The organism is Motiliproteus sp. SC1-56 (assembly GCF_017309075.1).
Lineage (GTDB): Bacteria > Pseudomonadota > Gammaproteobacteria > Pseudomonadales > Balneatricaceae > Motiliproteus.
Genome location: NZ_JAEMGS010000013.1, coordinates 57,033 through 103,239 on the forward strand (window position 1 = coordinate 57,033; position 46,207 = coordinate 103,239).

Sequence of the window (46,207 nt, forward strand, 5' to 3'; positions counted from 1 at the left end):
GCGGCTGTGACATCATCGTCGAGATGGCCCAGACGGGCGAGTTGCAGACCCTGGTCAAGGGCGCGGCGGACGACGCACCCGAGGCCGAGTAAGCCGGCGCTTGAGCAGTCGGGCACCCCGCTGGACAGCCTTCGGGGCCTCGACTATATACAGAGCACATCGAACGTTTGTATTCGAACGTATCATTATTACAAGGGAGAAGCTTAAATCATGAGCGTACTCGTAGGTAAGGAAGCACCCGATTTCACCGTTCCGGCGGTATTGGGTGATGGTCAGATTGTCGATTCCTTCAACCTCAAGGAGGCAATCAAGGGAAAATACGGCCTGGTGTTCTTCTACCCGCTGGATTTCACTTTTGTCTGCCCTTCCGAGCTGATCGCCCTGGATCACCGGGTTGAGGACTTCAAAGCGCGCGGTGTAGAGGTGATTGCTGTCTCCATCGACTCCCACTTTACCCACAACGCTTGGCGCAACACGCCGGTGAACGCGGGCGGCATCGGGCCGGTCAAGTACACCATGGCCGCCGACATGGCTCACGATATCTGCAAGGCGTACGACGTGGAGTCCGCCGGCGGTGTGGCCTTCCGCGGCGCCTTCCTGATCGACAAAGAGGGCATGGTGCGCTCTCAGATCGTTAACGACCTGCCCCTGGGGCGGAACATGGAAGAGATCCTGCGTCTGGTCGATGCCCTGCAGTTCCACGAGGAGCACGGCGAAGTCTGCCCGGCCAACTGGAAGAAGGGTGACAAGGGCATGCAGGCCTCTCCCGAGGGCGTGGCCGCCTACCTGAGTGACAACGCCGATAATCTCTAACGGTGCCGGCTAACGGCCGTTTTGCCGCTTAAATAAAAAACCCGCCAATGGCGGGTTTTTTTGTGGGTTGCCTATGGTCGCACCTGGCAGGAAGGGCATGCAGAAAGCATCGCGCTAGTTGCTCCAGCTGGTCTCACCGCTGCCGATCACCCCGTTATCATCCCGGTCCCAGCGCTTGATGCCGGTGGAGGTGATCTCCAGGTAGCCGGTCCCTTCCTGGGGCGTTCCGCTGATCGGGGTCGCCCGCAGAACGTAACTGCCGGCATCCGCGGACTGGATGCTGAGGTCGTAATACTTCTTGCTGGAGTCCACCGGGGACTGCGACGGGTAGACGGAGCCATCCGGCGGGCTGGGAAAGCTGGTGTCGGCTTCGGCGCCGAGGTAGGTGCTGTGGTTGGTCCGGTAGCGCTCCATGGCTGTGACAAAGGCCAGCAGCGCGCCCTGGGCGTCGGTGCGGCGGCTGTCCACCAGGTAGGCTTGGTAGCTGGGGTAGCCGATTGCCGCGATGATGCCGACGATGACCAGTGCGATCATCAGCTCCAGCAGGCTGAAACCGCCCTGGGAAAAGCGGGTCTTGCTCATTGGTTAACCTCGATCCAGTAGGTGCGTACCGATTCCACGTTGGTATCCACTTGGTCAAGCCGCTCGGGGCCGACCCAGACCGTGGGCTTGCTCTCAAGGGTGTCGATGACCGTGGGCGTGGCCGGGATACTGCCGATCTGCAGCTGGATCACCCGGTCATCCTTGGTGGTGCTGGCATCGTTGTTGATGTCCCGCATCGGCGTGGCGTCGAACAGGCTGACCAGGTAGGCGCGGCTGGTGCCCCTGGCCGGGTTGCAGGAGCCGGTCTCCGGTGTTGAAGGCTCGTAGGTGGTGAACACGATCTGGTTTTGAATCGTGGTGCTGGAGGAGAGCACTTTCTCGCCGGTGTTCTCCATCCGCAGGTACCAGCCCTGCTTACGGTTGGTATGGGAGTTGGAAAGCGCCACCTCAGCCTCGTTCTGCTGGTTGGCGTCCCCCTGCATGATGTGGTTGTCGGTGGCGTCGTAGAGATCCGCTTCGGTGAGGGTGGTCCAGCTGCTCGGCTCGTCGTAGGTGTCGAACAGCTTGATCATGTAGAAGCGGTCCTCAATGGCCATGTTGAGGGGGTGCGCCCGGTAACCCGAACCGATGGCCAGCGACAGGTAGCGGTCCTTGCCCTCCACCGCCAGGGCCAGGTCGGGGGCATAGTAGAAGCGCCGGTTGTTGGCCGCATCGGTGCCCGCCAGGTCGGCGATCCGCGTGGCGTTGGCGAAGTGCTGCAACTGGGTGGCCGTGTTGTCGATGTCAAATCGCCAAATCTGCCCGCCCATATCGCCCACGTAGAGCTGGTCGGCCCGTCCGTCTTGGTTCATGTCCAGCACCTGCACCGTGGAGGGGATGCTGTAATCCATTCCCGAGACGGTCAGGTCGTGGCCGAGGTCGCCGCCGGCGGACCACAGCAGGTTGCCGTTGGTGGCATCGACCATATAGATCGCGTTGCCCATGCTGTCCACGGTGCGCTGGCTGGCGTTGTCCTGGTTGGGGTCGTAGCCGCCGCCGAAGATCAGCACGTCGTAGACGACGCCGTTGAACATGACCTTGGATTTGACCGGCTTGGACCAGGTCTGGCCGAGGTGGGCGAAGTCGCCGCTACCGCCGTTGATCTGCCACAGCACCTGGGGGTTGTCCACATCGGTTACATCCAGGGCGTAGTAGTTGCGTCCACCCCGGCGCATGCCGATGTAGAGACGGGCGAAATCGTCCGCGTCCTTGAGGTCGCCGTCCATGTTGGCGTCTTTCTGCCAGATGGTGATGCCTCCGTCGAGTCCGTAAGGGCGCGGGTCCACACTGGCGTTGACGAAGTAGGTGTTCAGGTTCGCCAGCAGCTCCTTGGGAATGAAGGCGAACTGCTCGATGCCGGTGTTGATGTCCACCGCGTGCAGGTAGCCCTCGTTGGTACCGAAGAAGATGGTGCTTTCCAGTACGGTGCTGTTGCCGTCGTAGGTCACCAGCTCGGGCCGGGAGTGGAGGGGATCGCCCAGCTCGTAGCGCAGGGCGTCGTTCTCGTCCAGGCCCCGGGCCCACTGCAGCAGGTCGTGACGGTAGGCGTCGGTCTTGCCGACAATGTCGAGCAGCTCCTTGGTGATCAGCGGATTGCTTTCGTGCACCCGGTTCTCGCTCACGCTGAGGGCTGCCCCCGAGGCGTTGGTGAACACGTTGCGCACCAGCGGCAGGCGGCTGGCCGCGCCGCCTTTTTCGACCTGGTTGCCGTCTTCGTCTGCCGACCAGAAGCTCTTGGAGTCCTGGCTGAAGAAACCGGTGAGCGGGTCGATCGCCGGCTGCTGCGGGTTGCGGTTGTCGTACAGTGTGGCGGGGCTGCCCTTGAGCTGGTAGCGCTTCAGGTTGCCGTACCACTTGGCGGTTTCCTGGGGTTTGAACAGGGAGAAGTAAACATCGTCCCGGTGGGCGAAGCGGTTGAACTGGTTGATGGTGACGCTCGGCTCCACGAAGGTGGTGTTCACCGCCTTGATGCTGCGCACGATGCTGTCGAAGACCGAGGTCAGGTCCGCGGCCGACTCCGCTTCATAGAAGGCGCCGTCGCCCTCGTAGGCCAAATTCGCCAGCCAGGGATCGGAGAAGTTGAAACCGATGGTGTAGGTCTGCACCGTCTGGTTGTTGGCCAGTGATGTGAGCTGGTCCGCGTTGTTCAGGTAATCCACCAGTTCCCGGGTGCACGCCTTGGCGCCGGATTCGGCGCAGCTGCTGAGCCCGGTCATGTTCTGGATCTTGTCTGCCGAGCTGTTGCTGTTGGGCAGACCGTCGCTCAGCAGCACGATGTAGTTGGGCTGGCAGGACTCGGTGACCGGGGTGATATAGGTCGGGGTTCCGTCCCAGTGCTCGTCGGCGCAGGCGCTGCTGTCGAGGTTGTCACCGGTACAGCTGCCGGAACGGTCCAGCGTCTCGATGGTGCCGGTGTGAGAATCAATATGGGAAATGCGGGTGTACTCGCGGCGGGTGGTGCTGTCGCCGCCCCGCTTCAGGCCGTAGTCCACACCTTCACCGCGGAAATAGCGGGCCGCCTCGTAGAGAGCGTCGGTCAGCGGGGTGCCCGGCTTGTACTGGATGCCGTTGACCATCTGCTTGAGATCATCGCGCACGGTGTTGGTGCTGGCGGTGACGTCCGAATCCTTGGCGTAGTAGACCAGGCGGGGAGCCAGGGTGCTGCCATCGTAAGATTCCACGATCCGGTTGCCGTTGCCGCTGATGATAAAGCTGATGCTGTTGCCCCCGGCCCAGCCGGCCCGTTGCAGTACTTCGTTCAGCAGCGGGGCGATGTTGGGGGAGCGCTTGATGTCGTGCTCAGACGGCCACTGGTCGTTGATCTCCCAGGTGACGCTGGCCGAGGTTTTCGGCCGGGTGCTGATATCCCCCGCGGCGGTGGTGAAGGTGGTGCTGTTGTCGGTGTCCTCGGCATGGATCACCAGACTGGTGGAGGCGGCGGGATCCACCTCGTCCACGGCAAACTCCAGGTAGGCGTGGTTCAGGGTCGAGCCCTGGTTCAGCTGCAGGTTGTTGAAGCGCAGCCCCACGGTCTGGTTGCCGCTGCTGTTGGCGTCGTCGACCACCAGCTCCAGGTCGGTGCTGTCGAGGTGCACCGATCCGCTGCTGTACTGCTCGGCGTCGTCGCTGCTGGCGGTAATAATCTTGGCGTACTCCCGGGTGTAGCAGCCGGGGGCGGACTCGTCGAAGGTGTAGGTAAGGTCGAGCCTGGGCGCGAGGCTGGGGTTGGCCTCGTAGGCCTTGGCGGTGCGCAGCCCCGTACCCTGGACGAAGAAGGAGATGCTGTTGCCGCCGCACCAGTCACTGTGATTCACCACCGTCTGCACCAGACTGGCGATGGAGCCGGCGTCGCCGCTGGAGAAAGTATATTCGGTTCCCTCGGTCCAGCTCGGGACCGTGTTTTCAACCATGCCCACGCCCACCGAGTCGGTGGCGGTGCGGCTGCTGATGTCGAATTCGGTACCGGTGAAGGGCTCGCTGTGGCCGGCATACTCGGCCAGGAAAATCAGGTCTGTCGGGCCGCTGGTGTCGCCGTTGGCGGTGAAGGTCAGCTCGGCGGAGGTGATAGTGGCCCCCTGGGGCACGTTGATCTCGTTGAAGCGCAGCGCGGTCAGCTGGGGACCGGAGGTTTCGGAAGCCTCGTAGGTAACGTGCAGGATGGCGGCAGCATCGGATTCCCCGTCCACGGTTTCCACCTCCCGGTAACCGCTGCCGCTCTCGTGCTCGATGATAAAGGCCATGTGATTGTTGGCGGCCCAGCCGGTGCGGTCCACCACTTCCTGCACCACGGCGCTGATATCGCTTGTGAACAAAGACTGGTTGGGACCGGGATCGTCGACATTGGCCCAGAGTGCGCTGGCCGCGGTCTTGCTGCGCCCGGAAATGTTGCCATTCTGGCTGTCCAGGAAGAAGCTGGCGCTGTCGACGTCCTCGCCGTAAATCCGGAAAGAGACGTCGCCGGTACGCTTACTGTCGATTTCGAATTCAATGTTGGCGGAGGTGATGGTCGCGCCCTGGGGAATGTTGACGTTCTGAAAACGCAGGCCGATGATCTGCTCGTGACGGCCGTCCTCGTGGGCCAGCTCCAGGTCCGAGCTGGTGCGGTTGACCGCGCCCGAGGCGACGTTCTCTTCGGCGTCGTCCTTATAGAAGCTGACCTGCACGTCGACGGAGCCGGCGGCAGTGGGCGGTACTTCGGTCATCTCCAGTGCGGTGGAGTTAAGGCGCATGATGCCGAGGGCTGACTGCTCGGCGTCGTCCTCGGAGACTTCGATGGTGCGGTTGACGCTGCCGGTCAACACCTGGCCGGCGCTCGGGGTGCCGCTCAGGGTGCCGTTGATATCGCGGATCGGGTAGAGCACGGGGCCGCCCGGGTCGCTGAAACGCATGAGGCCGACGTTGATGTCCTGGGCCGCGTTGAGAATATTGTTGAGGGCCCTCTTCATCCGGTCGAGGCGGGTGGTGTCGCCCCCGTCGGTCAGCATCATGGAGCTGGAGGTGTCCAGTACGAAAAGCACGTTGGGCTGCACGGTCACCGTGGAGGAACCACCGAAGTAGATCTCGGTATCGTCCGCCCAGGCGGGCGTGCAGACCATCCAGGTGCTCAGGAAACTACCCAGCAACACACGGGCGTGTTTGTAGATCCCGTTCATGACATCTCTCCCCTTGCTGTTCATCCGTCGGATGAGCCGACAAAGCTCACCCGGTAAAATCCCTGGCGGATTTCGGTCGTGGCGTTCATCGAGTCCATGCTGCCGATGGCGTGGATCTCGTACATGTAGGTCGAGGCGCTGCCGATGGAGTTGCCCGGGGCAATGCCCTCGCCCTTGAATTCGATCTGGGCGGACGCGGTGACGCCGCTGTCGCCGATGGGGACGCTCTGCTGCGACGAGGTGGCGGTGGAGACATCGTCAATCGCTTCGAACATGAGGTTGTCATTGTTGATCGCGACCTCGACCGCGCTTTCCGCCGCCTGGAAGGTACGGTTGTAGGTCTGGGCATTGGCCGCCATCTTCTCCTCAAAGGTGGAGGTGCGGGTGGCGGTGGCGGCGATGAGGGTGACCATCAGAATCACCAGCAGGCAGACCACCAGTACCATGCCCCGTTCTCGGCCGTAAGCGGCATTTTTTTCGGGCATTCTCATCGGTCCAGGTTCCTCAGGTAAAGGGTGCTGGTAAAGACCTGTCGCAGGCGCCGGTCGCCGGGGTGGGTGGCCTCCGGGGTGGTGGCGCCGGCAGGCTCGACCAGGGCGCCGGGGAGCTGGTAGCTACGGCTGTCGTCCTCCTTGAGCACCGGCTCGCTGCTGCTGACCAGCACCGCCAGGCGGATCGCCTCCACGCTGGCAAAATCCAGATTGCCATCGTCAGCGGGGACGAAGCGCAGGTTCTTGTTCACCCGCTGGCCATAGGTGACCTGCAGGGACTCTACCCCTTCCACCAGCTCCTCTTCCTTGCCGGTCACGTTGCCGGAGCCATCGTGGAAGGTAGCGTCGAACTGGTAGAGGGCGTAGATGTCATCGCCTTGGGAGTTGTTGCGCCCGGTGTCGCGCACGTAATAGGCGAGGGCCTTGTACGTCATCACCTGGGCGTCCTCGCCGTAGGGCTTGCTCAGGTTGTTGCTGCTGTTGTTGGACTCGGAGTGGGCGAGGGTGTTCTTGCCGTCGCTGTCCTTCTGGAAGTTAACGATGCGAAACATGTCGGCGCTTTCGCAGTCGGAGACCACCACGATGTCATACTGATTCAGGCCGATGCTGTTGTTGTCGATCTTAACGTTTGCGTTGACCGCCGTGCAGGAGTTGATATTCCCCTGGCAGAGGACGTTGACCCCGGTGGGGCTGACGAACTGCAGGTAGACTACGTCGCTGCCCTCGGGTACACCGCTGATGAAGTCGAGGTCGTCGTTGCGGTTGGCCACATCCCAGTGGCTGTGGTCGGTTTCGTAGCCGCGGATGCCGTCGTTGGTCAGATCGTAGGTGGGGGCGCCGTCGGCGATGATGTTCATGTCCACCAACACCGGGTCGATGCAGCCCTGGTAGCCGGCCATGCGCAGGTCCCGGCTGAGGATGTCCATGGCGAGCCGGCCGGTCTCCTGCACGCGGGCGAAGGCATGGGCCATGCGGTCGGTGCCGCTGCTGCCGACGAAGATCTCAAAGACCCCGAGCATCAGGAAGGTGCTGATCACCAGGGCGATCATCAGCTCTACCAGGGAGAGCCCGGCTTGGCGAAGTCTGTATAGGGGCTGGCCGCGTCTCATGATCAGTCCGTCAGGTTGAAATCCAGGGAAAACTGCTTGGATTCGGTGCTCTTGTTGCTGCCGCCGCCGACGTTCCAGTCCACCTCGTCCCAGCTGACGGTGATGGAGTAGAGGGAGCCGCTGGCGGTGACCGAACCCACACCTCCGGGCAGCAGGGGCCGGTAGTCAGCACCGTCATGGCCGATGCCGGTGACGTCCTTGAAGTTCTCCGCCCACTCGCGCAGGTCCTGGTCGCGCAGGCTGCCGTCGGTGCAGCCGTTGATATCGGTGATGCAGCTGGTGGCCGACGGCAGCGGGTCGTTCTCAGAGTGGAACGCGTAAGCGCTGCTGTTGGCCAGGGCGTAGCCGGCGTTGACGCGCAGACGGTCAGCCATGTCGTAGGCCAGCAGGCTGGCCTGGGAGCGATAATAGGCGCTGCGGTTATTCTGCAGGCCGGTAATTTGCAGGGCGGTGGCCCCCAGCAGGGCGGTGGTGATCAGCACCAGGGCGATCAGCACCTCCAGCATGCTGACCCCGGCCTGCATTCGGGCCCAGGGGCGGACGCTGTTGATGATCATGGGCATGTGACACCATCCGCAGCCGTACCGCCTGAATGGCGATTGACGATACCGTCGCCGTCCTCGTCACTGGCCAGGCGTGAGACGCCGGCGATGTTGAGAATCACTGCCTTGGCCCCCGTCTCTCCGCGCCCGTCGCACAGGGTCAGGGTTCCCGCGGTGGGGTCGTTGGCGTAGAGAAAGCCGACGGCGTTGAAATGGATGCGCCCGCTTGCGCCGAAGTTAAAGCCGCTCTGGCGCAGGGTGTTGCCGCCTTCCAGGGCCTCCTGGGCCAGGATCAGCTCATCGTCACCGTCAATGATGGCATTGCCGTTGTTGGTGTTGTCGCTGAAGATGATCCAACCGTCTTCCCAGTTGCTGCTGTTGCAGTTGGCGGCGTTGTCGCTGGCGCAAAGGGTGACGATGCTCCTGCGGTTGGCGGCCTCGGCACGGGCGAGGTGGACCGTGCCGATCAGGGTATTGATCTGGCTGGTCATTCGGTTGTCGCGGATAAAACTGGTCATGCCAGGGGCCACGATGCCGGCCAGGATGGCGACAATGGCTACGGTCACGATCAGTTCAATCAGGGTAAAACCCGCACTCGCTTTCATGCTTGCTCGCATACTCACTTTCTCACCCCGCACCTTAGGCCGAAAGGGGCCGGAGGGCGTTGACCTGAGGCAGGGTTAGCAACCGTCCCTGTTGAGCTAAATCAACAAAACGGTAGAAAGGCGCGGGTCCCGAGCGTCGCTTTCTCCGATGTTCGCTCTTAACTATAGCATTTTAAAGGATAAATGCTGTTAAAGCGGCCGTTAAACGGGTGTTTGAAAAAAGCTTAGCCTGTGGCAAGCCCCAGGGCGATATCGGTCAGCTGTTGCCAGGGGGGCTGAGCGCCGCGTCCCTTGATGGCGCTGTCGGCTCGGGCGCACTGCTGCAGCAGGCGGCTCAGGGTTTCGGTGCGCAGCCGTTTCAAGGCGCGGTTGACCTGGGCTTTGCGTTTGCCAAAGATCCGGTGCTTTTTGAATTGGACGTCGTTTACCGGTCCGGCGGCGAGGGCGGTGAGGGTGCGCAGTTCGCGGCTCAGGGCCCAGAGTGCCACCGAGGGTTCGGCGCCCTCGGTTTGCAGGCGTTGCAGGATTTTCAGGCAACGCCCCGGGTCTCCCTGCAGGGCGGCATCGGTGAGGGCGAAAATGTCGTAGCGGGAGCTGTCGGCCACGCCGCCCAGCACGTGCTCTTCGGTGAGGGTCGGTGTGTCGTGCAGCAGGCGCAGCTTTTCGATTTCCTGGATCGCCGCCAGCAGGTTGCCCTCGACCCGCTCGGCCAGCAGGCGCGCGGCCTCGGTGGTGGCCTCAAGGCCTGCCTGGGCGCAGCGTTGCTGGATCCAGCGCGGTAATTGCTGGATCTCCACGGGCCAGAACGCGAGGGTCGCCCCGGCCTGGTCAATGGCCTTGAACCACTTGCTCTTCTGGGCGCTGGCGTCCAGGCGCGGGCAGTAGATCAGTAGCAGGGTATCCGGGGAGGGCGTCTTGAGGTAGGTTTCCAGCACCTCGCTGCCCCGGGGGCCGGGCTTGCCGTTGGGAATGTGGAGTTCGAGCAGCAGTTTCTCGGAGAAGAGCGAGAGGCTGTTGGCCCTTTCCAGCAGGCTCTCCCACTGAAACCCGGCTTCGGCGTGGAGCACTTCGCGCTCGGCGTAGCCGTTGCTTCGGGCCTGCTGGCGCAGCTGGTCGGCGGCTTCCTGGATCAACAGCGGCTCGTCACCACTGAGCAGGTAAACCGGCAGCAGGGGGCGCTGCAGGTGGCCGGTCAGCTGGTCGGGAGCGAGTTTCACGGCAGGGCGGCGCTTTTTTCGGCCTGGCCGGTGCTCAGGTAGCGGCGAACGACCTGTCGGGCCAGGTCTTCATACATCTCCTGGCGTAGCAGCGCCTCTTCGGCGGCCTTGGCGTTGATGTTGTTTTCGTCGAAGCGGTAGATCCGTTCCACCAGCAGCTCCTGGGGTTCGATCAGGAGGGTGCCCTTGGGGTCGCGGATCGCAAAGCGCACCTGGGAGCGCAGCTCGTACTCCTCGGCCTTGGCATTGGGGGTGAGGGTGGCCGCGCGCCGGTCATGGCGCTCGGAAAGCAGCTCCAGGTGGTAGCGGGCGGCGGTTAATTCCAGCAGCTTGATGTCATTGGCCCGCAACTGGCGCTCAAGAGGCCGGGCCACCCGGCTGTTGGCGGGGTGGCTCAGGTGCACCAGCTTGAGGGTTTCGGGTACCGAGACCATTCCCCGCAGGTGAAACCCGCACCCCAACAACAGCGCGCAGCTCAGGGCCAGCAGGGCGGTTCGCCCCTGTCGCAGACTGGCGCCCATCACTTGTCGCTGACGACGATATTCACGAGCTTGTTAGGCACCACGATCACCTTGCGGATCACCTTGGCCTGGGTGAAGCGGGTGACGTGCTCGTCGGCCAGGGCGGTTTGCTGGACAAAATCCCGGTCGGCGTCGGCGGGGACCTGGATCTTGGCCCTCAGTTTGCCATTGACCTGGACCACCACGGTGATGCTGGCGCGCACCAGGGCGCTTTCGTCCACTTGCGGCCAGGGGGTCTCCAGCAGCTCGCTGTCGTGGCCCAGGGTCGACCAGAGCTCGTGACAGATGTGGGGCACGATGGGAGAGAGCAGCACTACGGCGGCCTCCAGGGCTTCTTGCACCACGGCGCGGCCCTGCTCGCTGGTGTCAACGAAGCGGCTGACGGTGTTGGTCAGCTCCATCACCGCGGCGATGGCGGTGTTGAAGGTGTGGCGGCGTTCGATGTCGTCCGACACCTTGCCGATGGTCTCGTGAGTCTTGAGACGCACCTCCCGCTGCTTGTCGTTCAGGGCCTCCTTGTCGAGGGGTGCAACGGGACCGCGCTGATCGTGCTCGTAGACCAGTTTCCAGAGCCGGCGCAGATAGCGGTGGGCTCCCTCTACGGCGCTGTCAGACCACTCCAGGGACTGCTCGGGCGGGGCGGCAAACATCATGAACAGTCGCACGGTATCGGCCCCGTAGCGGTCGATCATGACCTGGGGGTCAATGCCGTTGTTCTTGGACTTGGACATCTTGCTGATGCCGCCGAACTCTACCGGCTGGCCGTCGGCCTTGAGGGTGGCGGAGACGATCTGGCCCTTTTCGTCCCGGCGGCACTCTACCTCCGTGGGGGCGAACCAGTGCAGGCCGCCCTGGGCGTCTTCCCGGTAGTAGGTTTCGGCCAGCACCATGCCCTGGGTGAGCAGCTTCTTGAAGGGCTCGTCGGATTTGACCAGTCCCAGATCGCGCATCAGCTTGTGGAAGAAGCGGGCGTAGAGCAGGTGCAGGATGGCGTGCTCGATGCCGCCGATGTACTGGTCCACCGGGGTCCAGTAGTCGGCGCGCTGATCCAGCATGGAGTCGGAGGCGTCCTTGCTGGCATAGCGGGCGTAGTACCAGGAGGACTCCATGAAGGTGTCGAAGGTGTCGGTCTCACGGGTGGCATCGCCGCCGCAGCTCGGGCAGCTGGTTTCGTAGAAACTGGGCATGCTCTTGATCGGTGAGCCGGAGCCGTCGAATTCGACGTCGGTGGGCAGCACCACCGGCAGGTCTTTTTCGGGCACCGGCACGGAGCCGCAGCGGTCGCAGTTGACCACCGGGATCGGTGTGCCCCAGTAGCGCTGGCGGGAGACGCCCCAGTCGCGCAGGCGGAAGTTGACCTGGGTGTCGCCCTTGCCCGCTGTCTTGAGGTGAAAGGCGATGGCCTTGAAGGCCTGCTCAAAGTCGAGGCCGTCGAAATCCCCCGAGTTGATCAGCTCCCCCTTGTCCGTGAAGGCGGCGCGCTCGAGGTCGCACTCGGTGTTATCGTCCAGCGGCTTGATGACCTGCTTGATCGGCAGCTGGTATTTATGGGCGAACTCCCAGTCGCGCTGGTCGTGGCCGGGAACCGCCATGACGGCGCCGGAGCCGTACTCCATGAGGACAAAGTTGGCGACCCAGACCGGGACACGTTCGCCGGAGATGGGGTGAACTGCCTGGAAACCGGTGGCCATGCCCCGTTTTTCCATGGTGGCCATTTCCGCCTCGGCCACCTTGAGGTGGCTGCACTCGTCGAGGAAGGCTGCGAGTTCGGGGTTGTTCTGGGCCGCTTTCTGGGCCAGGGGGTGCTGGGGTGCCACCGCCACGTAGGTGACACCCATCAACGTATCGGGGCGGGTGGTGAAGACCGTGAGGTCGCCGTCGCCCTCGACGTGGAACTTGAGCTCAACCCCCTCGGAGCGGCCGATCCAGTTCTTCTGCATGGTGCGGACCTGTTCGGGCCAGCCGTCCAGCTGGTCCAGGTCCTTGAGCAGTTCCTCGGCGTAGTCGGTGATCTTGAGGAACCACTGGGGAATCTCCTTGCGCTCCACCGGGGCGCCGGAGCGCCAGCCGCGACCGTCGATCACCTGCTCGTTGGCTAGCACGGTCTGGTCCACCGGGTCCCAGTTGACCATGGCGTTCTTCTTGTAGACCAGGCCCTTCTCCATCAGCTTGGTGAAGAACCACTGCTCCCAGCGGTAGTACTCGGGGTGGCAGGTGGCCACCTCCCGGCTCCAGTCATAGCCAAAGCCCAAGGACTTGAGCTGGTTCTTCATGTAATCGATGTTCTGGTAGGTCCACTCCGCCGGCGGCACCTTGTTCTTCATGGCGGCGTTTTCCGCCGGCAGGCCAAAGGCGTCCCAGCCCATGGGCTGCAGCACGTTCTTGCCCTGCATACGCTGGTAGCGGGTGATTACGTCACCGATGGTGTAGTTACGTACGTGCCCCATGTGCAGGCGACCGCTGGGGTAGGGAAACATGGAGAGGCAGTAGAACTTCTCTTTCGCGGGATCTTCGGTCACCTTGAAGCTCTGGTTCGCCTCCCAGTGCTGCTGGGCCTGGGTCTCGATTTTCTGGGGCTGGTACTGTTCGTTCATTGGCTCTCAAATGCTGTGAAAAAAGCGGAACCGGCATTTTCGCGGTTGCAGCGGACACAGTCAAAGGAATTTCCCCCGGCGGGGCGGGACCGGCTAACAGGGCCGCTTAAACCACGCTAGGCTATTAGGTGCATCCGGAGGCGATTTTTGGTGACGCCACCGGGTCACGCCGCGGTTACCCAGGAGTCTGATCATGAGCGATACCTCTTCCGACAGAAAACCGGATCGGCCCGAGCACTCGGCGAAGGCCCCGGAGATATACAACCGATTGCTGGAACGGGTTTACCTCTCGGTGGAGGGGCTGGAAGAGAAGTCCTGGCCCTTTATCAAGCGCAAAATAGAAGAGGCCGCGGAGGTTGAACTCGCCGCCGAGGAGATGACCCGCGAAGAGATGGACCTGCTGCAGGCGTATCTCAAGCGCGATCTCAAGGACCTGGGGGCTTTCGCCCACAAGACCGGTGAGGGGTTGGCGGCCTGGCTCAAGTTCGATCTCAACGTGCTGGAGCAGCGGGTGGCGGACATGCTCGGCTCGCTGGCGGACAGAACCCGTATCGATTATACCGAGCTGCAGCAGCGCCTGGATCACGGGCCCGAGGATTACCTGGCCGGAGAGGTGGCGGGGGTGGGGACATTACGCTGCCTGGACTGTGGGAGCCTGGTGTCCCTGCATCGCACCGCCGTGCTGGAGCCCTGCCACGACTGCGGCTGTCACTATTTTCACCGCGACAGCCGGATCTGGTCTAGCTGAGCGCCGAGCACCGTGCGCGCCGGGCTCGGGGCAGGGCGGTGAGACCGGCTAGCAGCAGGGCGCAGCCGGCAAGTACCGGCAGTGAGCCCCAGCGGGCGAAGGGGGTGCTGCCCTGGTAGGGTTGTACCTCTCCCTCCAGAACGGCGGCCTTGAACTGCGGGCCTTGGGCCTGGATCTGACCGTCCGGTCCGATCAGGGCGGAGATCCCGTTGTTGGTACTGCGGATCATAAAGCGCCCGTTCTCCAGGGCCCGCATGCGTGCCATCTGCAGGTGCTGGTGGGGCGCCAGGCTGTCTCCGAACCAGCTGTCGTTACTCACCGTCAGCAGCAGGCCTGCCTCCCGGCTGCTGCGGGCGATCAGATCCGGGTAGACCACTTCATAGCAGACGGATGCGGCCACTTGCGTGCCCTCGGTAAGGTGCAGCAGGGGCTGGTCGTCGGCCCCCAGGCTGAAGTTGGACATGGGCAGGTCAAAAAAGTCGATCAGCCCCCGCAGCAGGGACTCCAAGGGAACGTACTCACCGAAGGGAACCAGGCGCTGTTTGTGGTAGATGCCCTCGGCCGCACCAAGGGCGGCGATGGCGTTGTAATAGCGGGGGCGCTCGGCTGTTGCTTCGACCGTCGGTACCCCGGTGATCAGGGCGGTGCCGGAAGCGGTTAGTTGTTCCTCGAAACGGGCGAGCGCAGGGCGGGCCCGATGCAGGAGGTTGGGTAAAGCGGTTTCCGGCCAGACCAGCAGGTCCTTGTCCAGGTGGTCCCGGCTGAGGTTCTGGTAGGTGTGGATAATCCGCTGGCGGTAGCGCGGATCCCACTTCAGGGCTTGTGGCACGTTACCTTGCACCAGCGCCACCCGCAGGGGAGGGGATTGCGTGGGGCTTGTCCACTGTACCTGTTGCAAGAGGGCGCCGCCGAGCAGCGGCAGGGTGGCGAGGGCCAGCAGGCCAAGGCGACGGCGTGGGCAGCTGTAGCGGGGCAGCAGATAAAGGGCGCTGGCCGCCAGCGCGACCAAGAAGCTGAGGCTGTAGATGCCGCTGACCGGCGCCCAGCCGGCGAGCCAGGTGTCAAGGGGGGCGTAGCCGAGGTAGAGCCAGGGAAAGCCGGTCAGAAACCAGGAGCGGAACCACTCGGCCAGTACCCAGAGCGCGGGAAAGCCCAGCAGCAGTCCCAGGCGGTGAGCGGGCACCAGGCGCCGGTAGGCGAAGGCGTGAAGGGCGAAGAAGAGGGCGATGCCGGCGACGAACAGCAGGGTCAGAAAGCCCGCCAGCCAGACCGGTGCGTTGCCGAAGCGGTGGATGCTGACAAACACCCAGGAGACCCCCACGCCGTAAAAACCGACGCCGTAGAGCCAGCCCCTGAAGGCCGCCGCCCCGGGCTTTTGCCCCTGCAGGCAGTGGATCAGTCCCAGGCAGCTGACCAGGGCCAGGGGCCAGAGGTGAAAGGGAGCAAAGGCCAGCGGGGCGAGGGCGCCGCTCAGCAGCGCCAGCAGGTGGCCACGCCAGCCCGGGGAGGGACGCTCAGAGGGCGCGGGCATGGTTCAGTCGGTGCTCTCCAGCGGCGTGACCTGCAGCAGGCGGATGCGCCGGTTGTCGGCATTGAGGACCTTGAAGTTGAACCCGCCCACGTCCACATCCTCTTCGCGTTGTGGCAGGCGCCCGAAACGCTGGGTGACGATGCCGCCGATGGTGTCGAATTCGCTGTCGTCGAACTCGCTCTTGAAGTAGGCGTTGAAGTCTTCGATGGGGGTCAGGGCCTTGACGATAAAGCCGTTGTTGTCGAACTGCTTGATCTGGGTATCGTCCTCCTCGGCGTCGTACTCATCCTCAATTTCGCCGACGATCTGCTCGAGTACGTCCTCGATGGTGACAAGACCGGCAACGCCCCCGTACTCGTCCATCACGATGGCCATATGGTTGCGGTTGGCGCGAAATTCCTTGAGCAGAATGTTGAGACGCTTGCTCTCGGGCACTACCGTGGCCGGGCGCAGGTGGCTGCGGATGTCGAAATCCTCGATGCCGCCGCTGAGCACGTAGGGCAGCAGATCCTTGGCCAGGAGAATGCCGATGATCTCATCGGGCGAATCGCCGGTTACCGGGAAGCGGGAGTGCGCGGAGGCGATCATTTCCGGGAGGAACTCCCGGGGACTGAGTTCAGAGTCGATCACCACCATCTGCGGGCGCGGAATCATGATCTCGCGCACCTGCATATCGTTGACCTCCAGGGCCCCTTCGATGATGCCCAGGCTTTCGGCGTCCAGCAGCTGGGATTTTTCCGCGTTGCGTAACAGCTCCAGCAGGCTGTCCCGGTCTTTGGGTTCGTCAGAGAAGGTTTGTGCGATGCGCTCCAGCCAGGATTTGGAACCCTGGCCGTTACTCGATCGGTCTTCGCTCATGAAAACGGATGCCTCTTAATGGCTTTCATAGGGGTCGGGAATATCAAGGGCCGCCAGCAGCCGGGTCTCCAGGGCTTCCATTTCCTGAGCCTGTGCTTCTTCCTGGTGGTCGTAACCGAGCAGGTGCAGCGTCCCGTGCAGCACCATGTGCGCCCAGTGATGAAGCGGCGCTTTGCCTTGTGCCCGGGCTTCGGCTTCGACCACCGGGGCGCAGATCACCAGGTCGCCGAGCAAGTTTAGCTCGATACCGGGTGGCGCTTCAAAAGGAAAGGATAAGACGTTGGTGGGACGGTCCCGGTCCCGGTAGTCGCGGTTGAGCTGCTGACTCTCCGCCTCATCTACCAGGCGCACGGTGATCTCGGCATCCTGTTGCCGTTCGCCCAGGGCCAGGCGCAGCCAGCGCTCAAACTCAGCTTCACCGGGCAGGTCGGCAGTCCGGGTGGCCCGCTGCAGGTCAAGTTCCAGGTTCATCCTTGGTTTCGCTGCTGTTCGGCATCGTGGCTGTCGTAGGCCCGCACGATTCGCTGCACCAGGGGATGGCGGACCACGTCCTTGGCGCTGAAGTGGGTAACGCCGATTCCGGGCACCCCCTGCAGCACCTGCATGGCATGCTTGAGGCCCGATTCGCAGCCCCGGGGCAGGTCGACCTGGGTAATGTCGCCGGTAATCACGGCGCTGGAGCCAAAACCGATCCGGGTCAGGAACATCTTCATCTGCTCCTTGGTGGTGTTCTGGCTCTCGTCGAGAATCACGAAGGCGTGGTTGAGGGTGCGCCCGCGCATGTAGGCAAGCGGCGCCACCTCGATCACGTTGCGCTCGATCAGCCGCGCCACCCGCTCAAAGCCGAGCATCTCGTAGAGGGCATCGTAGAGCGGTCGCAGGTAAGGGTCGATCTTCTGGCTCAGGTCGCCCGGCAGAAAGCCGAGTTTCTCCCCGGCTTCTACCGCCGGCCGTACCAGCAGGATGCGGTGCACCTCTTCCCGCTCCAGGGCGTCCACGGCGCAGGCTACCGCCAGGAAGGTCTTGCCGGTGCCGGCCGGGCCGATGCCGAAGTTGATATCCTGGGACAGGATGCTCTTCACGTAGCGGAGCTGGTTGTCACCGCGGGTGCGGATCAGCGCTTTCTTGGTCTTGATGGCTACTTCATCAGAGGCGTTGCCGGCTTTGCTTCCGTGGCCTTCTACGGAGGCTTCCTGCAGGGACAGGTGGACCATCTCCGGGGTCAACTGGGTCCCCTTGCGGGCTTCGCTGTAGAGTTTTTTCAGAATATCCGTGACCGTGTTGGCGGTTTTGGCGTCACCCACCAGCTGAAAGTTGTTGCCGCGGTTGTTGATCTGTACGCCCAGTCGGGATTCGATCAGTTTCAGGTGTTCGTCAAGCTGGCCGCAGAGGTTGGCCAGATCACGGGGGTCGTCAGGCTCAAGGGTCAGACGGACTGCAGTGTCGGTACTCAAGGACGCAAATTACCTCGTGGTGGGCCGCGTGCGCGGCCGTCGTTTGATTAGGTCAGTAATAGTTCAGGTTAACGGTTTTGATCAAGTTCTGAACAGATCAGTTCCCCGGCGAGGCTGTGGGGGAAGGCGCCGGTCACCCGGACGGTGGCGAAACGCCCGATCAGGTCGGGATCATCGCAGGCAAAATTGACCACCCGGTTATTTTCGGTGCGGCCCTGCAGTTTGCCCGGGTCCTTCTTTGAGAAGCCGCTGACCAGGATGCGCTGCTCGCTGCCGACCATGGCCTCGGAGATTGCCATGGCTTGGCCGTTGATGCGGCGCTGCAGTACGCTCAGGCGCAGCTTTTTGTCCTCGTCGGAGGTGTCGTCGGGCAGCTCCGCCGCCGGGGTGCCGGGCCGGGGGCTGTAGACGAAACTGAACGAGTTATCGAAGCCGATTTCGTGGATCAGGTCCATGGTGGCTTTGAAGTCCGCCTCGGTCTCTCCCGGAAAGCCGACAATAAAGTCCGAGGATAGGCTGATGTCGGGCCGGGCCTTACGCAGGCGGCGGATGATGGACTTGTATTCAAGCGCTGTGTGGCCCCGCTTCATGGCCATCAGAATGCGGTCCGAGCCACTCTGTACCGGCAGGTGGACGTGGCTGACCAGCTCGGGGATCTCGGCGAAGGCCTGGATCAGGCTGTCACTGAACTCCACCGGGTGCGAAGTGGTGAAGCGGATGCGGTCGATACCGTCGATGGCGGCCACCGCGGCGATCAGCTCGGCCAGGTCCAGCGTCTCCCCGTCGGCATCGGCGCCGCGGTAGGCGTTGACGTTCTGCCCCAGCAGGTTGACCTCCCGTACCCCCTGTTCGGCCAGCTCACCAACTTCGCGCAGGACGTCCTGCACCGGGCGGCTCACCTCTTCGCCCCGGGTGTAGGGCACGACGCAGAAGGTACAGTACTTGCTGCAGCCTTCCATCACCGATACGAACGCTTCCGCGCCCTCGACCCGGGGGGCGGGCAGGCGGTCGAACTTCTCAATCTCCGGAAAGCTGACATCCACGTGGCCGCTTTTTCCCTGCTGGGTCAGGTCCACCATTTCCGGTACCCGGTGCAGGGTCTGGGGGCCGAACACCATGTCTACGTAGGGTGCGCGGGTGCGGATCGCATCTCCTTCCTGGCTGGCGACGCAGCCGCCGACGCCGATCATCACGGCCGGGTTGGCCTCTTTGAGCTTTTTCCAGCGGCCCAGCTGGTGAAACACCTTCTCCTGGGCTTTCTCTCGAATTGAGCAGGTGTTGAGCAGCAGGAAATCCGCTTCCTCCGGCGTCTCCGTAAGCTCCATGGCGTGACTCTCACCCAGCAGGTCGGCGATGCGGGACGAGTCGTACTCGTTCATCTGACAGCCATGGGTTTTGATATAGAGCTTCTTGGTCATCGATAACTACCTGGAGGTGGCGCATGAAAACCGCCCATTATACCCGCATCGCAGGCTAAAGGCATAGGCAGCTGCTCGGATTTTGAGCGCCTTGCATTTTGGCCGGCCGTCCCCATATTCTCCCGCACCCGTGTTCGATCAACAGCGAGAGAGGCCATGCCCAAGCAAAGCATTTACCGCGTACTCTTTGTCAATCAGGACCAGTTGTTTGAGGTGTATGCGCGTCAGGTCTACCAGGGCGACCTCTACGGTTTTATCGAGGTGGAAGAGTTCGTTTTCGGCAGTCGCAGCCAGATGGTGGTCGACCCGGGGGAGGAGAAGCTCAAGAACACCTTTGCCCAGGTCAAGCGCAGTTTTATTCCCATGCACGCGGTGGTGCGGATCGACGAAGTGGACAAGGAAGGCGTGAGCAAGATCAGCGAGGCCAAAGGGAAAGTCACAGCGTTTCCGCCGTCCGCTCCCCCGAGAAAGTGAATTTGACGTTGATATTTGTCAACGAGAGCCGTTCCTTTGGTTGAAAAGGGGCAAGCAGACGCCAAAATGGTTACAGGCGGCGGCCACCGGGGCTCGGCGCGATAGCATGGTGCGATGACATTGCCAGCGGATTTCCTGTTTTATTCGGACTTTAATTGCCCGTTCTGTTTTGCCCTCAGCGAACGTCTGCTGGTGATGGGGGAGGCGGGCAACGTGCACTGGCGCGGAATCCAGCACATGCCTGCCGCCGCCAGCCACGACGCCTCGCTGGCAGACCAGACCCAGTTGATCAACGAGGTCTCGGTGGTGCGCAAACGGGCGCCCGAGATCAATATCGTCACCCCCGGCTTCAGGCCCAATACTGCCCCGGCCAACCGCTTGCTGATGAACCTCGAGGCTCAGGATCCCAAGGCGCAGTCCCATCTGCGGACCCTTGTTTACCGCGCCTATTGGCAGGAAGGGCGGGATATCAGCGATCCCGACGTACTTGCCGAGCTGTGTGAGGCGGCGGGGCTCACGTTTCCCGGGCTTGAGCTCACTGAGGCGGGCGAGACGCTGTTGGCGCGTTGGCAGCAGGAGTGGGAAGGAGGACGGTTTCAGCGACGGCTGCCGGCGATGATCTCCCGCGCCCAGGACAAGCCGCTGCTGGGCTTTCCGACCTTTGATCTGCTGGCCGGTTTTTTTGCCGGCAGTGCGCTGCCGATTGCGCCGGAGAGTCTCGCTGCCTGCGAGCTGAAGCCCCGCCAGGTGGTATTGCTGGTGGGGCAGGGCATCGGCGAGCGGTGTAATACCACAGAGCTGGAAGCCGCCTACGAGATCGTCACCGTCGCCGATCCGGAGGCGGCGGATCGCTGGATGAAGGGCCAGTCCTGCCTGCCGGACATGCTGGTGCTCGATGCGCTGAGTCTGGGGGGCGATGCCTTCGCCTACTGCACCCTGCTGCGTCAGGACGCGCGTCACCGTCAGACGTCGATCATACTGCTGCTGCAGGGGGCGGACAGCGAGCAGGAGCTGGCGGCCTTTGACGCCGGGGCCACCGACGTCATGTTCGACCTCACCCATCCCAAGGTGTGCCAGGCGCGCCTCGATTTGCAGCTGCGGGCTACGCGCAGCACCGCGTTGCTGGCTTCACTGGCCCGGCTCGACCATTTGACCGAATTGCCGAACCGGCGCGAGTACGACCGCAAACTCGAAGAGGAGTGGTTGCGGGCCAGTCGCACGGGCACTTCGTTGTCGGTGATTCTGATCGATATAGACCACTTCAAGGCTTACAACGACCACTACGGTCATGCCCGGGGGGACGACTGCCTGCGCCAGGTGGCCAAGGCCATGGCGCGGACGTTGCGGCGCCCGGCCGATCTGCTGGCGCGCTACGGCGGAGAGGAGTTCGTTGTCCTGCTGCCTGAGACGCTGCCCCGGGGCGGGCGCAAGGTGGCCCAGGCTCTGGCCGAGGCGGTGCGGGAGTTGCAGTTGCCCCACGCGCACGCGTCCTGCGCGGATCACGTCACGGTCAGCATCGGCGTTGCGACCGGAGTACCCAAACGCCAGGGGGCGCCCCGGGAGCTGACTGAGCAGGCCGACGCGGCCCTCTACCGGGCCAAGAAAGATGGGCGCGACCGGATTCGGGAGGCCTGAGTCCCGAGCGGGCCAAAAGAGGTCGGTTTCGCCTCTTCCTCCGTCCCGGGCGCTTTCTTTTTTCGCGCCGATGATCGAATATGGGCAGGGACCCCGCGTTGTTCCATGGTCGGGCACCGCGCAATTTCGGACATCAGGAGTTAAGTCCCATGCCCAGTCTAGGCCGTCTTCAGCGAATCGTGCAGGATATCAGCGCCGCCGCGTCCCTAGACGAAATTCTTCGCATTACCGCCACCCAGGTCAAAGAGGTGATGGCGGGGGATGTCTGCAGTATTTACCTCATGGACAGCCACAGCCAGGAGCTGGTGCTGATGTGCACCGACGGACTGGATCCGGCGTCGGTGGGGCGGGTGCGAATGCCGTTGGGGGACGGCCTGGTCGGCCTGGTCGGGGATCGCGAGCAGGTGCTCAACATTGAAGACGCCCCGCAGCATCCGAACTTCCACTATTTTCCCGAAACCCACGAGGAGGCCTACCACGCCTTTCTCGGCGCGCCCATCGTCCATTACCGGGAGCTGGTCGGGGTGCTGGTGGTGCAGCAGCGCGAAGCCCGCCGTTTCGACGGCGAGGACGAGGCCTTCATGGTCACCATCGCCGCCCACCTGGCCGGCACCCTGAACCATGCCATCAACAGCGGTAAGGTTTCCAACCTGCTGAAAAGCAAGAAGAAGACCAACAGCTTCGTCAACGGCATTGTCGGCTCTACCGGGGTCGGCATCGGCCGGGTGGTCTCCGCCGGCGGCACCCTGAGTTTTCGCTCGGTGGAGGAGGTCTGCGCCCTGGACCGTGACGCCGAGCTGGCCCATTTCGAGCGCGCCCTTGAGGGGGTGCGCGAGGAGCTGGATGACGGCTATCAGCAGATGGCGGGCTCCCCCGGCGACGTGCAGGCTATCTTTGATGCCTACCGGCTGATTCTCGAAGCCGAGGATCTGCAACGCGGCGTGCGCGAGCGGATCGCCGGCGGGCTGGTCGCCCCGGCGGCCCTGAAGCAGGTGATCGAGGAGCACGCGGCCATCTTCGAGGCCATGGAAGACCCCTATTTCCGTGCCCGTGGCGAGGACATTCGCAATATTGGCCTGCGGATTCTCAAGTTCCTGGTTGAGCCCGACGCCCAGCCGGTCAGTTACGATCACCCCTGCATCCTGGTCGGGGACGTGGTGGGGGTTTCCGATATTGCCCAGATCCCGCGGGAGCGACTGGCGGGCATCGTCTGCATGCAGGGGTCGGCTCTCTCCCATACCGCGATCCTGGCCAGCGCCCTGGGGGTGCCGGCGGTGATGGGGGTCGGTGAGCTGCCGCTGAGAATGCTCTCGGGCAAGCAGGCGATTATCGACGGCCACCAGGGACGCGTGCACTTTCAGCCCTCCAGCGCCCTGTTGGCCGAATTTATCCGCCTGGCGCGCCAGGAGAGCGAGTTTGACCGTTCTCTGGACAAGCTCAAAGAGGAGCCCGCACGGACCACCGACGGATTCACCACCGCCCTGTACGTCAACACCGGCCTGCTCTCGGATATCTCACCGGGCCTGCAGCGCGGCGCCGAGGGGGTGGGGCTCTACCGCACCGAAATTCCCTTTATGGTCCACGAGTCCTTCCCCACCGAAGATGAGCAGTACCGGATCTACCGTAAGGTGCTGCAGGAGTTTCACCCTCGGCCCGTGACCATGCGGACCCTGGACATCGGGGGCGACAAGCCGCTGCCCTACTTTCCGGTCAAGGAGGACAACCCTTACCTGGGCTGGCGGGGAATCCGCTTCACCCTGGATCATCCCGAGATCTACCTGGGCCAGCTGCGGGCGATGCTGAGAGCCAACGAAGGCTTGAGTAACCTCAAGATCCTGTTGCCCATGGTCAGCAGCATCGACGAGGTGGACAGCTTTTTGCGCCTGCTCGAGCGGGCCATGACCGGCCTGCAGGAGGACGGGGTGGAGGTGGACAAGCCTCCGGTGGGGATCATGGTGGAGGTGCCCTCGACCATGTTCATGCTGGATTTTCTGGCCTGGCGGCTGGATTTCATCTCCATCGGCACCAACGACCTGACCCAGTACCTGCTGGCCGTGGATCGTAACAACAACAAGGTGGCCCGGCTGTTCAGCCGCTTTCACCCGGCGGTGATCCGCGCCCTTCACTACATCATGGAGCAGAGCCGCCACCACGGCCTCAGCGTCTGTCTCTGCGGCGAGCTCGCGGCGGACCCGGCGGCGGTGCTGTTGCTGCTGGGCATGGGGGTGGATGCACTCAGTATGAACGCCTACAGCCTGCCCCGGGTCAAACACGTGATTCGCTCCTTCAGCCGGAGCCAGGCCGAAGGGCTGGTGCAGAACGCGCTGCGTATGCACAGCGAGGGCGAGATCCGGGCCATGCTGATCCACGCCCTGGAGAGCCAGGGGCTGGACCACCTGACCCGCGCCGGCACCCGACCCAGCGTTGGCGGCCGGCAGATCGAACGCCGTCGCCGCCCCCGCGACTGAGCCGCTATCAGCCCGTGGCGATGAGTTTGCGCCCCAGGTAGCTGGCGGCTACCTGCAGCATTTCCATTCCCTGGTAACGCCCGCGCATGTTACAGCGGGTGCAGAGCTCGCCGCTGGCCTGAGTCTGCTCGCGGTGCTCAATTGCTTCGCGCACCCCCATATCGGCCACGTTGCCCAGGGTTTCGCCGTGGGCCATGTCGTTGTAGCAATAGAGGTAATCTCCCAGCGAGGAGATAAAGAGGGAGCTGTTGCGGGGAATGCAGCGGAACCGGTTGTGGCGTAGCTGTTGCATCACGTCCCAGAGGCCCGGCACGAAATCCAGGTCCAGGGCGTTGAGGTTGTAGCGTTGAATAATCTTGCGCAGGGTTCGGGTCTGCTCACGCTCCTCCTGGGTACCGGCGCGGTTGTAGAAGTTGGGCGACATGCGCAGGTCCGTGATGCCCTGGCTGTGGAACCACTCGATGGTCTCGGGCAGGGTATCCAGGCACTCGGGCATCGGGGTCAGGCTGATTGACAGGTGAGTCCGTTTCAGGAGGCGCTTGGCCGCCCGCAGGTTCTCCATCACCCGCCCCTGGTCCAGGTTGGTATGCACCGCCTTGTAGGTGTCCGGGTTGATGGATGAGAAGGAGACCATCACCATCCCCAAGGCGCCATCCAGGTGGCGCAGTTTCTCCTCGTCCAGGCGTTCGCCGTTGCTGACCAGGTCGAACTGGAGCGGGTGGCTGCGACAGCCTTCGATGTACTCCATAAAGCGCGGGTGGGTGGTGGGTTCGCCGTAGCCGGCGATCAGGGCGCGGCACAGGTCCTTGGGATTCAGGCGCTGCATGACCTGGGCGTACGTCTCGGGCGTCATCAGTTTGGGGTTGCTGATCACGTGGCGCGGGCACATGGCGCATTTGGCGTTGCACTTGCTGGTCCACTCGATATTGGCGGTCAGGCGGTAGCGGCTCATGGGGTTCTCCTTCCAGTCGGTCGTTGGGGAAGGAGCTTAAAGAGGCAAGCTTAAGGCAGGCTTAAACGCGGGCCCGGGTCTGGGTTCAGAGAGACGGCGCCTGAATCGTACGCGCGGGCTTGCAGGCGCCGGCGGCGGGGGCCTCGGCGCGGGGAAAACCGACTCGGACTTCGAGCCCGCTGTGCCCCAGGGGGCTGTCCCCCAGCTGGAGTTCGGCCCCATGACGGTCGCAGATCTGGCGCACGATGGCCAGTCCCAGGCCGGTGCCGCTGACATCCTGTCCGGCCAGCCGGTAAAAGCGCTGCAGCACCCGCTGGCGCTCTTCCAACGGAATGCCGGGCCCGGTATCGGCCACGCCGAGCCACACCCGCTGTTCGTCGTGCCAGAGCCGCAGCGCGATCTCGCCGGCGAGGGGGGTGTAGCGGCTGGCGTTGTCGAGCAGGTTGCGCACCAGGATGGTGAGGCCGGTGGGGTTAGCGCTGATGTGCAGGCCCGGCTCGCCGTCCAGGGTCAGGTGCTGGGCGCGGTTGAGGGCCTTGGGAGCAAACTCGGCCACTACTGAGCGCACCAGCGGCAACGGGTCCAGGGTGGTGGTGTCCTGGTCGGCGAACTCGAGCCGGCTCAGGGTCAGCAGTTGTTCCACCACGTGGGTCATGGTATCGACCCCGGCGATGATGCGTGCGGCCGGTTCGGCGCTGCTGTCCTCAAGTTGGCGGGAGAGGTTCTGGGCGTGGATGCGGATGCCGGCCAGGGGGGTGCGTAGCTCGTGGGCTGCATCGGCGGTGAAGCGGCGCTCGCGTTCCAGCGCCGAGGCCAGCCGCGCCAGCAGACCGTTGATCGCCTCCACCACTGCCTGGGTCTCGCGGGGCTCCTCCCGGCTCTCCAGGGGCTCGAGGTGCTCGGGGGTGCGTGCCACCAGTTGCCGTCGAATGCGGCGCAGGGGCGCCAGCCCGCGGCGCACGATCAGCCAGATCAGCACCCCGATGATCGGAATCATCAGGGCCAGGGGCAGCAGGGTATGGGCGACGATTTCGTCGGTCAGCTCCTGGCGGACGTCGTCACGTTGCCCGACCTTGATCCAGAGATTCAGGCCCGGATCGTGGAGCGTGAAAGTGCGCCAGCTGTGAGACCCCAGCCGTTCACCGGCATAGCCCGGGCTGGGCGAGAAGCCGAGGCCCGGCGTCTGGGGGAGGCTGCTGAGGAGCTCCTCGCCGGCCTCGTTCCAGACCACGAACGCCAGTTTGCTCTCGTAGCGGTGCCCCTCAGGGAGCGCCTCGGGGAGGTCCTCGTTCCCGCCGTCTTCGGGGCCGGGGCTGACAAAGGGTTTGTATTTCAGCGCGTCGCGCAGCTGCGACAGGTGAGTGCGCTTGAGCTGCAGCCCGAGCAGGCTTTGCAGTACCCGGGCCATCTGGGCCAGCTCTGCGTCGAACAGCTCCTCCACCTCGTGGGTGCTGTCGCGGTAGCTCCACAGGGCGGCCACCAGGGTGACGCTGAGGACCGTGGCCAGCAGGCTGATCAGCAGAAAGCGGCTAATCGACTTCAAGCGTCGGCTCCTTGTCGCGCAGGGGCGATGCGATAGCCCACGCCACGGATGGTTTTGATCAGCTCGCTGCCCAGCTTCTTGCGCAGGTGGTGAATGTGGACCTCCACGGTGTTGCTCTCCACTTCGTCATTCCAGCCATACAGGCGCTCACCCAGCTGGTCGCGGGTCAACACCTGGCCGGGATGGTGCAGAAACTCCAGCAACAGCCCGTACTCCCGCCGTGACAGGGGCACTTCCCGCCCCCCCAGTCGCACTTCCCGCGTTGCCGGATCCACCTCCAGCTCCCCGTGCTGAATCAGCGGACTGCTGTAACCGGCGTGGCGCCTGAGCAGGGCGCGTACCCGCGCCTGCAGCTCGTCCAGGTCGAAGGGCTTGACCAGGTAGTCGTCGGCGCCGCCGTCGAGCCCCCGGACCCGGTCCGCGACCTGGTCCCGGGCGGTCAGGATCAGTACCGGCAGAGTATCGCCGCGGCGGCGCAGCCGGTTCAGGACCTCGAGGCCGTCCAGGTCCGGCAGCCCCAGGTCCAGGATCAGCAGGTCAAAGCCGTTGTTGGTCAGCGCCAGCAAGCCATGTTCGCCGGTGCGCAGCCAGTCCAGGGTTTCGCCGCTGCGGGTCAGGGCGTCCTGAATACCCTGGCCGAGCAGGGGGTCGTCTTCGATCAGCAGCAGTCGCATTCAGCCTAGGTATCCTTGTCGTCAATTTGCGCCAGGAGGTTACGAATCTCCTGGCGCCGTCCCTGGTCGGCCAGTTCGCGGCCGGGGCGCTGAGGGGCGGCGAGCGCCCGTTCCAGCGCCTTGCGCGCCGCGCCGTACTCCTGTTGGGCCACCAGGAAGTCGGCGTAGAAGAAGTTGCTGTCGATGCCGTACGGATCGATGTTCAGCGCCTGCTCCAGCAGGGAGCGGGCCTTCTTGTCGCTGCCGAAGCTGATCGGCCAACCGGGAACCTGGTAGTAGAGGGCGCCGAGACTGGTATAGGCCGAGCCTGCCAGCGCCTCAGGATCCTGCTCGATGGCCTGCTCGAAGCAATCACGCGCTTCGCCGACCAGCTTGAGGGCCCCAAGCCCGCCTTTCTCACCGGCCCAGGTGCTGAGGATAATACCTTCCCAGATCAGCAGCTCCGGGCTTTCAGGATACTGCGCATGGCGCTCCTTAGCCAGTTGGGCCAGCTGTTCCAACGCGGCCTCCCGCTTATCCTCGGGAAACTGGTAGCGGATTTCGGCCCAGCGCTGCTGTAATTCGCCCATGGCGTCGGTCGTGGCCGGGTCCAGGGCCTGGGCGGGGAGTGAGAGGACGCCCAGCCACAGCATCACTAGGGGCGCCAGTGCCGGGCGGACGTGCTGGCGCAGGAGTTGGTACAGGGACATGGTCAGATCCTCGCTTCTTTCAATGGGTTGTCAGGGTCACCATCGGCGCTGGCATAGCGCTTGATGATGGGGAGTCGGCGGCTGATGGAAGATGACACCAGTGCGGGCCAGAGGCTGTTGATGCGCACGAACAGTTTTTCCGGCCAGCCCAGGTAGCGGTTGGTTTCGCCACTGGCCAGCTGCACGATAAGGGCGCGGGCGACCGCGGCAGGCTCGTCCACCTGATTGTGCAGCTCGCGGTTGAGGGCGCAGGCCGCATCGCAGTTGAGGGCGGTACGGGTGGCGCGGGGGGCGCAGTACTGCACCTGGATATTGCTGTCGGCGAGCTCGCGGTGAAGGGCTTCACTGAAGCCCCGCAGGGCGAACTTGGTGGTGCAGTAGGCCACGTAACCGGGGTGACCGATGGAGCCGAAGGTAGAGCCTACGTTGAAAATCCGGGCCTCGGGGCGGCGGAGCAGCATAGGCAGCAGGGCATGGGTAAGCAGGACGGTGGCGTTGAGGTTGGTCTGCAGCAGCGCCTCCAAATCCTGCTCGCGCTGGTTCTCAAAGAGGCCGAAGAGGTTGCTGCCGGCCAGGTTGATCAGCACGTTGGGCGCCAACCCCCGGGCCTCGAGCTTATCCGCCAGCTCCCGCCGCTGGCCCGGCGCACACAGATCGAGCGCAAGCCAGGCGTGGGGATCGGTTCCGGTTTCGGGCAGGCTCGAGGCCAGCTGCTCCAGGGTTTCGGGGTGACGGCCCAGGGTGATCACCCGGGCGCCTTTTGCTGCCAGCTGGTGCGCCAGCTCGCGGCCGATGCCGCCGGTCGCGCCGGTGAGTAACACCTGCATCTCTCTGAACTGCATGGGGGTCTCCTTGGCGTTCTGGTGTTCTGGGGAAAAATGCGTTAATCCACCGCGTTTGCCACATGATCGAAAATGGCGCCGTAAAGGTGGTAGAACGCGTTGGCGGCGTGAATGATGGCCCGCCGGTCCTGTTGGCTTTGAATGCGGTTGACCAGTTGTTCGTAAAAGCTGACATGCTCCTGATCCAGGGAGCCGTGTGAGCGCAGGTAGCGCAGGGCGTTGTCGGGGAGGCTCAAGCGGGCTTGAATCTGGTCGGCGGCCCGGGTGGCCAGCGCGCTGCTGGTACCCTCAAGCACATGGACCATGCCCAAGAGCGATACCGGGTTGTGCCGTTCAATCCCGTGGTAGGCATAGGCCACCATGGTTTCGGTGGCGAGACAGGGGCCGGCCTCCAACACGTCCACGGGGTCGCCGCCGGCGGCGGCGATGTCGGCCAGCACCCATTGCTCGTGGCCTCGCTCCTCGTTGATGTATTCGATCAGGGCCGGCTGCAGCCACTGCTGGTCGGCGTCGAGCCGGGCGCCGCAGGCCATCAGCAGGGGCACGGTATGGCTGACGTGGTGGTAGGCCTCGCCCAGAAACGCCAGGTAGCGGGGCAGCGTCACCTGACCGGCCAGGGTTTGCTCGATCAGAGGGCGTGCCAGCAGGTGTGCGCGAGCCGTCTCGGTGTGTTGCAGCAGCTGCTGGTAGAAACTCATACGGCCTCCTTGGCGTAACAGTGGTCAATGGTCTGCCGGTAGTGACGCTCAATGCTGTTACGGCGCAGGCGTCCGTTGCCGGTCAGCTGGCCGTTGGCGGCCGAAAATGGCATTTCGGAAAACAGCCAGTGGCGGACGCGGGCGTAGTCGGGCAGGCGAGCGTTACAGCGGTCGATCCAGGCGTCGATTGCCTTGACCTCGGCGCCGGGTGCCGGTGTGATCAGCGCCAGGTTGTAGGGGCGGCCGTCGCCGAACAGGCAGCACTGGCTGATCAGGGGGCTGGCGCAGAGTTCCGCTTCGACCCACTCCGGGGAGAGGTTGCGTCCAAAACTGGTGATAATCAGGTTCTTCTTGCGCCCCTCGATGTGCAGAAAGCCCTCGGGATCGAGGCGGCCCAGGTCGCCGGTATCGACCCAGGCCTCGATCGAACGAGCTTGGCGCTCGCCCAGGTAGCCGAGAAAGCAGTTGCCGCGCACTCGAATTTCCCCGTCTTTGGCCACGCTCACTTGCAGGTGGGCAAGCGGGCGGCCAACGGTTTGGAGCCGTTCGTTCTCGGGTCGGTTGAGGCTGACCACCGAGCCGCACTCGGAAAGACCGTACCCTTCGTAAACCGGCAGCCCCAGGGTGCGCGCTTGCTGCAATAGCTCCACGGGGACGTGGCCGCCGCCGACAGCCACCAGCTGTAACCCCTCGGGTGCCTTGTTTTGGGATGCCAGGTAAGTCAACGCCTGTAGCAGTTCCGGTACCAGGATCAGGCTCTGGGGCTCTGTGTGTTGCAGGTAGGCGCCGAGCTTGCGAAGGTCTACGCGACTGGCCCCTTCCAGGCCGGTGAGTCGGGTCGGGTAGAGGGCGCAGCGGGCGCCGGCACAGAGGGCCACCAGCACCCCCGCGACATTCTCCAGCAGGATAGCCAGGGGCAGCAGGGCGCTGTGTCTTTCAATCCCCAGCGGCATTACCTCGTCAACCAGCGTGTGGCAGAGACGGTCGAGGTGCTCAAGCCCCAAACAGACCCCCTTGGGTTGACCGGTGGTGCCGGAGGTGAAAGTGACCAGGGCAGTACCTTGGGGCATGGCAGGGTCTGTAATCGGCGGTGTAAGGGCGAGCGCGCCGCGGTGCAGATCGGGCAGCGGTTGCGCCTTGAGGTTCAGCTCGGTAAAGCGTTCGGGACAGTCGCATAGCAGCAGGTCGATGCCGGCCTGGGTGAGCTGGTGTTGAACCTGCTCAAGGCTGAAAAAGGGTGGAATCGGGACCACGCAGAGCCCGGCCTGGAAGGCGGCCAGTTGTGCGATCAGCCATTCGGGGCTGTTGTCCATCCAGAGTGCCAGGCGTTGTGCGCCGCACTTGGCGAAACCGATGGCCAGCGTGTCCACCCGGTCGCGCAACGCGGCGAAGGTCAGGACCGCGTCGGGGCTTTTCCTGTCTAGGCCACCCTCATCAAGGTCATTGATAGAGAGGCCATCTAAAAAAGGACCATCTGAAGAAGGGCCTACCAGCGCGATGGCATCGCCCCGGTGGTCGGCCTGCCAGTGCAGGCGCTCAAAGATGAACGAAGATGGGATTGGCATGGTTCAGCTCACAATTTTCAGTTGCCGGTCGGTGGCGGCATCGAACACCGGTAGCGCGCCGCGCTGGCAACGACGCAGCTGAGCCAGTCCGCGCCGCACGTGGGCCGCCAGTACCAGGGGGTGCTCCTCGTAGTAGCGCCCCCAGCGACCGGCGCCTTCCTTGAGACGGGCGGGATCGGCGGGCGTCAAGGGGATTAACGCCGCGCCGATTCCTAACTTGTGAAAACTGTTCAGCACCCGGGGGGTGGCGGTCATCACCACCCACTCGAACCCTTGCCGGTGCAGAAAACCGGCCAGGTGCAGGATCAGGTGCCGGGTCCAGCCGCTGGAGTGGGAGGCCAGGTTGCCCATTTCCAGGATGCGCTCGCGGGCTACCGGGCCACCGGCGTGGCGGGCCAGGTAGTGCTCGATGGGCTGCTCCAGGTACTGCTCCAGGAACAGGGGGCCTTCGGCGGCGCTCTGGTAGCCCACCGCGGCCTGTACATCCTGGCCGTCCAGGAGAGCGATCAGGTGACGGCTGTAGACATCGATGGCCGCCGCGTACTCTTCGGCAAAGCAGTGTTGAATGAAGGATCGTACCCGGCGCCGGTTATGGGGCGTGGCGATACGGAACAGCCGCGGCGGGTCGGTTTGCAGCGAAGCGGTGGCGTCCATGGCGGGTTCTCCTGAGGTCATGCTTGGGCATGCTAGAGGCTGAACCTTAAGACAGGATTAAGTCGCGCCAACAGCGGTGACCAATGACCAATGACCAACGACCAACGACGGGGCAGGGCTGTAACCCGCTGTGGGGGCAGGTTTCTGGGTGAACAGGGGCGGGCGCCCCTATGTGGGTACGGTGGGCGCGGTCACTCCCAGGGACGTCCGGGAACGGGATGGATGCCGGCGGCTCAGCCCCGGCCTTGCTCGTTTTCCAGCGCCTTGCGGGAAATGCCCAGGTAGAGGGAGATCAGCTGTACCGCCAGGGGCTGGTATTCGGGGTTGCGGGCGATGAGGGGTTGAATGTAGCGTGCGTCGGTCAGGACCCGGTCCAAAAAATCCAGGTCGTAATCACTGAGGGCTTCGCCCTGTTCCACCTGGACCTTCATGGCCAGGGTACGGGGCAGACGCTGGGTCTGCAGGCGGTGGATGAAGCTTGAGATAACGCCCAGGTCGGTTTGCTTACTGCTCATGGTTTGTTTCTTCCTGAAATACAACACGCAGGCTCTGCGCCTTTGCGCCCTGCCTGAAGCGGGGCGTAAAGGCGCGGGCCACTACAGGGCCGAACCGCCGCGCGGCGGCTCGGCCGGCCCGGGTCAGAGGGCGGCGATCTTGTCGTACTGGGCCTGCAGCCGTTCGCAGGCCGAACGGGCCTCCTCCAGCTTGGCCCGCTCCTTGGCCACCACGGCCTCGGGCGCCTTATCGACAAAGTTGGCGTTGCCCAGCTTGCCTTCCACCTGCTTGATGCTCTTGCTGAGCTTGTCCAGCTCCTTTTGCAGGCGGGCGAGCTCGGCGTCCTTGTCGATCAGTCCGGCCATGGGAACCAGCACTTCGGTCTCGCCGACCAGGGCGGTGGCGGCGAGCGGCGCCTCTTCGTCGTCTGCCAGCCAGCGGACGGAGGCGAGGTTGGCCAGCTTTTTCAGGAACTGCTGGTTGTTCTGCAGGCGTTCGGCATCGCCGGGAGTACCCTTGCGGAAGAGCACGTCAATGGGCTTGGCCGGAGAGATGGCCATCTCGCCGCGAATGTTGCGCACACCGACGATCACCCCCTTGAGCCACTCGATATCGGCCTCGGCGGCGGCGTCGATCTTTTCCGCCTTTGCCTCGGGGAAGGGCTGCAGCATGATGGTCTCGCCCTGGCGGCCGGCCAGGGGCGCCAGGCGCTGCCAGATCTCCTCGGTGATGTAGGGCATGAAGGGGTGGGCAATCCGCAGGGCCGCTTCCAGCACCCGCACCAGGGTGCGGCGGGTGCCGCGCAGCTGGGCCTCGCTGGCCTGCTCATCCCAGAGCACGGGCTTGGACAGCTCCAGGTACCAGTCGCAGTACTCGTTCCAGATGAATTCGAACAGGGCCTGGGAAGCCAGGTCGAAACGGAATTCCGCCAAGGCCTTCTCCACCTGCTCCTCGGTACGCTGCAGGCGGGAGATGATCCAGCGGTCGGCCAGGCTGAGGGTCACTTCGGTCGCTCCCGGCGTCCTGCCTCCCGCGACACTCTCACTTCCCTGTGCGTCACCGCCAAACTGACCGCAATCCCGGGGGCTGCCGTCCTCGTGTTCAGTGTTCATCAACACGTAACGGGCTGCGTTCCAGATCTTGTTGCAGAAGTTGCGGTAGCCCTCCATGCGGCCCATGTCGAACTTGATGTCACGTCCGGTGGAGGCCAGGGAGCAGAAGGTGAAGCGCAGGGCGTCGGTGCCGTAGGAAGCGATGCCCTCCGGAAACTCCTTGCGGGTCTGTTTCTCGATCTTGGCCGCCAGCTGGGGTTGCATCATGTTGGCGGTGCGCTTTTGCACCAGATCTTCCAGTGTGATGCCGTCGATCAGGTCCAGGGGGTCGAGGACGTTGCCCTTGGACTTGGACATCTTGTGGCCCTGGGAGTCGCGCACCAGCCCGTGCACGTAGACATACTTGAACGGCACCTGGGGCTTGCCGTCCTCGTCCTTCATGAAGTGCAGGGTCATCATGATCATCCGGGCGACCCAGAAGAAGATGATGTCAAAGCCCGTGACCAGCACGTCGGTGCTGTGGAAGGCCTTTAGCGCGTCGGTATTCTGCGGCCAGCCCAGGGTGGAGAAGGTCCAGAGCGCGGAGCTGAACCAGGTGTCGAGCACGTCCTCGTCCTGGTGCAGGGGCGCGTCCCCCAGGCTGTACTTGGCGCGCACTTCGGCCTCGTCGCGCCCCACGTAGACGTTGCCCTGGGCGTCGTACCAGGCGGGAATGCGGTGACCCCACCAGAGCTGGCGGGAGATGCACCAGTCCTGGATGTCGCGCATCCAGGCGAAATACATGTTCTCGTACTGCTTGGGCACGAACTGGATTTCGCCGTTTTCCACCGCCTTGATCGCCGGCTCGGCCAGGGCCTTGGTGCTGACGTACCACTGGTCGGTCAGCCAGGGCTCGATCACCACTCCGGAACGGTCGCCGCGGGGCACCTTGAGGGCGTGGTCGTCCACCTTCTCCAGCAGCCCCAGGCGCTCGAACTCGGCGACGATGGCCTTGCGGGCCTCGAAGCGGTCCTGCCCCGCGTAGGCGCCGGGCAGGGTGGGGTCCTGTTCGTGGTTGGGGGTGCCGTCGATGTTGAACACCTGAGCGCTGGCCAGTATCGCCGCATCGCGATCGAGCACGTTGATCAGCGGCAGGCCGTGACGCTTGCCCACTTCGTAGTCGTTGAAGTCGTGGGCCGGGGTGATTTTCACGCAGCCGGTGCCGAACTCCCGGTCCACGTAGTCGTCGGCGACGATGGGGATGCGACGGTTGACCAGCGGCAGCAGCACGAACTGGCCGATCAGGTTCTGGTAGCGTTCATCCTCGGGGTGCACTGCCACGGCGGCATCCCCCAGCATGGTTTCCGGGCGGGTGGTGGCCACCACGATGTGATCCTTGCCGTCCGCCGTGGTGGCGCCGTCGGCCAGGGGGTAACGGAAGTGCCAGAGGTTGCCCTTTTCATCCAGGTTCTCCACCTCCAGGTCGGAGATGGCGGTGTGCAGCTTGGGATCCCAGTTGACCAGGCGCTTGCCGCGGTAGATCAGACCGTCCTCGTGCAGGCGCACGAAGGCCTCCTTGACCGCCTCGGAAAGCCCCTCGTCCATGGTGAAGCGTTCCCGAGACCAGTCCACGGAGGAACCCAGGCGGCGAATCTGGCCGGTAATGGTGCCGCCGGAGGCCTCTTTCCACTCCCACACTTTGTCCAGGAACTTCTCGCGTCCCAGGTCGTGGCGGCTGACGCCCTGCGCGCCGAGCTGGCGCTCCACCACCATCTGAGTGGCGATACCGGCGTGGTCGCACCCCGGCTGCCAGAGGGTGTTGCGCCCTTTCATCCGCTGGTAGCGGATCAGGCAGTCCATGATGGCGTTGTTGAAGCCGTGGCCCATGTGCAGGCTGCCGGTGACGTTGGGCGGCGGGATCATGATGCAGTAGGGGTCGCCTTGGCCGGTGGGCGCGAAATAACCTTTCTTTTCCCAGGTCTCGTACCAGGAGCGTTCAATCGCGTGGGGTTGGTAGGTCTTTTCCATAGGGCGGTCTTATTGCATCTCTAAAACAAAAAATGAGGGAGCATCTGCTCCGGGCGAATCGGCCGATTATACAACGGCATCGAGTAGGGTGATAGGCGGGGGCGGGGCCTTGCCGCCTCCCTGTAGGTAGGGCGCGGACCCGTGGAGGAGGCGGGTTAGCGCTTGGCCCGCATGTCGTTCATGTGGATCTCAAATCCCCGCTGCTGGTAGCAGCGGTAGTTGGCCCGGGTGGCCTCCAGCACGGTGTCTTCCTGGATGACCACCTCCAGGGTGCGGTTGAATGCCAGCGCCGGCTCGGGAACCTGCAGCGCCAGGTTGAGATAGACATCGCGGTGCTCGGGCAGGCTGTCGCCATAGCCGATCTGAACCGGGGCGTCTTCGTTGGCGGCCACGAGGGCGTGGGGAACGAAGGCCTCCTCGCGAAAATCCCACAGGCGCTCATCCAGGGCGCGGGCGGCACTCTCGGATTCGGTGCGCACGTAGACCCGGTGACCCAGCGCCTGGACCTTTTCGATCAGCTGGCAGGCAAACCGGAGGCGGGCGTCGGGGTCGGGGGTCGGGAGAACGTAAAAATCACTGCGGGTCATTGTGTGGGGGCGCGAGGCCCCCCTCTCCTTATGCGGTGCGGTCGATCAGGTACTGGGTCAGCAGGGGCACGCAGCGCCCGGTGGCACCCTTCTGCTTTCCGCTCTGCCAGGCGGTGCCGGCGATATCCAGATGGGCCCAGCGGTACTCCTTGGTAAAGCGGGACAGGAAGCAGGCGGCGGTGATGGTGCCGGCGGGGCGACCGCCGATGTTCTGCATGTCGGCGAAGTTGCTGTCCAGCTGCTCCTGGTAGTCGTCCCAGAGCGGCAGGCGCCAGGCCTTGTCGGTGGTGTAGGCAGCGGCGTCCAGCAATTCCCCGGCCAGGCCGTCATCGTTGCTCAGCAGGCCCGAGGCCTTGTGTCCCAGCGCCAGGATGCAGGCGCCGGTGAGGGTGGCCACGTCCACGACGCTGGCGGGGTTGAAGCGCGCCACGTAGGTGAGGGCGTCGCAGAGCACCAGCCGGCCTTCGGCGTCGGTGTTGAGAATCTCAATGGTCTGGCCGGACATGGAGGTGACGATGTCGCCGGGCTTGGTGGCATGGCCACTAGGCAGGTTTTCGGCGGCGGCGATCACCGCGACCACGTTGAGGGGCAGGCCCATCTCGGCGACGGCGGTCATCGTGCCCAGCACGCTGGCGGCACCGCACATGTCGTACTTCATCTCGTCCATGGCTTCGCCCGGCTTGAGGCTGATGCCGCCGCTGTCGAAGGTGATGCCCTTGCCCACCAGCACGTGGGGCTTGTCGCCCTCGCTGGCGCCCCGGTATTCCAGAACGATCAGCTGCGCCGGCTCTTCGGTGCCCGCGGTGACCGAGAGCAGGGAGCCCATGCCCAGCTTGCGCATCTCGTCCTCTTCCAGCACCTGGCAGCTGAGGCTGGGGTGCTGCTCGGCGAGCTCCCGGGCCTGGTCGGCCAGGTAGCGGGGGGTGCAGACGTTAGCCGGCAGGTTGCCCAGGTCACGCGCGGTGCTGACGCCGTTGGCCAGGGCCGCGCCTTCGCTGATCGCCACTTCGCCGGTCTCAACGTCGGCTTCGTCCAGGTTAATGCGCACGCGGGCCAGGGACAGCGGGTCACCGGGCTTGCTTTTCATCTGCTCGAAACGGTAGAGCTCGGCCACGGCCTGCTCCACCAGTTGCCGGGTACGCCAGTAGCAGTCGCGGTCGTTGACGGCGGCGTCATCCAGGCAGAAGGTGGCCTCGGTGCAGTTGATGGATTTGAGAACCGTCAGCGCCGCCTTGATCCCTTTCTGGAAATTGCTGTCGTTACGTTGCTCGTCAGTGCCCAGGCCCAGCAGCAGCACCCGCCGGGCCTTCACCCCGGGCAGGCCGCGCAGCAGCATCGTCTGGCCTTTTTTGCCTTTGATATCGCCGGCCTCAATCACCTGGCTGATGGCGCCCTGGCTGGCTTCGTCAAGCGCGCGGGCCGGTGCGGTCAGCGACCCTTCGCCGATCGCCACTACCAGGCACTCGCTGTCCAGTTGCTGGGGAACGTCGCTTGAGATCTCAAATTCCATAGTCTCTCCACAAGACATCGATAGGGGTTTAGTGGATAATGCCGCCAGCCCCGAGGACGAGTGCCGCAGCGTCAGAATGTGCAGAGTTTACGCAAAATCTCGGTGGCTTGCAGAGAATTGTCCAGGATCCGGGCCGGGGGGAAAGGACCGAGGGTGATCATATTTCGCTACCTCTCCAGAGAAGTGCTGATCAACATGATGGCGGTGACATTCGTGCTGCTGATCATCATCATGTCCGGTCGATTTATCAAATACTTGGCGGAGGCTGCCGCCGGTGAACTCTCGGCCAATGTGCTCTACGGGCTGATCCTGCTGCGCATTCCCGGCTTTCTTGAACTTTTGCTTCCGCTGGGACTGTTCATCGGCATTCTGCTAGCCTACGGGCGGCTTTACCTTGAGAACGAAATCACTGTGCTCAGGGCCTGCGGCATGAGTCACCATCGCTTGCTGCTGATTACCCTGGGGCCCACCGTGGCGGTGGCTCTGGTGGTGGCATTTATGAGCCTTTGGGCCACGCCCTGGGGATCGCAACGGGTGGAAGCCATTCTCCTGGAGCAGGAGCAGGTCACCGAGTTCGAGGCCCTGGTGCCGGGGCGTTTTCATGAGACCGAGGACGGGCGCCGGGTCACTTACGCTGAAGGGCTTGAAGAGGAGCGGACGCGCCTTGCGCAGGTGTTTCTGGCCGGGCGCAGCGGGAAGCCGGATGACCCGCGGCTGGGGGTAGTGATGGCCGAGAGCGGGCGTCAATCGGTGGACCCTGAAACCGGCGTGCGCTACCTGGTGCTGGAGAACGGTCACCGCTACGAGGGGGTCCCCGGCCAGGCGGATTACCGCCGCGTGGACTTCGGCGAATACGGCGTCAAAATTGAACGCACGCCGGTGCTGGAGCGGGTCTCCAAGGTTGAGACGCTGCCCACCGGGCGGCTGCTGGGCAGCGAGGAAATTGATCACCAGGCCCAACTCCACTGGCGGCTTTCGTTACCGGTCTTGTGTCTGGTGGTGAGCGTGCTTGCCGTTCCGCTGAGCCGGGTGAACCCGCGGCAGGGGCGTTTCGCCCGGCTTTTGCCCTCGATCCTGATTTACCTCCTCTACATCTCGATCCTTACCAGCGTGCGCAGCGCGCTCGAGAAAGGGGATCTCGAGCAGGTTGCAGCCCTGTGGTGGGTACATATCGGGTTTGGTCTGTTGGCGATTAATCTGCACTTCTTTGCACTGCGCTGGGCTCAGCTCTGGTGGTGGTGCTGGGGGCTGCTACCACGGTGGACCCGGGAAGAATGAAGCTGCTCGACCGCTATATCGCCCGCACCATTCTGGTGGTTTGCGTGGGGGTGCTTTTTACCATCACGGCGTTGGACCTGCTGTTTGCGTTTATCGCAGAGCTGGAGGACATCCGCGGTGACTACACCCTGTCCGCTGCCATCGAGTACACCCTGATGACCGCGCCCCGCCGTTTTTATGAATACGTGCCCATGTCGGTGCTGGTGGGTTGCCTGGTGGGCTTGGGATTGCTGGCCAACAATTCCGAGCTGACCGTGATGCGCGCGGCGGGGATCAGCAAGTTGCGCATTCTCGGCGCCGTGATGCAGCCGGTCCTGCTGCTGATCCTGATCTGTACGCTTTTGGGGGAGTACGTGGCCCCGCGCACCGAGCAGGCGGCGGTCGCCGAGCGCGCCATCGCCCGGGGCGGCCAGGATACCCTGGTGCAGGGCGGCGCCTGGCTGCGGGATGCAAAACGTTTCCTGCATGTCAACGCGGTGCGCCCTGACGGCTCCCTGCACGGGATCACCTTCTATCAGCTGGGCGAGCAGCGGACACTGGCCCAGGCGGGCTTTGCCCGCCGCGCCGATTATCGCCCCGACGGGCAGTGGTTGCTGCAGGATATTCGTGTGACCCACTTTGAGGAGGGGCGGACCCGCGTCGAACAGCTGGCGCAACAGGCGTGGACGTCGGCGCTGACCCCGGACCTGCTGAAGGTTCTGGCCGCCGACCCCGAGCGCATGTCGATGCGCGGCCTCTACCGCTACACCCAGTACCTGGGGGGGCAGGATGTCAACGCCACGGCGTATCGCCTTGCCTTCTGGAATAAACTGCTGTTGCCGGTGGCGGTCATTGGCCTGGTGCTGGTGGCCATGTCATTTGTGTTCGGCCCGCTGCGTTCGGTGCCCATGGGGCAACGGATCATGGTGGGGATCGTGGTGGGGCTGACGTTCAAGATTGTCCAGGATCTGCTCGGTCCGGCCAGCACCGTCTACGGCTTCTCGCCCCTGATCGCGGCCCTCAGCCCGATCGCGCTTTGCTACCTGATCGGCGGCTGGCTGCTCAAGCAGGCCCGTTAAGGCTTTTTCCGGGGCTTGGGCACCCGCACCACCCGGCTTTCAGAGTAGCGGTCGTGCCAGGTCAGTCCCTGCCGGTCAAACAGCATCCACCAGTAACCAAGGCCCAGCGGCAGGGCGGCGGCCATGGCGGCAAAGAACCTTATCAGCGCCTGTAGCGGGGTGATGGTAAAGCCGTCGGGGGTTTGTATGCGGATCCGCCAGGCTTGCATGCCCAGGGTCTGGCCGCTGCGGGTCCAGAAGCCGGCAAAGAAGATAAAGGTGATCAGGAACAGGCAGCTTTTAAAGAAGGGGCCTTCGACGGCCTCTCCCCCGTTAAGGCCGACCCCGATGGCACCGATCAGCATCCACAGTGCGATGACGATCAGCGAATCGTAGAGCATGGCGGCCAGACGCAGAAGCAGGGAGGCGGGCTGAAAGGGTTCAGAGGAAGAAAACTTGCGCATGGGACCTCACCGGGCATAGGGGGCGGCCATTCTAGCCCAAGATGAAAACCGATGCAGCCGCCTGCCGGTGTTGCCCGGACAGGGCCCAGGGGGAGAAGCGCCGGTCAGGGGGTGTTCAGTAGTTCGATCCGGTAACCGTCCGGGTCCTCGATAAAGGCCAGCACGCTGTTGGTGTGCTTCATCGGGCCGGGCTCACGCAAAACGTGCCCCCCCTTGCTCTTGATCCGGTCGCAGGCAGCGTAGACATCGTCGACGCCGATGGCGATATGGCCGAAGCCGGTGCCCAGGTCATAGCTGGTCACCTCCCAGTTATGGGTCAGTTCCAGCACGCTCTCCTGGGCCTCTTCACCGTAGCCGAGAAAGGCTAGGGTGAACTTGCCTTCCGGGTAGTCGCGCCGGCGCAGCAGGCGCATGCCGAGCATGTCGGTATAGAAACTGATGGCCTTCTCCAGGTCGGAGACTCGAAGCATGGTGTGCAGAATCCGCATGGCGGTCTCCTTGCCGGTGGGAGGCCCGCAGGGCCCGATTGATGCGCTGTACAGCCCATTCGCCCATTGCGTATAATCAATTCAAACGCTGAGCTAAGGAAAAGGTAGCCTATATGTTCCAAGACATGACCAAGCAGATGAGTCGCTCCATGGAGCCGATGAAAACCCTGGTGGAGATCCAGGCCAAGATGCTGGAACAACTGACCCGACAGCAGATAGCCTGCGCCCAGAGCTGCGTTGAGGCAACCATGGAGCAGTCCAAGGAACTCTCCGCCTGTAAAACCCCGGAAGATCTGCTTAAGCTTCAGCAAGCCTACGCCAAAGGGCTGGAGGACACCCTGCAGAAAGCCAGCGCCGCCAACATGGACGCCCTCAACGAGGCGCGGGAGCAGATGGAGAAACTGACCCGCGAAGCGTTCGATTCCCTGACTCCCAAGCGCTGAAGGCGGGGCGAATACCAAGGCAGCCCAGGCTGCCTTTTTGTTTGCCTCGATCCAGCCCCTTCGTGTGTATGCAGCAAGAGACCCAAGCAACGTGAAAATAGCCCTGTTCTACGGATCCACTACCGGCAACACCGAGGATGTCGCCGAGCAAATTCAGCGTACCTTGGGTTTGGAGCGGGTGGATCTTTACGACATCGCCGACGAGCCGCTGAGTCACGCCAGTGGTTACGAACACCTCATCATGGGCATTCCTACCTGGGATTACGGAGAAATCCAGTCCGAGTGGGAGGATATCTGGGACGAGCTGGATCATCTGGAACTGTCCGGTAAGACGGTTGCCCTGTTTGGCCTGGGCGATCAGATCGGTTATGGCGAATGGTTTCTAGACGCCATGGGGCTGCTGCACGACAAGCTGGTGGAGCGGGGGGCAAAACTAGTGGGTTATTGGCCGGTGGAGGGCTACACCTTCGAGGCCTCCAAGGCACTTACCGAGGACGGCACTCATTTCGTCGGACTGGCGGTGGATGAGGACGGCCAGCATGAACTGACCGAGGAGCGGGTTCAGCGCTGGTGCCAGCAGGTCCTTGCCGAGTTCGAAAGCTGATATGGCCAAGCCGGGCCTGACCGGGCTGAGTCGCCTGACGAGGGCGACCGGTTATTCTCTGCAGGGGCTGCGCGCATGCTGGCGTCACGAGGCAGCCTTCCGCCAGGAGGTGGTTGCAGTGTTGCTGCTGGCGCCGCTGGCCTTCGCGGTGGGCGATACCCTGGCGCAGGTGGCATTGCTTCTGGCTTCGCTGGGGTTGCTGCTGGTGGTGGAGCTGCTCAACTCGGCGCTGGAAGCGTTGGTTGACCGGGTGGGGGAGGAGTACCATGAGCTCTCCGGCCGTGCCAAGGACATGGGCTCAGCCGCGGTGCTGCTGACCCTCTTGACCGTGGTCGTGGTGTGGGCGTTGGTGCTGGTGGAGAACTGGCTCTTGCCGGTGTTGTCGTAGTGAAGTTGCCGTGGCGAGAGGCGGCTATTTAGAGGAAATGTCTATGAACGTTCTTAATGCTGTTCGCACCTCGATCCTGGGTTTTTTGTTGCTGGCGCTGGTTCCCGCGCAGGCGAATGAAACCCCTCGGGGGGTGATTGAAGGGCGCTATAACTCGTTGCTGCAGTTGATCGAGGAGCAGGTCTTGGTTGCCGGCATGCCCCAGGAGGAGTTGCTGGGACTGATGGAGCGCGAGCTGGTGCCGGTGGTGGATTTTCCCCGGGTGGCACGCAAGGTGATGGGCAAGTACGCGCGTCGGGCCTCCGAGGCGCAGCTTGGGAACTTCACCGAGATCTTCAAAACGACGCTGGTCTCCACCTACAGCAAGGGGCTGAACCAGCTGGACCAGCTGGATCACGTGGTGATCGAGGACCCTATCCTGGATAGCGACGGCAGCCGTGCCAAGGTGCCCACCGAGGTGGTGCTCACCGGCGGCGAACGCTACAAGGTGATCTACTCCATGTTCGAATCCGACGGCCGCTGGCTGATCGAAAATATCGTCGTCGAAGGGGTCAATATCGGCCTAGTGTTCAAGAACCAGTTCGCCCACTACATGGAGAACTACAACCGCGACATCGACCAGGTGATCGCTCACTGGGGCGACTGACCCTGCTCCAGGCCTGCAGGCTCTGCTTGGAATCCTGGCAAGGCCATGAATCAATGAGAACCCACTGCGGGCAGGCTCAGGAGGCTTGGCAGTGGCCCTCGCCGGGCGGCGGCCCCGCCCACCCGGCTATTCAAACCCCCCGGGGATTCAGTTAGAATTTCCGGTTTTCCCAATCCAGGCCCGAAACACCCATGATAGAAGTCAATCCGATCCAGTTGCGGATCAAGGATATCGCGTCGCGCACCCAGTCGCTCAAGCAGTACCTGGACTACGAGACCAAGCACGAGCGGCTGATCGAGGTGGAGCGAGAGCTGGAACAGCCCTCCGTGTGGGACGAGCCCGAGCGGGCGCAGGCCCTGGGCAAGGAACGGGCCAGTCTGGAGCAGGTGGTCAAGACCCTCGACGCGTTGGAAAACGGGGTTAATGATACCCGTGAATTGCTGGAGATGGCGGTGGAGGAGGAAGACGCCGACACCGTTGCCGAGGTGGAGTCCGAGCTCGACGGCCTGACTGCGCGCCTGGAGACGCTGGAGTTCCGGCGCATGTTCTCCGGCGAAATGGACCCCAACAATGCCTTCCTCGATATCCAGGCCGGCTCCGGCGGCACCGAGGCCCAGGACTGGGCCAATATGCTGCTGCGCATGTACCTGCGCTGGGGCGAGGACAAGGGCTTCAAGGTGGAAATTCAGGAAGTGAGCGCCGGCGAGGTGGCGGGCATCAAGAGCGCCACGGTCTCTTTCCAGGGCGAGTACGCCTTCGGCTGGCTGCGCACTGAAACCGGGGTGCACCGGCTGGTGCGCAAGTCACCGTTTGACTCGGGTAACCGGCGTCACACCTCTTTTTCCTCCGTCTTCGTCTCGCCGGAAATTGACGACAGTGTCGAGATCGAAATCAACCCCGCCGACGTACGTACCGACACCTACCGCGCCTCCGGCGCCGGCGGTCAGCACGTCAACAAGACCGATTCGGCGGTGCGCCTGACCCACGAGCCGACTGGTATCGTGGTGCAGAGCCAGAGCCAGCGCTCCCAGCACCAGAACCGCGACAAGTGTTGGCAGATGCTGCGGGCCAAGCTCTACGAGCACGAGATGCTCAAGCGCGCCGAAGCCGCCCAGGCGGTAGAGGAGAGCAAGTCCGATATCGGCTGGGGCAGCCAGATTCGCTCCTACGTGCTTGACGATCAGCGCATCAAGGATCTGCGCACCAACGTCCAGACCAGCAACTGCGATAAGGTACTGGACGGCGATCTCGACCAGTTTATCGAAGCCAGCCTCAAGGCCGGCCTCTAAGTTTTACGTTTTTACAGGGTTCCTATCTACATGTCCGACAACAGCCAGCAAGACGCCCCTCTACAGGAAGAAAACCGCCTGGTGGCCGAGCGCCGCGAGAAGCTCCAGGCGATCCGCGCCGACGATCCCAAGTCCAACGGCTTTCCCAACAGCTTCCGCCGTGACAGCTATGCCCAGGATCTGCAGGACGCCCACGGCGACAAGAGCAAGGAAGAGCTGGAGGCGGCCGGGATTCGAGTGGCGGTGGCCGGACGCATCATGCTCAACCGCGGTGCCTTCGCGGTGCTGCAGGACATGACCGGGCGGATCCAGCTCTACGTCAACAAGCAGGCCCGCGCCTTTGCCAAGTCGCTGGACCTCGGTGACATCGTCGGCATCAAGGGCACCCTGCACAAGTCCGGCAAGGGCGACCTCTACGTCGACATGGAAGAGTGTGAGCTGCTGACCAAGAGCCTGCGTCCGTTGCCGGACAAGCACAAGGGGCTGCAGGACACCGAGATGCGCTACCGCCAGCGCTACGTCGACCTGATCACCAACGAGCAGTCGCGCAAGGTGTTCGAGATTCGCGCCAAGGTGGTGGCCGGAATCCGCAATTTCCTCAGCGAGCGCCGCTTTGTCGAGGCGGAGACCCCGATGCTGCAGGTGATTCCCGGTGGCGCCACCGCGCGGCCTTTCGTCACCCATCACAATGCGCTGGATATCGACATGTACCTGCGCATCGCCCCCGAGCTTTACCTGAAGCGACTGGTGGTGGGTGGTTTTGAGCGGGTGTTCGAGATCAACCGCAACTTCCGCAACGAGGGACTCTCCACCCGTCACAACCCCGAGTTCACCATGCTGGAGTTCTACCAGGCCTACGCCGATTACAAGGACCTGATGGACCTGACCGAGGAGATGCTGCGCACCCTGGCGAACGATATCCTCGGCACCACCACCCTGGTCAACACGGTGCGGGATGAGAACGGCGAGGTGCTGGAGACCCTGGAGTACGACTTGGGCCAGCCGTTCCAGCGCATGAGCGTGTTCGACTCGATCCTCCATTTCAACCCGGACATCAAGCCCGAGGCCCTGGCCAACGAGCACGCAGCCCGGGAGATCGCTGCGCGTCTGGATATTCCGGTCAAGGAGAGCTGGGGACTGGGCAAACTGCAGATCGAGATCTTCGAGAAGACGGTGGAGCATCGCTTGCACCAGCCCACCTTCATCACCGAGTACCCCACCGAGGTTTCGCCCCTGGCCCGGCGCAACGATGACAACCCCTTTGTTACCGACCGCTTCGAGTTCTTCCTCGGCGGGCGGGAAATCGCCAACGGCTTCTCCGAGCTTAACGATGCCGAGGATCAGGCCGAGCGCTTTAAGGCCCAGGTGGCGGAAAAGGACGCCGGCGATGACGAGGCGATGCATTTTGATGCCGACTACATCAACGCCCTCGAGTACGGTCTGCCCCCCACAGCGGGGGAAGGGATCGGTATCGACCGGCTGGTGATGTATTTCACCGACTCGCCCTCGATCCGAGACGTGCTGCTCTTTCCCCACATGCGCCCCGAAAAGGCGCAGTAACTTGATCACCCGCTCAGACAGCCCCTGAGCGGGGACGCTTCCGGTATCAGGCGGGCCCGCGGCGGCAGGCGCTGGCGGCAGGCCGTGGAGAGAAACGTGACCGACACCGAGCACCTGAACCTGGAACCCGGCTGGAAACAGGCCCTCGAGGCTGAATTTCAACGGGATTACATGAAGTCCTTAGGCGCCTTCCTGGCTGAGGAGAAGGCCCGGCGCAAGGTCATCTACCCCCAGGCCAAAGACCGCTTCAACGCGCTCAATTACACCCCTTTGGACCGGGTCAAGGTGGTGATCCTCGGCCAGGACCCTTACCACGGTCCGGGCCAGGCGCACGGGCTGTGCTTTTCGGTGCGCCCGGGAGTTAAGGTGCCGCCCTCCTTGGTCAACATCTACAAGGAGCTGGCTGCGGACCTGGGGGTGAGGCCCGTGGCGCACGGTAATCTCGAGTCCTGGTCCTCCCAGGGGGTGTTGCTGCTCAACTCTGTGCTTACCGTGGAACAGGGGAACGCCGCGTCCCACCGGGGCAAGGGCTGGGAGACCTTCACCGACCGGATCACTCACCTGCTCAATGAGGAGCACGACGGGCTGGTCTTTATGCTCTGGGGCGGCTACGCGCAAAAGAAGGGGAGCTTTATCGACCGTCAGCGCCACAAGGTGCTGGAGGGGCCGCACCCCTCGCCGCTCTCTGCGCACCGGGGCTTTTTCGGTTGCCGGCATTTTTCCCAGGCCAATGATTATCTGGTGAGCCGGGGCCAAGACCCCATCGACTGGCAGCTACCGGAAACACCCTGAGTTTTCGTCCGTTGCACTGGGGGAGTCATGTTTGTAATCGCCGAGCGCAGGCAGGGGCGCCATTCGGCGCAAAGTCGCCCTTTTGGGGTCGTTTTGGTGGGCCGATGGTTTGGGTGTTTCAGATTGCTTGTTGAGCGGGGACGATGGTTATTTGTTGCGCCCACCCGGGCGCCTTCATTTCTTTGCCGCGCGGCAAAGAAACAGAAGCAAAGAAACCGCGCCCCAATCAATCGCCCTG

Annotated in this window: 43 protein-coding genes (1 of these 43 running past the window's edge); 15 read left to right on the top strand and 28 right to left on the bottom strand. The window is 63.5% G+C overall.

Going from position 1 to position 46,207, the window contains the following annotated elements; genetic code table 11:
- Positions 1-92, top strand: the 3' end of a protein-coding gene (gene grxD / locus JGZ97_RS14370) for a Grx4 family monothiol glutaredoxin (RefSeq protein ID WP_207063341.1). It extends 244 nt beyond the left edge of the window; the window shows 92 of its 336 coding nt (coding positions 245-336); the start codon falls outside the window, past its left edge; it ends in the stop codon at positions 90-92.
- Positions 93-210: 118 nt separating this feature from the next.
- Positions 211-813 (top strand): peroxiredoxin, encoded by a 603-nt coding sequence (locus tag JGZ97_RS14375; protein WP_207063342.1) that lies wholly within the window; start codon positions 211-213, stop codon positions 811-813.
- Positions 814-927: 114 nt separating this feature from the next.
- Here the strand turns inward: JGZ97_RS14375 and JGZ97_RS14380 are convergent, their stop codons facing one another.
- The 9 genes from JGZ97_RS14380 to leuS form a co-directional block, all read right to left on the bottom strand.
- Positions 928-1,395: a type IV pilin protein gene (locus tag JGZ97_RS14380; protein ID WP_207063387.1), complete on the bottom strand. Its 468-nt coding sequence runs from the start codon at positions 1,393-1,395 to the stop codon at positions 928-930.
- Positions 1,392-6,047 (bottom strand): PilC/PilY family type IV pilus protein, encoded by a 4,656-nt coding sequence (locus tag JGZ97_RS14385; protein ID WP_207063343.1) that lies wholly within the window; start codon positions 6,045-6,047, stop codon positions 1,392-1,394. The genes JGZ97_RS14380 and JGZ97_RS14385 overlap by 4 nt, the downstream gene beginning before the upstream one ends.
- 20 nt (positions 6,048-6,067) lie before the next feature.
- On the bottom strand, positions 6,068-6,538 hold the full coding sequence (locus tag JGZ97_RS14390; protein ID WP_207063344.1) for a PilX N-terminal domain-containing pilus assembly protein: 471 nt from the start codon (positions 6,536-6,538) through the stop codon (positions 6,068-6,070).
- Positions 6,535-7,647, bottom strand: coding sequence for a PilW family protein (locus tag JGZ97_RS14395; RefSeq protein ID WP_207063389.1), 1,113 nt, complete (start codon positions 7,645-7,647; stop codon positions 6,535-6,537). The genes JGZ97_RS14390 and JGZ97_RS14395 overlap by 4 nt, the downstream gene beginning before the upstream one ends.
- A gap of 2 nt (positions 7,648-7,649) precedes the next feature.
- Positions 7,650-8,210 (bottom strand): type IV pilus modification protein PilV, encoded by a 561-nt coding sequence (gene pilV, locus JGZ97_RS14400; RefSeq protein WP_207063345.1) that lies wholly within the window; start codon positions 8,208-8,210, stop codon positions 7,650-7,652.
- Entirely contained in the window at positions 8,201-8,794 is a 594-nt protein-coding gene (locus JGZ97_RS14405; RefSeq protein ID WP_207063346.1) for a GspH/FimT family pseudopilin, read from the bottom strand. The genes pilV and JGZ97_RS14405 overlap by 10 nt, the downstream gene beginning before the upstream one ends.
- Before the next feature lie 224 nt (positions 8,795-9,018).
- Positions 9,019-10,011 carry a DNA polymerase III subunit delta gene (holA, locus tag JGZ97_RS14410; protein ID WP_207063347.1) on the bottom strand — a complete coding sequence of 331 codons (993 nt, stop codon included), beginning with the start codon at positions 10,009-10,011 and terminating at the stop codon, positions 9,019-9,021.
- A complete protein-coding gene (gene lptE / locus JGZ97_RS14415) occupies positions 10,008-10,532 on the bottom strand; it encodes an LPS assembly lipoprotein LptE (protein ID WP_207063348.1) in 525 nt (174 codons plus the stop codon). The genes holA and lptE overlap by 4 nt, the downstream gene beginning before the upstream one ends.
- Entirely contained in the window at positions 10,532-13,126 is a 2,595-nt protein-coding gene (leuS, locus tag JGZ97_RS14420; protein ID WP_207063349.1) for a leucine--tRNA ligase, read from the bottom strand. The genes lptE and leuS overlap by 1 nt, the downstream gene beginning before the upstream one ends.
- A gap of 193 nt (positions 13,127-13,319) precedes the next feature.
- Here leuS and JGZ97_RS14425 point away from each other — a divergent pair, with 193 nt between their 5' ends.
- Entirely contained in the window at positions 13,320-13,874 is a 555-nt protein-coding gene (locus JGZ97_RS14425; protein ID WP_207063350.1) for a zinc ribbon-containing protein, read from the top strand.
- Here JGZ97_RS14425 and lnt read toward each other — a convergent pair.
- From lnt to miaB, 5 genes are all read right to left on the bottom strand, one after another.
- Positions 13,867-15,405, bottom strand: a complete 1,539-nt coding sequence (gene lnt, locus JGZ97_RS14430; protein WP_207063351.1) for an apolipoprotein N-acyltransferase — start codon at positions 15,403-15,405, stop codon at positions 13,867-13,869. The two genes, JGZ97_RS14425 and lnt, sit on opposite strands and share 8 nt — an antisense overlap.
- A 3-nt stretch (positions 15,406-15,408) precedes the next feature.
- Positions 15,409-16,263, bottom strand: a complete 855-nt coding sequence (locus JGZ97_RS14435; RefSeq protein WP_207063352.1) for an HlyC/CorC family transporter — start codon at positions 16,261-16,263, stop codon at positions 15,409-15,411.
- Positions 16,264-16,278: 15 nt separating this feature from the next.
- The gene (gene ybeY, locus JGZ97_RS14440; protein WP_207063353.1) at positions 16,279-16,734 is read right to left on the bottom strand and encodes an rRNA maturation RNase YbeY; all 456 of its coding nucleotides are present in this window, start codon (positions 16,732-16,734) and stop codon (positions 16,279-16,281) included.
- Complete coding sequence (locus JGZ97_RS14445) at positions 16,731-17,717, bottom strand: PhoH family protein (RefSeq protein WP_207063354.1); 987 nt, start codon at positions 17,715-17,717, stop codon at positions 16,731-16,733. Before JGZ97_RS14445 ends, ybeY begins: the two co-directional genes overlap by 4 nt.
- A gap of 68 nt (positions 17,718-17,785) precedes the next feature.
- Positions 17,786-19,135, bottom strand: coding sequence for a tRNA (N6-isopentenyl adenosine(37)-C2)-methylthiotransferase MiaB (gene miaB / locus JGZ97_RS14450; RefSeq protein ID WP_207063355.1), 1,350 nt, complete (start codon positions 19,133-19,135; stop codon positions 17,786-17,788).
- A 156-nt stretch (positions 19,136-19,291) separates the two neighbouring features.
- On the opposite strand from miaB, the gene JGZ97_RS14455 reads away from it, so the two are divergent.
- From JGZ97_RS14455 to ptsP, 3 genes are all read left to right on the top strand, one after another.
- The gene (locus JGZ97_RS14455) at positions 19,292-19,609 is read left to right on the top strand and encodes a DUF1820 family protein (protein ID WP_207063356.1); all 318 of its coding nucleotides are present in this window, start codon (positions 19,292-19,294) and stop codon (positions 19,607-19,609) included.
- 114 nt (positions 19,610-19,723) lie between these two features.
- A complete protein-coding gene (locus tag JGZ97_RS14460) occupies positions 19,724-21,244 on the top strand; it encodes a diguanylate cyclase domain-containing protein (RefSeq protein ID WP_207063357.1) in 1,521 nt (506 codons plus the stop codon).
- A gap of 149 nt (positions 21,245-21,393) precedes the next feature.
- Entirely contained in the window at positions 21,394-23,712 is a 2,319-nt protein-coding gene (gene ptsP, locus JGZ97_RS14465; protein WP_207063358.1) for a phosphoenolpyruvate--protein phosphotransferase, read from the top strand.
- Positions 23,713-23,719: 7 nt separating this feature from the next.
- Here the strand turns inward: ptsP and JGZ97_RS14470 are convergent, their stop codons facing one another.
- The 12 genes from JGZ97_RS14470 to JGZ97_RS14525 form a co-directional block, all read right to left on the bottom strand.
- On the bottom strand, positions 23,720-24,664 hold the full coding sequence (locus JGZ97_RS14470) for a radical SAM protein (protein ID WP_207063359.1): 945 nt from the start codon (positions 24,662-24,664) through the stop codon (positions 23,720-23,722).
- 85 nt (positions 24,665-24,749) lie between these two features.
- Positions 24,750-26,207, bottom strand: a complete 1,458-nt coding sequence (locus JGZ97_RS14475; protein ID WP_207063360.1) for an ATP-binding protein — start codon at positions 26,205-26,207, stop codon at positions 24,750-24,752.
- Positions 26,204-26,881 (bottom strand): response regulator, encoded by a 678-nt coding sequence (locus JGZ97_RS14480; protein ID WP_207063361.1) that lies wholly within the window; start codon positions 26,879-26,881, stop codon positions 26,204-26,206. Before JGZ97_RS14480 ends, JGZ97_RS14475 begins: the two co-directional genes overlap by 4 nt.
- Positions 26,882-26,886: 5 nt before the next feature.
- The gene (locus JGZ97_RS14485; RefSeq protein ID WP_207063362.1) at positions 26,887-27,570 is read right to left on the bottom strand and encodes a hypothetical protein; all 684 of its coding nucleotides are present in this window, start codon (positions 27,568-27,570) and stop codon (positions 26,887-26,889) included.
- Between the two features lie 2 nt (positions 27,571-27,572).
- Complete coding sequence (locus JGZ97_RS14490) at positions 27,573-28,412, bottom strand: SDR family oxidoreductase (RefSeq protein WP_207063363.1); 840 nt, start codon at positions 28,410-28,412, stop codon at positions 27,573-27,575.
- A 41-nt stretch (positions 28,413-28,453) separates the two neighbouring features.
- On the bottom strand, positions 28,454-29,110 hold the full coding sequence (locus JGZ97_RS14495) for a TenA family transcriptional regulator (RefSeq protein WP_207063364.1): 657 nt from the start codon (positions 29,108-29,110) through the stop codon (positions 28,454-28,456).
- Positions 29,107-30,675 (bottom strand): AMP-binding protein, encoded by a 1,569-nt coding sequence (locus JGZ97_RS14500; protein WP_207063365.1) that lies wholly within the window; start codon positions 30,673-30,675, stop codon positions 29,107-29,109. The genes JGZ97_RS14495 and JGZ97_RS14500 overlap by 4 nt, the downstream gene beginning before the upstream one ends.
- Before the next feature lie 3 nt (positions 30,676-30,678).
- Positions 30,679-31,329, bottom strand: coding sequence for a thermostable hemolysin (locus tag JGZ97_RS14505; protein ID WP_207063366.1), 651 nt, complete (start codon positions 31,327-31,329; stop codon positions 30,679-30,681).
- 233 nt (positions 31,330-31,562) lie between these two features.
- Positions 31,563-31,844 carry a hypothetical protein gene (locus tag JGZ97_RS14510; protein WP_207063367.1) on the bottom strand — a complete coding sequence of 94 codons (282 nt, stop codon included), beginning with the start codon at positions 31,842-31,844 and terminating at the stop codon, positions 31,563-31,565.
- 123 nt (positions 31,845-31,967) lie between these two features.
- The gene (locus tag JGZ97_RS14515) at positions 31,968-34,883 is read right to left on the bottom strand and encodes a valine--tRNA ligase (protein ID WP_207063368.1); all 2,916 of its coding nucleotides are present in this window, start codon (positions 34,881-34,883) and stop codon (positions 31,968-31,970) included.
- 155 nt (positions 34,884-35,038) lie between these two features.
- Positions 35,039-35,470 carry a DNA polymerase III subunit chi gene (locus tag JGZ97_RS14520; RefSeq protein ID WP_207063369.1) on the bottom strand — a complete coding sequence of 144 codons (432 nt, stop codon included), beginning with the start codon at positions 35,468-35,470 and terminating at the stop codon, positions 35,039-35,041.
- A 28-nt stretch (positions 35,471-35,498) separates the two neighbouring features.
- Entirely contained in the window at positions 35,499-36,980 is a 1,482-nt protein-coding gene (locus JGZ97_RS14525) for a leucyl aminopeptidase (RefSeq protein ID WP_207063370.1), read from the bottom strand.
- A 153-nt stretch (positions 36,981-37,133) separates the two neighbouring features.
- Here JGZ97_RS14525 and lptF point away from each other — a divergent pair, with 153 nt between their 5' ends.
- Together lptF and lptG are read left to right on the top strand one after the other, a co-directional pair.
- Entirely contained in the window at positions 37,134-38,258 is a 1,125-nt protein-coding gene (gene lptF / locus JGZ97_RS14530; protein WP_207063371.1) for an LPS export ABC transporter permease LptF, read from the top strand.
- Positions 38,255-39,316, top strand: coding sequence for an LPS export ABC transporter permease LptG (gene lptG, locus JGZ97_RS14535; RefSeq protein WP_207063372.1), 1,062 nt, complete (start codon positions 38,255-38,257; stop codon positions 39,314-39,316). The genes lptF and lptG overlap by 4 nt, the downstream gene beginning before the upstream one ends.
- Here lptG and JGZ97_RS14540 read toward each other — a convergent pair.
- Together JGZ97_RS14540 and gloA are read right to left on the bottom strand one after the other, a co-directional pair.
- The gene (locus JGZ97_RS14540) at positions 39,313-39,759 is read right to left on the bottom strand and encodes an RDD family protein (protein ID WP_207063373.1); all 447 of its coding nucleotides are present in this window, start codon (positions 39,757-39,759) and stop codon (positions 39,313-39,315) included. The two genes, lptG and JGZ97_RS14540, sit on opposite strands and share 4 nt — an antisense overlap.
- Before the next feature lie 104 nt (positions 39,760-39,863).
- Positions 39,864-40,247, bottom strand: a complete 384-nt coding sequence (gene gloA / locus JGZ97_RS14545; protein ID WP_207063374.1) for a lactoylglutathione lyase — start codon at positions 40,245-40,247, stop codon at positions 39,864-39,866.
- A gap of 113 nt (positions 40,248-40,360) precedes the next feature.
- Between gloA and JGZ97_RS14550 the strand changes: the two genes are divergently transcribed.
- The 7 genes from JGZ97_RS14550 to ung all read left to right on the top strand — a co-directional run bounded on the left by JGZ97_RS14550 (position 40,361) and on the right by ung (position 45,969).
- On the top strand, positions 40,361-40,690 hold the full coding sequence (locus JGZ97_RS14550) for a phasin family protein (protein ID WP_207063375.1): 330 nt from the start codon (positions 40,361-40,363) through the stop codon (positions 40,688-40,690).
- A 91-nt stretch (positions 40,691-40,781) separates the two neighbouring features.
- The gene (gene fldB, locus JGZ97_RS14555) at positions 40,782-41,294 is read left to right on the top strand and encodes a flavodoxin FldB (RefSeq protein WP_207063376.1); all 513 of its coding nucleotides are present in this window, start codon (positions 40,782-40,784) and stop codon (positions 41,292-41,294) included.
- Between the two features lies 1 nt (position 41,295).
- Complete coding sequence (locus JGZ97_RS14560; protein ID WP_207063377.1) at positions 41,296-41,682, top strand: diacylglycerol kinase; 387 nt, start codon at positions 41,296-41,298, stop codon at positions 41,680-41,682.
- A gap of 43 nt (positions 41,683-41,725) precedes the next feature.
- Positions 41,726-42,328: a phospholipid-binding protein MlaC gene (locus JGZ97_RS14565; protein ID WP_207063378.1), complete on the top strand. Its 603-nt coding sequence runs from the start codon at positions 41,726-41,728 to the stop codon at positions 42,326-42,328.
- Between the two features lie 194 nt (positions 42,329-42,522).
- Positions 42,523-43,617 carry a peptide chain release factor 2 gene (gene prfB / locus JGZ97_RS14570; RefSeq protein WP_207063391.1) on the top strand — a complete coding sequence of 365 codons (1,095 nt, stop codon included), beginning with the start codon at positions 42,523-42,525 and terminating at the stop codon, positions 43,615-43,617.
- Positions 43,618-43,647: 30 nt separating this feature from the next.
- A complete protein-coding gene (lysS, locus tag JGZ97_RS14575; RefSeq protein WP_207063379.1) occupies positions 43,648-45,177 on the top strand; it encodes a lysine--tRNA ligase in 1,530 nt (509 codons plus the stop codon).
- Positions 45,178-45,273: 96 nt separating this feature from the next.
- Positions 45,274-45,969, top strand: a complete 696-nt coding sequence (gene ung, locus JGZ97_RS14580) for a uracil-DNA glycosylase (protein ID WP_370584075.1) — start codon at positions 45,274-45,276, stop codon at positions 45,967-45,969.
- The last annotated feature ends 238 nt before the right edge of the window (positions 45,970-46,207 follow it).

Excerpts from the sequence above, each read along its gene's own strand:
- JGZ97_RS14505 (WP_207063366.1), bottom strand. The coding sequence starts at position 31,329 with ATGGACGCCACCGCTTCGCTGCAAACCGACCCGCCGCGGCTGTTCCGT.
- lptG (WP_207063372.1), top strand. The coding sequence starts at position 38,255 with ATGAAGCTGCTCGACCGCTATATCGCCCGCACCATTCTGGTGGTTTGC.
- pilV (WP_207063345.1), bottom strand. The coding sequence starts at position 8,210 with ATGCCCATGATCATCAACAGCGTCCGCCCCTGGGCCCGAATGCAGGCC.
- JGZ97_RS14395 (WP_207063389.1), bottom strand. The coding sequence starts at position 7,647 with ATGAGACGCGGCCAGCCCCTATACAGACTTCGCCAAGCCGGGCTCTCC.
- JGZ97_RS14565 (WP_207063378.1), top strand. The coding sequence starts at position 41,726 with ATGAACGTTCTTAATGCTGTTCGCACCTCGATCCTGGGTTTTTTGTTG.
- JGZ97_RS14560 (WP_207063377.1), top strand. The coding sequence starts at position 41,296 with ATGGCCAAGCCGGGCCTGACCGGGCTGAGTCGCCTGACGAGGGCGACC.
- JGZ97_RS14490 (WP_207063363.1), bottom strand. The coding sequence starts at position 28,412 with ATGCAGTTCAGAGAGATGCAGGTGTTACTCACCGGCGCGACCGGCGGC.
- JGZ97_RS14455 (WP_207063356.1), top strand. The coding sequence starts at position 19,292 with ATGCCCAAGCAAAGCATTTACCGCGTACTCTTTGTCAATCAGGACCAG.
- JGZ97_RS14485 (WP_207063362.1), bottom strand. The coding sequence starts at position 27,570 with ATGTCCCTGTACCAACTCCTGCGCCAGCACGTCCGCCCGGCACTGGCG.
- JGZ97_RS14380 (WP_207063387.1), bottom strand. The coding sequence starts at position 1,395 with ATGAGCAAGACCCGCTTTTCCCAGGGCGGTTTCAGCCTGCTGGAGCTG.
- JGZ97_RS14510 (WP_207063367.1), bottom strand. The coding sequence starts at position 31,844 with ATGAGCAGTAAGCAAACCGACCTGGGCGTTATCTCAAGCTTCATCCAC.
- JGZ97_RS14385 (WP_207063343.1), bottom strand. The coding sequence starts at position 6,047 with ATGAACGGGATCTACAAACACGCCCGTGTGTTGCTGGGTAGTTTCCTG.
- JGZ97_RS14550 (WP_207063375.1), top strand. The coding sequence starts at position 40,361 with ATGTTCCAAGACATGACCAAGCAGATGAGTCGCTCCATGGAGCCGATG.
- JGZ97_RS14375 (WP_207063342.1), top strand. The coding sequence starts at position 211 with ATGAGCGTACTCGTAGGTAAGGAAGCACCCGATTTCACCGTTCCGGCG.
- JGZ97_RS14515 (WP_207063368.1), bottom strand. The coding sequence starts at position 34,883 with ATGGAAAAGACCTACCAACCCCACGCGATTGAACGCTCCTGGTACGAG.
- lysS (WP_207063379.1), top strand. The coding sequence starts at position 43,648 with ATGTCCGACAACAGCCAGCAAGACGCCCCTCTACAGGAAGAAAACCGC.
- lnt (WP_207063351.1), bottom strand. The coding sequence starts at position 15,405 with ATGCCCGCGCCCTCTGAGCGTCCCTCCCCGGGCTGGCGTGGCCACCTG.
- leuS (WP_207063349.1), bottom strand. The coding sequence starts at position 13,126 with ATGAACGAACAGTACCAGCCCCAGAAAATCGAGACCCAGGCCCAGCAG.
- ybeY (WP_207063353.1), bottom strand. The coding sequence starts at position 16,734 with ATGAACCTGGAACTTGACCTGCAGCGGGCCACCCGGACTGCCGACCTG.
- JGZ97_RS14460 (WP_207063357.1), top strand. The coding sequence starts at position 19,724 with ATGACATTGCCAGCGGATTTCCTGTTTTATTCGGACTTTAATTGCCCG.
- JGZ97_RS14390 (WP_207063344.1), bottom strand. The coding sequence starts at position 6,538 with ATGAGAATGCCCGAAAAAAATGCCGCTTACGGCCGAGAACGGGGCATG.
- JGZ97_RS14425 (WP_207063350.1), top strand. The coding sequence starts at position 13,320 with ATGAGCGATACCTCTTCCGACAGAAAACCGGATCGGCCCGAGCACTCG.
- JGZ97_RS14470 (WP_207063359.1), bottom strand. The coding sequence starts at position 24,664 with ATGAGCCGCTACCGCCTGACCGCCAATATCGAGTGGACCAGCAAGTGC.
- JGZ97_RS14525 (WP_207063370.1), bottom strand. The coding sequence starts at position 36,980 with ATGGAATTTGAGATCTCAAGCGACGTTCCCCAGCAACTGGACAGCGAG.
- JGZ97_RS14500 (WP_207063365.1), bottom strand. The coding sequence starts at position 30,675 with ATGCCAATCCCATCTTCGTTCATCTTTGAGCGCCTGCACTGGCAGGCC.
- ptsP (WP_207063358.1), top strand. The coding sequence starts at position 21,394 with ATGCCCAGTCTAGGCCGTCTTCAGCGAATCGTGCAGGATATCAGCGCC.
- JGZ97_RS14540 (WP_207063373.1), bottom strand. The coding sequence starts at position 39,759 with ATGCGCAAGTTTTCTTCCTCTGAACCCTTTCAGCCCGCCTCCCTGCTT.
- lptE (WP_207063348.1), bottom strand. The coding sequence starts at position 10,532 with ATGGGCGCCAGTCTGCGACAGGGGCGAACCGCCCTGCTGGCCCTGAGC.
- miaB (WP_207063355.1), bottom strand. The coding sequence starts at position 19,135 with ATGACCAAGAAGCTCTATATCAAAACCCATGGCTGTCAGATGAACGAG.
- JGZ97_RS14520 (WP_207063369.1), bottom strand. The coding sequence starts at position 35,470 with ATGACCCGCAGTGATTTTTACGTTCTCCCGACCCCCGACCCCGACGCC.
- JGZ97_RS14480 (WP_207063361.1), bottom strand. The coding sequence starts at position 26,881 with ATGCGACTGCTGCTGATCGAAGACGACCCCCTGCTCGGCCAGGGTATT.
- gloA (WP_207063374.1), bottom strand. The coding sequence starts at position 40,247 with ATGCGGATTCTGCACACCATGCTTCGAGTCTCCGACCTGGAGAAGGCC.
- JGZ97_RS14495 (WP_207063364.1), bottom strand. The coding sequence starts at position 29,110 with ATGAGTTTCTACCAGCAGCTGCTGCAACACACCGAGACGGCTCGCGCA.
- JGZ97_RS14405 (WP_207063346.1), bottom strand. The coding sequence starts at position 8,794 with ATGAAAGCGAGTGCGGGTTTTACCCTGATTGAACTGATCGTGACCGTA.
- JGZ97_RS14435 (WP_207063352.1), bottom strand. The coding sequence starts at position 16,263 with ATGAGCGAAGACCGATCGAGTAACGGCCAGGGTTCCAAATCCTGGCTG.